Below are 55697 nucleotides of genomic sequence, written 5' to 3'. Positions count from 1 at the left end.
ACCGCCAGGCTCGCCCGGCTGCGCTGGCCGCCCGAGAGGCGGCCCACGACCTGGGAGCGGTGGTCGTCGAGGCCCACCGCGGCGACGGCCTCGTCGACCTGGGCGCGGTCGACGCCGAGCACGCGGGCGAAGAATGCGAGGTTCTCGGCGACGGTCAGGTCGTCGTAGACGCTCGCGTCCTGGGTGACGTAGCCGATCCGGGTCCGCAGGGGCGGGCTGCCGGCGGGCTCCCCCAGCACCTCGACCGTCCCCGACCGCACCTGCTGCGCGCCGACCAGGCACCGCATCAGGGTGGTCTTGCCGCAGCCGCTCGGGCCGAGCAGGCCGGTGACGCCCGCGGTGACGTCCAGCGAGATACCGGGCAGCACCTCCCGCTCACCGCGTACGACGACGAGGTCGCGCACCTCCACGACGTTTTTCATCATGTGTTGAATTGTGCGCCGGGGTCAGGTCGCCGTCAAGCCCCTCGTGAGCGGTGGTCCAGCCACCTTCCGCGGGTGCCGAACGTGGGTGGACCACCGCTCACCGGCGCGCCGCTCGGGACACGCCGAGCAGCGGTGGTGGAGCCACATTCTTGGGTGCGGCAAATGTGGGTGGGCCACCGCTCAGGGCGCGGAGGGATGGAGGGGCGTACGGCGACTACGGGAGGTCGCCGGTCAGGTAGTGCTGGATCACCGGCCCGATGCGGGCGACGACGTCGTCCGCGGACATCTGGGCCATCGGCGGGAGGGCGATGAGGTAGCGGGTGACGATCAGGCCGACGACCTGGCTGGCGACGAGCGGGATCCGCACCTCGGGCCGGTCGGCGACGAGCTGCGCCAGGACCGGGCCGACGACGACCGGGATGAAGCCTTCCTGCAGGAGCGTGGCCCCGTCGGCGCTGAGCACCGAGCGGACGACGGCCAACAGCTGCACCTGGGTGTCGGGGTCGTCCCAGACCGACAGGAAGGTGCGCAGCAGCCGTTCGCCGGCGCCGTCGGCGCCCTGCGCCACGACCGGCGCGAGGACCTCGCGCGGGTCGACGGGCATCTCGAGCGCGGCGAGGAACAGGTCGTCCTTGCTGCCGAAGTAGTGGTGCACGAGCGCGGGGTCGACGCCGGCCGACGCGGCGACGGCGCGGATCGTCGTACCGCGGAAGCCCTTCTCAGCGAACGACGCCCGCGCGGCGGCGAGGACCTCGGCCCGGGTGTCGGGGGCGCCGGGGCGACGGCCGCGGGACGTGCGGGTGGTCATCGCGGGCTCACGGCGTCGGTACGGCGAGGTGGGCGCGGGCGAACTCCAGCGACTCGGCCAGGTCGGCCTCCCGCTCGACGCGGTTGGCCGCCCGCCGGGTGTTGATCTCCAGCACGACGTGCCCGGAGAAGCCCGTGCCCGCGAGGTGGCGCAGGAACTCCTGGGCCCGCATCACGCCGCGACCGGGGACGAGGTGCTCGTCCTTGGCCGACCCGGTGCCGTCGGTGAGGTGCACGTGCCGCAGGCTCCCGCCCATCCGGTCGGCCATCTCGATGACGTCGCTGCGGGCGATCGCGGCGTGCGAGAGGTCGATCGTGGTGTTGGCGTAGTCCTCCTCGCTGGGGTCCCAGCCGGGGACGTACATCTGCATGCCGCGGCGCGAGGAGGCCCGCCACGGGTACATGTTCTCGACCGCGAACGCGATGCCGGTGCGGGCCTCGAGCGACGCGATGCCCTCGACGAAGCCGGCGGCGTAGTCCTTCTGCCACCGGAACGGTGGGTGGACGACGACGACGTCGGCGCCGACGGCCTCGGCCATCTCCGCCGACTTCTCCAGCTTGCCCCACGGGTCTGTGCCCCAGACCCGCTGCGTGAAGAGCAGGCAGGGCGCGTGGACCGCGCAGATCGGGACCTGGTGATGGTCGCTGAGCTTCTTCACCGCGTCGACCTGCTGGCTGAGCGAGTCGATGCCGACCATCACCTCGACCGCGTCGTAGCCCAGCTGCGCTGCCCACCCGAAGGCGTGCGCCGTCGACTCGGGGTAGACCGAGGCGGAGGAGAGCCCGACCAGGGGGGTGGACCGCGAGGAGGACGACGTGGACATGGTCAGCGCTGCCTGGTGACGACCGAGATCTGGTCGAGGCGCTCGAGGATCACGCCCTCGCGCAGCGCCCAGGGGCAGATCTCCAGCTCGGTCAGGTCGAAGATGTCCATGCAGGCCTCGGCGACGAGGGCGCCCGGGACGATCTGGTGGGTGCGGCTCGGGGAGACGCCGGGGAGCTCGGCGAGCTCGTCGGACGACATGTCCATCAGCTTGGGGATCCAGCCCGAGAGCGTCTCGAGCTCGAGGGCGCGGGGCACGAGCGGGCCGTCGCCGCTCGGCGCGGCACCGCAGATCCGCGCCAGGGAGCGGAACGTCTTGGAGGTCGCCGCAGCCCGGTCGGGCACGCCACCGCGCAGCAGGTGGCCGGCGTCGCGGGCGATCTCGGCGCGCACCTGCTTGCGCAGCTCGCGTACGTCGTCGTCGCTGGGCCGGCCGCCGCCGAACCAGGCCCGCGCCATCCGGGCCGCGCCGAGCGGGAGCGACCAGGCGACGTCGGGGGCCTCGTCGGTGCCGCCGGCGATCTCGAGCGACCCACCGCCGATGTCGAAGACCGCGAGCCGGCCGGCCGACCAGCCGAACCAGCGGCGTACGGCCAGGAACGTCAGCCGCGCCTCGTCCTCGCCCGAGAGCACCTCGAGCCGGACGCCGCTGTTCTCCTCGACGTGGGCGAGCACCTCGTCGGAGTTGACGGAGTCGCGCACGGCCGAGGTGGCGAAGCCGAGCATCTCCTCGCAGCCCTTGTCCTCGGCGATCTGCGTCGCCGAGGCGCAGAAGTCCGTGAGGGCCTTGATGCCCTTCTTGGTCACGGCCCCGTCCTCGTCGAGGTGCTCGGCGAGGCGCAGCGGCTGCTTGTGTGAGGACGCCGGCAGCGGCGCGGCACCGCCGTGCGCGTCCACCACCAGCAGGTGGCCGGTGTTGGAGCCGATGTCGAGGACGCCCAGGCGCATGAACCCCAAACTACTAGGCTTCACACGTGCCCGAAGTCGACCTGGTCTTCCCCCGCGCGTTCGTGGAGTTCGCCGATCCCGCCGACGAGTCCCAGGTGTTCCGCTGCGACCTGACGTGGCTCACCTCGGCCTACACCTGCATCTTCGGCCAGGGGTGCCAGGGCATCTACGCCGACGCTCCCGACGTCGGCTGCTGCACCCTGGGCGCCCACTTCGCCGACAAGGACGACGAGAAGCGGGTGGCGGCGTTCGTCGCCGAGCTCACCCCCGACGACTGGCAGCTCCACCCCGGCCGGGCGGTGCGCAAGGCCGACTGGATCGAGGCCGACGACGACGGCGAGCGCAAGACCCGCGTCGTCGAGGTGGACGGCCAGCAGGCGTGCGTCTTCCACAACCGCACCGACTTCACCACCGGCGCCGGGCACGTCGGCGCCGGCTGCGCGCTCCACGGCCTCGCCCTGCGCCAGGGGCGCAACCCGCTGGAGACGAAGCCGGACGTGTGCTGGCAGCTGCCGATCCGCCGCCAGTTCCGCGAGGTCGAGCGACAGGACGGGACGGCCTACACCGAGGTGTCGATCGGCGAGTACGACCGGCGGGGGTGGGGGCCGGGCGGTCACGACCTCGACTGGTACTGCTCGGGCAACACCGAGGCACACATCGCGCCCGAGCCGGTCTACGTCACGAACGAGCCCGAGCTGGTCGAGCTGATGGGCGCTGCGGCGTACGCCGAGCTGGTCCGCCATTGCGAGGCGCACGTGGTTTCGCGTTCCGCGCTCGCACTGCACCCCGCGTCACCGCAGCACTTTTGACCGAAGCCACGCAAAAGTGGCGGACGCGGCGTTGAAAGTGGTTGTGACGTGCATTACCTTCGACAGGTGGCACCCTCCCCCAACCCCCGGCCCGAGGATCACGGTCCCGCCGGCCGTCTCGGCATCTGGTTCATCGGCGCACGCGGCTCGCTCGCGACCACCGCGACCATCGGCCTGAGCGCCCTCGCGGCCCACCTGACCGACGAGACCGGCTGCGTCTGCGCCCATCCCGACCTCGACGCGCGCGGCCTGCCGGCCTACGCCGACATCGTGGTGGGCGGGCACGACGTCGACACCCTCCCGCTCGTCAAGCAGGCCGAGCGCCTCGTGGCCGGCGGAGTGGTGCCGGGCATCCTCGCCCACCAGGTCGGCGCCGAGCTCGAGGCGACCGAGGCCCGGCTGCGTCCGGGCGTCCGCCACGGCGACTCCGCCGACCAGCGAGCCGACGTGGAGCGGCTCGCGGCCGACATCCGTGACTTCGCCGCCGCCGTCGACCGGGTGGTCGTCGTCGACGTCTCGAGCACCGAGCCGCCGCACGACGCCGGCACGGACGCCGACACGTGGGCCGGTCTGGAGGCGGCCTGGACGGCCGGCCGGGCGCCCCTGTCGCCGAGCTCGGTCTACGCCTGCGCCGCGGTCCTCGCCGGGGCGGCGTACGTCGCCTTCACCCCGAGCCCCGGCATCGACGTCCCGGCCCTGCGCGAGCTGGCCGACGAGCGCGGCCTCCCCTACGCCGGCAGCGACGGCAAGACCGGCGAGACGCTGGTGAAGTCGGCCCTGGCCCCGATGTTCTCCACCCGGTCGCTGGCCGTGCGGTCGTGGACGTCGATCAACCTGCTCGGCGGCGGTGACGGCTCGACGCTGGCCGACCCGGCCGCGCGGGAGAGCAAGACCAGCACCAAGCGCTCGGGCCTCGAGTCGATGCTCGGCCACCCCGTGCCCGGGCCGATGCACATCGACTACGTCGAGGACCTCGGCGACTGGAAGACCGCCTGGGACCACGTCCGCTTCGACGGCTTCCTCGGCACCCGGATGACGATGCAGTTCACCTGGGAGGGCTGCGACTCGGCCCTCGCCGCACCGCTGGTGCTCGACCTCGCCCGCCTGACCGCGCGCGCGGTCGCGGTCGGCGAGACCGGCCCGCTGACCGCCCTCGGCTTCTTCTTCAAGCAGCCGATCGGCTCGGACGAGCACCGACTCGCGCAGCAGTGGGAGGCCCTGCTCGCCTGGTCGACGGCGTGCGCCGACCGGGTGACGACGTGAGGGCCGCCGACCTCGTCGAGCTCACCCGGGCCCCCGCCGCGTTCTCCATCCCCGGCGACGCGTGGTCCGGCGCGGCGCACGCGGCGGCGGGTGGACGGGGCTGGGCGATGCCGGTCGCCTCCACCTGCCTCTACTGGTCCGGGATGGCCTTCAACGACTGGTGCGACCGCCACGTCGATGCCGACGAACGCCCCGAGCGGCCGATCCCCTCGGGCCGGGTCAGCCCCGACGCCGCCCTCGCCGTGGCTGCTGGGCTCGGCGCCGCGGGCCTCGGCGTCGCTGCCCTCCTCGGCGGTCGCTCGGCCGTCGCCGTCGGCGTCCCCCTCGCCGCGATGGTGGTGGCCTACGACGCCGTCGCGAAGGACGCGGCGATCGGCCCCCTCGCGATGGCCTCGACGCGGGGCCTCGACGTCCTGCTCGGCGCGCACGCCTCGCCGACCAGCGCCTGGCAGCCCGCCCTGGCGATGACCGCGCACACCGCGGGTCTCACCTGGCTCAGCCGCGGCGAGGTGCACGGCACCCGCCCGGAGGTCGCCGCAGCGGTGACCGCCGGCACCGCCGTCGTCGCGGCCGCCACCGCCCACGCCGCGTTCCACGACCCGCACGCCGGTCGCCTCGCCCGCGCGGCCGGGGTCGGCCTGTCAGCGGCGTACGCAGTCGTGGTCGGCCGCGCCCAGGCCCGGGCGGCCCAGGACCCGACGGCCGAGGCGGCGCGCACCGCCACCCGCACCGGGATCGGCGGGTTCTCCCTCCTCCAGGGCGCGTGGCTGGCGCGCCGCGGCCGGCTGGTCGCCGCCGCGACCGTCGTCGGGGCAGGTCCCGCCTACCGCACCCTCTCGCGCCGCTGGAGCCCGACGTGACCGCCCGGGAGCCCGGCCGACTGCGCCTCGGCTACGGCAGCAACGGCTTCTCCGGCCACCGGTTCCCCGACGCGTGCGAGGTGATCGCGGGGCTCGGCTACGACGGTGTCGCCCTCACCCTCGACCAGCCCCACCTCGACCCCTTCGCCGACGACGCGGCGGCCCAGACGGCGCGTGCCGCGAAGTCGCTCGCCGACCACGGCCTCGCCGTCGTCATCGAGACCGGCTCGCGCTACGTCCTCGACCCGTGGCACAAGCACGAGCCCACGCTGGTCAGCGACGGTGACCGCGGCCCGCGGATCGAGCTGCTGACCCGCGCGGTGCGCATCGCGGCCGACCTGGGCGCCGAGGCGATGTCGTGCTGGTCGGGCGTGCTGCCGGAGGGCACCGGCCCCGAGGAGGGCTGGCGCCGGCTCACCGACGGGCTCGGTCCTGTCCTCGACCTCGCGCACGACCTCGGGGTCACCGTCTGCTTCGAGCCCGAGCCCGGGATGCACGTCGACACCGTCGACGAGGCCCTCGAGCTGCGCCGCCGGCTCGGCGAGCCCGACCACCTCCGCCTGACCCTCGACCTGGGCCACCTCGTGTGCAACGAGCCCCGTAGCCCGGAGGCGTCCGTCGCCGTCGCGGGCCGCCTCATCGGCAACGTCCAGGTCGACGACATGGTGCGCGACGTGCACGAGCACCTCGAGCTCGGCACCGGCGTCCTCGACCTCGACGCGGTCCTTCGCGCGCTCGTCGCCACCGGCTTCACCGGCCTCGCCAGCGTGGAGCTCCCCCGCCACTCCCACGCGGCACCCACGGTCGCCGCCCGACAGATCGCCGCACTGCGCGCGTCGCTCGAGCGCCTCGGCGCGGAAGGAGAACCAGCGTGACCGCCATCCAGCCGCTCGCCGACCACAGCGTCATCGAGGCCGCCCTCGACGAGGGCGCGCAGGAGCGGTGGTACGCCCTCCGCGAGGAGGTCGCAGCAGACCCGGCACGGCTCGGGCGGGTCTTCCCCGCCGTCGCTCGGACCACCGGGCGTGGTCCGCTGCCCGGCGCCGACGGCGTACTGCTCGAGGACGCCGTACGCGTCGAGCTGGTGGCCCTGGTCGCCCGCAGGGTCGACCCCGACGCGCTGCTGGCCGAGCTGCGCGAGGTCTACCGCTACGGCGACAGCGACGAGAAGCGCGCGGTCCTGCACGCCCTCAACGGCATCGAGGCCGCCGGCGCAGGAGCGCTCGACGGCAGCGACCTCGTGCTCGACGCGCTGCGCACCAACGACACCCGCCTGGTCGCCGCCGCGATGGGCCCGCACAGCGACCGGCTCGACGACGACTCGTGGCGCCAGGGCGTCCTCAAGTGCCTGTTCACCGGCGTGCCGGTCGCCTCGGTCACCGCTCTCGCCCGTCGCGCCGACCGCGAGCTCGCCGAGATGGTGCAGCGCTACCGGCGCGAGCGCGAGGCGGCCGGACGCGACGTACCCCTCGACGTGCAGGTCGTGCTCGACGCCTGCGCCGCCTCCCCCGAGCAGTCCCAGCAGACCCGGCACGAGCAGAAGGACCTCTGATGCGCATCTTCGACCCGCACATCCACATGACGTCGCGCACCACCGACGACTACGAGGCGATGCACGCCGCCGGGGTCCGCGCACTGGTGGAGCCCGCGTTCTGGCTGGGCCAGCCCCGCACCAGCGTCGGCTCGTTCACCGACTACTTCGACGCCCTCGTGGGCTGGGAGCGGTTCCGCGCCTCGCAGTTCGGCATCGCCCACCACTGCACGATCGCGCTCAACCCCAAGGAGGCCAACGACCCACGCTGCGCCGAGGTGCTCGACGTGCTCCCGCGCTACCTCGCCAAGGACGGCGTGGTCGCCGTGGGCGAGGTGGGCTTCGACTCGATGACCGTCGAGGAGGAGAAGGCGTTCGTGCGTCAGCTGGAGCTGGCCGTGGAGTTCGAGCTGCCGGCGATGGTCCACACCCCGCACCGCGACAAGGAGCAAGGCACCCGCCGCACGCTCGAGCTCGTCACCGAGTCGGGGCTCGCCCCGGGCATGGTCGTGGTGGACCACCTCAACGAGGTCACCGTCGACCAGGTCGACGAGGCGGGCTGCTGGATGGGCTTCTCGATCTACCCGGACACCAAGATGGACGAGCACCGGATGGTGGCCATCCTCGAGCGCCGCGGCCTCGACCGTGTGCTGGTCAACTCCGCCGCCGACTGGGGTCGCAGCGACCCGCTCAAGACGGCGAAGACCGGTGCCGCGATGCTCGAGGCGGGCTTCAGCGCGGACGACGTCGACCGCGTGCTGTGGCGCAACCCCGTCGAGTTCTTCGGGCAGAGCGGCCGGCTGCTCGTCGACCCCGACCTCGCGGACGACGCCACGACCGGTGCCGACGCGTCGGCCACCTTCGAGGGCAACTCCATCCTGCGCGGCTCGCGGGACTGACGATGAGGCTGCGGCACCCCGACGGCACCGTCGTCCACCTCGGCTACGGCACCAACGTCCTGCCGGCCGAGGACGTCGACGGCCTGATCGCCCAGGTGGGCACGTACGGCGACCGGCTGCGCCAGCACCTCGGCACCGACCGGGTCGGCCTCGGGATGTGGCTCCCGGCGGCCGCCGCGCGCCGGCTCGCGTCCGACCTCGACGCCGTCGCCCGGCTGCGTGAGGCGATCGACGCGCACGGCGTCGAGATCGTCACCCTCAACGCCTTCCCCTACGCCGCCTTCCAGGACGAGGTCGTCAAGAAGCGCGTCTACCACCCGACCTGGGCGGAACGGGCCCGGCTCGACTACACGCTCGACGTCGCCCGGGTGCTGGCCGCACTGCTGCCCGAGGACGTCGCCCGCGGCAGCATCTCGACCCTGCCGCTGGCCTGGCGGGCGCCGTGGCTGGCCGACCGCCAGTCGCAGGCCGAGCTGCACCTCAAGGCCCTCGCCGAGGGTCTGGCCGAGGTCGAGGCCGAGACCGGCCGCACCGTGCGCGTGGCCTTCGAGCCCGAGCCCGGCTGCGTCGTTGAGACGATCGCGGAAGCGGTCGACCGGCTCGACTCCGCCGACCGCGAGCGCATCGGCGTCTGCCTCGACCTCTGTCACCTCGCCGTCGGCTTCGAGGACGCCGCCGAGGCCCTCGCCCGCCTCGACGCCGCCGGCCTCGACGTGGTCAAGGTGCAGCCGGCCGCCGCGCTCGTCGTCGACGACCCGGCCGACCCCGACGCCCGCGCCGCGCTGACGTCGTACTCCGAGGACCGCTTCCTGCACCAGGTCCGCCAGCGCGTGGGCCAGCGACTCGCCTCACGCGACGACCTGCCCGACGCCCTCGAGGGACGGCGGCCGCTGGACGACCGGTCACCGTGGCGGGTGCACTTCCACGTGCCGGTCCACGCCGACCCGGCCCCTCCGCTCCGCAACAGCCGCGACGACCTGCGCGCGTCGCTCGCCGCCCTCCTCGGCGGCGACACCGCCCGCACCGACCACCTCGAGGTCGAGACCTACACCTGGTCCGTCCTGCCCGACGGTGCCCCCGCCGACGACGACGCCCTGGCCGCCGGGCTCGCCGCCGAGTTGGCGTGGGTCCGCGACCAGCTCGTCGGGCTCGGCCTCACCCCGCTCGACTGACACCCCCGTTCCCCACCCAGACAGGACGCCACCGTGGCCCACCCCAAGCTGCTCGTCGTCGACCTCGTCGGCCTCACCCCCGACCTGCTCCGACACATGCCGAGGCTGCGGAGCCTTGCGGCGCAGGGCTCCCAGGCGACCCTCGAGCCGATCCTCCCCGCCGTGACGTGCTCGGTGCAGTCGACCTTCCTCACCGGCCTGCCGCCGTCGGGGCACGGCGCCGTGGGCAACGGGTGGTACTTCCGCGAGCTGGGCGAGGTCTTCCTCTGGCGCCAGCACAACAAGCTCGTCGACGGCGAGAAGGTGTGGGAGACCATCCGGCGGGAGCGTCCCGACTACACCGTCGCCAACGTCTGCTGGTGGTACGCCATGGGCATGACGACGGACTACACCGTCACGCCGCGGCCGATCTACTACGCCGACGGCAAGAAGGCCCCCGACTGCTACACCCGCCCGCCGGAGCTGCACGACGAGCTCGTCGGCGCGCTCGGCGAGTTCCCGCTGTTCACCTACTGGGGCCCGACCGCGGCGATCGCCTCGAGCGAGTGGATCATCGCCGCCACCCGCCGGCTGATGCCGCGCAGCGACCTCACGCTCTGCTACGTCCCGCACCTCGACTACGACCTGCAGCGCTTCGGCCCCGACTCGGACGAGGCCGTGCGGGCCGCCCGCGAGATCGACACCGCCCTGGCTCCGCTCCTCGACGACGCCGAGCGGACCGGCGTGACCGTGCTGGTGCTCTCGGAGTACGGCATCACCCACGCCGACCAGCCGGTGGACGTCAACCGGATGCTCCGCCGCAGCGGGATGCTCGAGGTCTACACCCAGGACGGCATGGAGTACCTCGACCCCTGGACCTCGCGCGCCTTCGCCGTCGCCGACCACCAGGTCGCCCACGTCTACGTCGACGACCCCGCCGACCTGGAGACGGTGCGCGGTATGTGCGCCGACCTGCCGGGCGTCGACCAGGTGCTCGACCGCAGCGCCCAGGCGGCGTACGGCCTCGACCACGAGCGCTCCGGCGACCTGGTGCTGGTCGCCGACGAGACCGCGTGGTTCACCTACTACTACTGGCTCGACGACGCCCGGGCGCCCGACTTCGCCCGCGGGGTGGAGATCCACCGCAAGCCCGGCTACGACCCCGCCGAGCTGTTCTTCGACCCCGAGGACAAGGCGGTCAAGCTCAAGGCCGGGCTCACCCTCGCGCGGAAGATGGCGGGACTGCGCTACGCGATGAAGGTCGTGCCGCTCGACCCGTCACCGGTGCGGGGCACGCACGGGCGGCTGCCGAAGGACCCGACGCTCGGCCCGATGCTCGTGTGCAGCACCCCGGACGCGGTCGCCGGCTCGGTGGCCGCCACCGACGTGCGCGACCTGCTGCTGAGGCTCGCCGGCACGTCTTGACGTCAAGAAACCAGACCCCGGTGTCGCACGCACGGTGCGCGCGGACCAGAATCTGGTCATGCGCCTGGACCACGTCAGCTTCGCCGCCGGACCTGATGGACTTGCCAGCACCGCCCAGCGCATCGGGGGGCTGCTCGGCACGGAGTTCGTCGACGGCGGGATCCATCCCCGCTTCGGCACCCGCAACATGACCCTGCCGCTGGCCGGCGACATCTACATGGAGATCGTCGAGGTCCTCGACCACCCCGCCAGCGACAAGGCCCCCTTCGGCCAGGCCGTCCGCGCCCGCTCCGCCCTCGGCGGCGGCTGGCTCGGCTGGGTCGTCTCGGTCGCCGACATCACCCAGCTCGAGGCGCGGCTCGGCCGCGAGGCCGTGAAGGGCAACCGGCGCCGTCCCGACGGCACCGAGCTGCTGTGGCAGCAGATCGGCGTCAACGGGCTGCTCTCCGACCCGCAGCTGCCCTTCTTCATCCAGTGGCAGTCCTCCCCCGCCCTGCACCCCAGCAACGGCGCGACCGGCGACTTCTCCCTGGACTGCCTCGAGATCGCGGGCGACCCGCAGCGGGTCAGCGAGTGGCTGGGCGAGACCGTCGAGGCTCCGCTCGAGGACGTGAAGGTCGAGTGGGTCGCCCCCAACGGCACCCCCGGCATCGTCGCGGTCCAGCTGCAGACCCCCAACGGCCTGGTGCGGATCTGAAGCCCCGCCCCTCCCCGAACATCTGGAACACCCCCGAGCTCTACGAGCTCGAGAACCGCGCCGCCGACCCCCACGACCGCATCGTCACCGCGATGCGCGAGATCGGCGACTGGGCCGGGCGCACGGTCCTCGACGTCGGCTGCGGCAGCGGCTTCCACCTCCCGCTGTGGGCCCGGTCAGCGGCGCAGGTCGTCGGCGTCGAGCCGCACCCGCCGCTGGTCGCCCTCGCCCGGCGGCGTACGCGCTCGCTCGCCCACGTCCGCGTCCTCGAGGGTGGCGCGCAGGACCTGCCCCTGCCCGACGCGTCCGTCGACGTGGTCCACGCCCGCTGGGCCTACTTCTTCGGCCCCGGCTCCGAGCCCGGTCTCCGCGAGCTCGACCGGGTCGTACGCCGCGGCGGGACGGCGTACGTCATTGACAACGACCCCACCCGCTCCACCTTCGGCGGCTGGTTCCGTCGCGGCTTCCCGGAGGTCGACCCCGAGGCGGTCGAGCGGTTCTGGTCGATGCACGGCTGGCAGCGTCGGCCGATCGACATGGACTGGTCCTTCGGGTCGCGCGAGGACCTCGAGTCGGTCGTCCGCATCGAGCTGCCGCCCGCCGCTGCCGAAGAGGCCCTCGCCTCCCACACCGGCACCGAGGTCGACTACGCGGTCAACCTGTGGTGGCGCCACTTCTGAGCTTCGGTCAGCTCGACCCGCGGATCGCCAGCGTCGGCTCGAGGAGGACGCCACGGGTCTCGACGGGCTGGTGCGACAGCAGCGCGCGCAGGGTGCGGACGATCTCGACCGCGACGTCCTCCAGCGGCTGGCGTACGGACGTGAGGCCGACCGGGTAGACCTGCGCGACCTGCGAGTCGTCGAAGCCGACGACGGCGATGTCCGTGCCGGGGGCGAGCTGGCGGATCCAGAGCGTGTGGAGCACGCCCATCGCGAGGGTGTCGGACGCACACACGAACGCCGTGGGCGCGGACTCGTCGAGCAGGACGGCCGCCGCCTCGGCCCCGCTGTGCACGACGTCCTCGACCCGCGAGGCCAGGCCGGTGGTGGACAGGCCGTTGGCGTGCATCGTGCGCACCCAGCCCGAGCGACGGTCCTCGCCGATCGGGGAGTCCTTGCGCCAGCCGATCCAGGCGATGCGGGTGTGACCGCGGTCGATGAGGTGCTGGGTGGCGAGCGCGATGCCCGCGGCGCCGTCGACGTCGACCCACACGTGCCGGGCGACGTCGTCGTCCCACGGCCGGCCGAACGCCACGAAGGGGGCGCGCTGCTGGCTGAGCCAGGTGGCCTGCGGGTTGCCGAGGTAGGTGTCGGTGACGACGAAGGCATCCACGGCGGTCGAACGCAGCAGGTTGTCGTAGCCACCGACCGGGTCCTCGTCGTCGCCGGGGAAGAGGAGGACGTGGTAGCCCACCTCCTCGCTCGCCTCGACGAGGGAGTGCACGAAGCGGTCCATCGCCGCGTTGGCGGTGCCCTCCTGGGCGGGGGCGAAGCGCAGGCCGATCAGCGACGACGTCCGGGTGCGGAGGTTGCGGGCAGCCCGGTTGGGCGAGTAGCCGAGCTCGGCGATCGTCTGGCGCACGCGCTCGAGGGTGTCGGGGCGCAACAGGTCGGGGTTGTTGACCGCGTTGGAGACCGTCTGGCGCGAGACGCCCGCTCGCTCGGCGACGTCGGCGAGGGTCGGCGGGGTCACGGGCAGCGTGCTGCCGCTGCGGTGCTCGTTGCGCGCCATGCTTCCCCCGTCCCGATCGCCCTAGATCGATCCAATCGAGGTGAGCATAAGCCCCGGGCTTCCTCGCGCACGCCCGCCGGACGGGTGAGTGCCCACGCGCGGCGCGCGCCGCGGTGTCGGTGCGCTCACCTAGCGTGGGGCCCATGTCGACGAAGACCGCCCGGACGCGCTCCTCCTACCGCTGCTCCGAGTGCGGGTGGGAGACGGCCAAGTGGGTCGGCCGGTGCGGCGAGTGCCAGGCCTGGGGGTCCGTCGCCGAGGCGGGTGCCCCCACCCTGCGTGCCGCCGCTGGCCCGGTGTCGACGCCGGCGGTGCCCATCGGCCAGGTCGCCATCACCGAGTCGGTCGCACGCTCCAGCGGCGTGCCCGAGCTCGACCGCGTGCTCGGCGGCGGGCTGGTGCCCGGCGCCGCGATCCTGCTGGCCGGCGAGCCGGGCGTCGGCAAGAGCACGCTGCTGCTCGAGGTGGCCGCGCAGACCGCGCGCACCCGCCAGCGCACCCTCTACGTCACCGGCGAGGAGTCCGCCGCCCAGGTGCGCCTGCGCGCCGACCGCACCGGCGGCGTGCACGACGAGCTATTCCTCGCTGCCGAGACCGACCTGGGCGCGCTGCTCACCCACATCGAGGACGTGCGCCCGACGCTGCTGGTCGTCGACTCCGTGCAGACCATCGGCGCCTCGGGCATCGACGGCGTGCCCGGCGGGGTGACACAGGTCAAGGAGGTCGCCGCGGCGCTGATCCGGGTCGCCAAGACCCGCAACATCACGACCGTCCTCGTCGGTCACGTCACCAAGGATGGCTCGATCGCCGGGCCGCGGGTGCTCGAGCACCTCGTCGACGTGGTCCTCCACTTCGAGGGCGACCGCAACTCCCGCTTCCGCATGGTCCGCGCCATGAAGAACCGCTACGGCCCGGTCGACGAGGTGGGCTGCTTCGACCTCTCCTCCGAGGGCATCGCGGCCGTCACCGATCCCACCGGGCTCTTCGTCGAGCACCACACCCAGGACGTCTCCGGCACCTGCGTCGCCGTGACGATGGAGGGACGCCGCCCGCTGCTGGCGGAGGTCCAGGCGCTGCTCACCGCGTCGCCCCTGGAGCGACCGCGCCGCACGGTCTCGGGCGTGGAGTCCTCGCGGGTCGACATGGTCCTCGCGGTGCTGCAGCGCCACGCCCGCCTGCGGATCGCCGGCAGCGACACCTTCGTCGCCACCGTCGGCGGGGCCAAGCTCCACGACCCGGCAGCCGACCTGGCGATCGCGGTCGCCGTGGCCAGCTCCCACCTGGGTGTGCCGCCGCCGCGAGGTGCCGTGGCCATCGGCGAGATCGGTCTGGCCGGCGAGCTGCGCCGGGTGCGCGACCTGCCGCAGCGCATCGCCGAGGCGTCGCGCCTCGGTTTCAAGGTCGCCGTCGTGCCCCGTGGACGGGCGCTCCCGAGCGAGCGCGGGATCCCGTCCCGGCGCATGGTCGACGACCTCCGGGTGGTCGAGGTCGACGACGTCGTGGGGGCGCTGCTCACCCTCGACCTCGTGCCGCCACTCTGACGAGCGGGTCACCGAGTCCTCGCCCGAGTCCTCGCTCAGCGGAAAGGATCGGTGGATCGGGTCCGCGCACCCCTACACTTCACCCGATGGCGCACGGGGGCGCCCGAGGAGAGAGCACGTGGAGGGACCGGTGGCAGAGCGCATCGACGAGCAGCTGAGGCTGCGCGCGACCCTGGCCTCGATCGCGCCTGGCACACCGCTACGAGACGGGCTCGAGCGGATCCTGCGCGGGCGCACCGGCGCGCTGATCGTGCTCGGCCAGGACCGGACCGTCGAGTCGATCGCGACCGGCGGCTTCACCCTCGACGTGCCCTTCACCGCGACCGGCCTGCGCGAGCTCGCCAAGATGGACGGCGCGATCATCCTCGACAAGGACATCACCCGGGTCCACCGGGCAGCGGTCCACCTGATGCCCGACCACACGATCCCGTCGGAGGAGACCGGCACCCGGCACCGCACCGCCGAGCGCGTGGCTAAGCAAACCGGCCACCCCGTGATCTCGGTGTCGCAGTCGATGCAGATCATCGCGGCCTACGTCGGCGAGATCCGCCACGTGCTCGAGGACTCCGGCAAGATCTTGTCCCGCGCCAACCAGGCGCTCGCCACGCTCGAGCGCTACAAGCTGCGCCTCGACGAGGTGTCCGCGACGCTGTCCGCCCTCGAGATCGAGGACCTCGTCACCGTGCGCGACGTGGCAGTCGTGGCCCAGCGCCTCGAGATGGTCATCCGGATCGCCCGCGAGATCGAGGACTACGTCCTCGAGCTCGGCACCGACGGGCGCCTGCTGTCCCTCCAGCTCGAGGAGCTCGTCACCGGGGTCGACGCCGAGCGCGACCTCGTCGTGCGCGACTACCTCCCCGGCGGCCGACGCCGCCTGGCCAGCCCGGCCGCCCACATCGCCGAGCTCGAGGCCCTCTCCCCCACCGAGCTGGTCGACCCGGCCTCCGTGGCCCGGGCCATCGGCCTCGGCGGCGCCGAGCACCTCGACGCCGCCGTCGCCCCCCGCGGCTACCGGCTCCTCGCCAAGGTCCCCCGCCTCCCCGCCGCCGTCGTCGACCGCCTCGTCGACCACTTCGGCGGGCTCCAGCAGCTGCTCTCCGCCGGCATCGAAGACCTCCAGGCCGTCGAGGGGGTCGGCGAGCTCCGCGCCCGCAGCGTGCGCGAGGGCCTCTCCCGCCTCGCCGAGTCCAGCATCACCGAGCGCTACATCTGAGACGCGCGGTCGACCGCGAGGAGCGAGCGGTCGACGTGGGCGCGGCCAGATTGAGCAAGGCCCACGACCGAAGGGACGAGGTCGTGACGGCCGCGTCGAAATCTCACCTGAGCCGCCGCCCGAGCGGTGGCCGAGCCACATTCCTCGGCCGGAGAATGTGGCTCCGACACCGCCCACCCGCGCGACGTACGACGACCTCAGCCGGCGAGCAGCACCGCGACGCCCGAGACGAGGTTGAGCAGGACGAAGCCGCTGGCGACGACGACGGCGACGACGGCCGGGGAGCGCCCGCGGGGCTCACCGAGCCGCATCGCCCGGCGCCCGTAGAGCACGGCGGGGACGGCGGGCAGGACGAAGACCAGCAGGGCGGGCAACGTCGCGACCACCATCACCCACAGCTCGGCAGGCTGGTCGCCGCCCGGCGGGTGGCCGAGCGCCGAGGCCAGGCCCTCCCCGACCCCGAACGCGAGGAAGAAGGTCACGACGAAGCCGAGCAGGGACCACCAGGCCCGGCGCAGGCTCGTGGTGGCGTCCGTTTCCAGGTGCACGCGGGTGGCGGTCATGTCCCTCACCCCCAGACGACGACGAGGACGACGAAGGCGAGCGCCGCGGCCAGCGCGACGACGAGGCCGAGCTCGGCCCGCGGCTCACGGGGACCGCCGCGCGCCCAGTAGTAGCCGACCGGTACGCCGGCGAGCCCGACCGGGAGCCAGAGCAGACCGACGACGCGCGCCCAGTCGGGTGGGTTCACGGCATCGGCGAGACTCAGCAGGTACGCATACCCGACGGCGAGCGCGAACAGGATGCCGAGCACCAGCGTGACAGTTCCGGCGACGGCCGCGCCGGGAAGGACGCCCTTCTTCTCGAGGGTCCTCATGACACACCTCCTGGAACACCTCAAGCGTCCCGCGCGCGAGCACCCCGCCACAGGGTCGAACGGCCCGAACTACCGGGAGAACCGGTGGAGTCCGGGAGGACCGGGCACGGTGTCGGCCGTCAGCCGGCGGAGTTGCCGGCGCCGTCCTCGCCGGGCGTGTGCGCGGTGTCGCCGTTCTTCTTGTCCTTGCCGCCCTGCGGCTGCGGGTCGGCCGTCGTGGTGACGACCGCGGGCACACCGCCGGTGAGCTCGAACTGCACGTCGGTGGCGTCACCACCGAGGGCGGCGGCCTGCACGTGGTAGAAGCCGGGCATCGCCCACTCGGTCCACTGCGTGCACTCCTCGTCGGAGCGCTTGGCCGACCACGTCACCACCACCGGGGCGTCGACGGCCTGGCGGACCACCACGTCCTGCGGCGGGATCGAGGCCGGGCACTCGCGGCTGCTCCAGATGTAGTCGCTGCCGGAGGTGATCGTCACCGTCATCGTCTCCGGCGACGCCTGCCAGGTGCAGGCCTCGGCGGTGATGGTGCGGAGGTTGATGGTGATCGGGACGTCCGCACCGCCGGGGGCGGACGTGAGGACGGGTGTGGCGACGATGTCGGACTCGGTGCACGGGCCGGTCGGCTCGGCCAGCACGGGCTCCGGGGGCACGACCTCCTCGGTGCGGTTCTCCCTGCCCTTCTTGCCCTTCTTGCCGGCTCCCGGTGCCACCTCGACGGTCGGACCGGCGGTGGGCGCGGCCGTCGTCGCCGCGGTGGTGGCGCCGGCCTGGGTCGCCTTCGCCGTCGACTCGTCCTTGGCGTCGGCCGAGCCGCCGAGGACGCGGGCGATCACGACGACGAGCAGGATCGGGACGGCGAGCACGATGATCCGTCGGGTCCAGTAGACCCGGGCCGGGAGCGGCCCACGAGGTCGTACGGTCGTCGGCATGGGCTCAGGTTAGGGAGCCGCCGCCCCGTCTCGGCGGAGGCGCACCGGCTCACCTACGATCGCCGCGATGGATGCCCCCTCTCCCAGCGCGCTGCACGACGCGGTGCTCGACTGGTACGACGGCCACGCGCGGGAGCTGCCGTGGCGCGGGGTGTCCGCCACGCCCTGGTCGGTGATGGTCAGCGAGTTCATGCTCCAGCAGACACCGGTGGCACGTGTCCTGCCCGTGCACGCCGCCTGGCTGGAGCGGTGGCCGACCCCGGCCGCGCTCGCCGACGACTCCACCGGTGAGGCGGTGCGGATGTGGGGCCGGCTCGGCTACCCCCGCCGCGCGCTCCGCCTCCATGCCGCGGCGACGGCCATCGTCGAGCGCCACGACGGCGCGGTGCCGGCGTCGTACGACGACCTGCTCGCGCTCCCCGGCGTCGGCGACTACACGGCCTCGGCCATCGCCAGCTTCGCCTTCGGGCGGCGGCACGTCGTGCTCGACACCAACGTCCGCCGGGTGCTGGTGCGGGCGGTGTCGGGGCAGGAGTTCCCGGCGCCTGCCGTCACGCGTGCCGAGCGCGACGTGGCGACGTCGTTGCTCCCCGACGACGAGGCGACGGCGGCCACGTGGGCCGTTGCGACGATGGAGCTCGGCGCGCTGGTGTGCACTGCCCGCCAGCCGACGTGCGCGGCCTGCCCGGTCGCCGGGGTGTGCGCGTGGCGCGGCGCCGGCTTCCCGGCGTACGACGGACCTCCCCGCCGCGGGCAGGCCTGGGCGGGCACCGACCGGCAGTGCCGCGGGCGGATCCTCGCCCTCGCCCGTGAGGCGGACTCGGTCTCGGCCGAGCAGGTGGAGGGCGCGTGGCCCGACGCCGGGCAGCGCGAGCGCTGCCTGGCCGGGCTCGTCGCCGACGGGCTCCTGACGCAGATCACCCCGGGGCGCTGGGCGCTCCCGGGGTGATCGACTGATGCCTGGGGTCAGGCCTCCCTGCTCATGACTCCGTGGACTTCGGGATGTCCGTCGGTCCGGCGGAGTCGTCAGGACCCTCGCCCGTCGGACCCTCGACGACCGTCTCGAGCGGCGGCATGTCGGGGACCGTGGAGTTCTTCTGGCCGCGGAAGGTGAACTTCGCCTGCGGGCCCTCGCCCTCGACGTCCACGAGCACGATCTGGCCCGGGCCGACCTCGCCGAAGAGCATCTTCTCGGCGAGCACGTCCTCGATCTCGCGCTGCACCGTGCGCCGCAGCGGACGGGCACCGAGGACCGGGTCGAAGCCGCGCTCGGCCAGCAGCGCCTTGGCGGGCTGGGTGAGCTCCAGGGACATGTCGCGGTCCTTCATCCGGAGCTCGACGGCGTCGATCATGTTGTCGACCATCGCGACGATCTGCTCCTGCGACAGCGGCGGGAACACGACGATCTCGTCGACACGGTTGAGGAACTCGGGGCGGAAGTGCTGCTTGAGCTCCTCCGACACCTTGCTCTTCATCCGCTCGTAGGAGCCGGCAGCGTCGCCCATCTGGCCGAAGCCGAGGTTGACGGACTTGGAGATGTCCTTGGTGCCGAGGTTGGTGGTCATGATGATGACGGTGTTCTTGAAGTCGACCACGCGACCCTGCGAATCCGTCAGGCGACCCTCCTCGAGAATCTGCAACAGGCTGTTGAAGATGTCGGGGTGGGCCTTTTCGACCTCGTCGAAGAGGACGACGGAGAACGGCTTGCGGCGCACCTTCTCGGTGAGCTGACCGCCCTCTTCGTAACCGACGTAGCCGGGGGGCGAGCCGAACAGTCGCGACACGGTGTGCTTCTCGGAGAACTCGCTCATGTCGAGCTGGATGAGCGCGTCCTCGTCGCCGAAGAGGAACTCCGCGAGCGTCTTGGACAGCCAGGTCTTACCGACACCGGACGGGCCGGCGAAGATGAACGAGCCACCGGGACGCTTGGGGTCCTTGAGCCCGGCACGCGTACGACGGATCGCACGGGAGAGCGCCTTGACGGCCTCCTCCTGCCCGATGACGCGCTTGTGGAGCTCGTCCTCCATCTTGAGCAGACGGGTGGACTCCTCCTCCGAGAGCTTCACGATCGGGATGCCCGTGGCCACGGCGAGGACCTCGGCGATCAGTTCCTCGTCGACCTCGGCGATCTCGTCGAGGTCACCGGCACGCCACTGCTTCTCGCGCTCGGCACGGCGGGCGGAGAGCTGCTTCTCCTCGTCGCGCAGGCGGGCCGCGGCCTCGAAGTCCTGCCCGTCGATGGCGGCCTCCTTGCGCTGGCGCACGTCGCCGATCTTCTCGTCGTACTCGCGCAGGTCCGGCGGCGCGGTCATCCGGCGGATGCGCAGGCGCGAACCGGCCTCGTCGATGAGGTCGATCGCCTTGTCCGGCAGGAACCGGTCGGAGATGTAGCGGTCGGCCAGCGTCGCCGCCGAGACCAGCGCCTCGTCGGTGATGGTGACGCGGTGGTGGGCCTCGTAGCGGTCGCGCAGACCCTTGAGCATCTCGATGGTGTGCGCGATCGAGGGCTCCTGCACCTGGATCGGCTGGAAGCGGCGCTCGAGCGCGGCGTCCTTCTCGAGGTACTTGCGGTACTCATCCAGCGTGGTGGCACCGATGGTCTGCAGCTCGCCGCGGGCCAGCATCGGCTTGAGGATGCTGGCGGCGTCGATCGCACCCTCGGCAGCGCCGGCACCGACGAGGGTGTGGATCTCGTCGATGAACAGCACGATGTCGCCGCGGGTGCGGATCTCCTTGAGCACCTTCTTGAGGCGCTCCTCGAAGTCACCGCGGTAGCGCGAGCCGGCGACCAGGGCGCCGAGGTCGAGCGTGTAGATCTGCTTGTCCTTCAGCGTCTCGGGCACGTTGCCCTTGACGATGTCCTGTGCGAGGCCGGCCACGATAGTGGTCTTGCCGACGCCGGGCTCGCCGATGAGGACGGGGTTGTTCTTCGTGCGGCGCGACAGGATCTGCATCACGCGCTCGATCTCCTGCTCGCGCCCGATGACGGGGTCGAGCTTGCCCTCGCGCGCAGCCTGGGTGAGGTTCTGGCCGAACTGGTCGAGGACCAGCGAGCTCGAGGGTGCCTCACCGCCGGAGCCGGAGGTCTGGGCGCCGGCCGTGGCCGACTCCTTGCCCTGGAAGCCGCTGAGCAGCTGGATGACCTGCTGGCGCACCCGGTTGAGGTCGGCGCCGAGCTTCTGCAGGACCTGGGCCGCGACGCCCTCGCCCTCCCGGATCAGGCCGAGCAGGATGTGCTCGGTGCCGATGTAGGAGTGGCCGAGCTGGAGCGCCTCGCGCAGCGAGAGCTCGAGCACCTTCTTGGCGCGCGGAGTGAACGGGATGTGGCCGGAGGGGGCCTGCTGGCCCTGGCCGATGATCTCCTCGACCTGGGCGCGCACGGCCTCCAGGGAGATGTCGAGGGACTCGAGGGCCTTGGCGGCGACGCCCTCGCCCTCGTGGATGAGGCCGAGCAGGATGTGCTCGGTCCCGATGTAGTTGTGGGAGAGCATGCGGGCCTCTTCCTGGGCCAGCACGACAACTCGCCGGGCTCGGTCGGTGAACCGCTCGAACATGTGCGCTCCTCTACGTCTGCGTGGTCCACGGTGCTTCCCGTGGGGCCGGGAACGCGGACACTGGGCTCAACGCCCGACATCAGCCTACGTGTTCCCACCCCATGCACGAGCCCGTCCGCTCACAGCGAACGGGCTCGGCGCGAGGAGGGGTCGTACGTCAGTGGGCGGCGTCGTAGGCCTGCTGCACGTCGGCGGAGATCCGGCCGCGCTCGGAGACCTCCATGCCCTGCGACTTGGCCCACTCGCGCACGTCCTTGGTGTTGGAGGACGACGAGGAGGAGCCGCCGGAGGAGCGCCGGGTGCGACGGCCGCCACCGGTGACCTTGCGGGCGTGGCCGACGTAGCCGCTCAGCGCCTCGCGCAGGGAAGCGGCGTTGGCGTCGTTGAGGTCGATCTCGTAGGTGGTCCCGTCGAGGCCGAAGGAGACGGTCTCGGTGGCCTCGGTGCCGTCGAGGTCGTCGACGAGGACGATGTTGACCTTTTGTGCCATGGTGAATTCCTTTGTTTTTTGAGCGCTGCGGTCTCAACGCGTCGAGCGCAGTGTGGCATTGCTCGGCGAATTCCACAAAGGAGTCAGGAATTCCCTGACGGCCCCTCTTATTAGCGCTTCAGGAATTGCGCTCGAATACGAGTCGCAGACCATGCAGGGTGAGCCAGGGTGAATGCACGGTGAAACACGAACAATCGTCGACGAGAAGCGCCGCCAAATGGCCGGTCGAAATGACGGTGACGTCGTCGGGATGCACCCCGAGCTCGGCGATCATGCGCGCCACCAGGCCCTCGACCTGCGCCGCGACACCGAAGACCATGCCGCTCTGCAGCGCCTCGACGGTGTTCTTGGCGATCACCGAGCGCGGACGCGCAAGCTCGACCTTGCGCAGCTGCGCCCCGCGTCGCCCGAGCGCCTCGAGCGAGATCTCGATCCCCGGCGAGATGGCCCCGCCGACGTACTGCCCCTTGCCGTTGACGACGTCGAACGTCGTCGCGGTGCCGAAGTCGACCACGATCGCCGGACCGCCGTGGAGGGTCGCGGCGGCCAGCGAGTTCACGATCCGGTCGGTGCCGACCTCGCGCGGGTTGTCCATCAGGACGGGGATGCCGGTGCGCACCCCCGGCTCGACGACGATGGCGGTGACGTCACCGAAGTGGCTCTCGAGCATCTCGCGCCACTCGTGCAGCACGGCCGGGACCGTCGCACACACGACGATGCCGTCCACGTCGTCGAGCCGCTCGGCGAGCAGCCCGCGCAGCAGGACCGACCACTCGTCGGCGGTGCGGCGCTCGTCGGTGTTGACCCGCCAGTGGGCGGTGACCTCCTCCCCGTCGAGCAGGCCGAGGAACGTGTGGCTGTTGCCGATGTCGGCGGCGAGCAGGCTCATGCGGCGCTCATCCCACGAGGTCCGGGGTGGTGAGGTCCATGCCGATGTCGAAGACGACCACCGAGTGGGTGAGCGCCCCGACCGAGACGAAGTCGACGCCGGTCGCACCGATCCGCGCGGCCCGCTCGAGGGTGATGCCGCCGCTCGCCTCGAGCGGCACGCGCCCGGCCGTACGTCGTACGGCCTCGGCCATCAGCTCGTCGGTCATGTTGTCGAGCAGGATCCGCTCCGGCGGCTCGGGCAGCGCGAGCAGGTCGTCGAGCTGGTCGAGCGTCGTCACCTCCACCTCGACCGGCAGCCCGGGATGGCGGCCGCGGATGGCCTCGAGCGCGGGGAGCACGCCGCCGGCTGCGATGACGTGGTTGTCCTTGACCATCGCCATGTCCTGGAGGCTCGTGCGGTGGTTGAGCCCGCCGCCGCAGCGCACGGCGTACTTCTGCAGCGCCCGCAGCCCGGGCAGCGTCTTGCGGGTGTCGAGGACCCGCGTCGGCGAGCCGTCGAGCGCGTCGACCCAGCGGGCGGTCGCGGTGGCGATCCCGGACAGGTGGCAGGCGAGGTTGAGCGCGGTGCGCTCGGCGACGAGCATCCGCTGGGTCAGTCCCTCGACCCGCATCACGACGTCGCCCTTCGCGACGCGGGTCCCGTCCGGCAGGCGGTCGGTGATCGTCGCGTCGGCGCCCACCATGGAGAAGGCGACCGCGGCGACGCCGAGCCCGGCCACCACACCCGGCTCGCGCGCGGCGAAGACGGCCTCGGCGCGGGCGTCGAGCGGGATCGTGGACTCGCTGGTGGGGTCGACGCGCGGCTCCTCGGGCAGGTCCTCCTCGAGCGCGCGCCCCACGACCTCCCACACGTGGTCGGGGTCGAGGCCCGCGGCGACGAGGTCGTCGAGGACCTCGGCAGGCACGTCACGCAGGCTCGTCATGTCAGCACCTCTGCAGTCGAGGGGTCGGTCGAGGGGGAGTACGTCCACTCGACCGCGACGCGACCGTCCGCGTCCAGCCAGGAGTCGACGTGGCCGGCCCTGGTGTCGTCGCGGTCGGGGTGGTCCTCGCGCCAGTGGGAGCCGCGGGTCTCGGTGCGCAGCGCGGCGGCCTCGGCGAGCGCGGTGCTGACCGTGAGCAGGTTGGTGGTCTCCCAGGCCGGCGTCCCGGCCTCGGCCTCGCCGTGGTCGAGCGAGCCGAGGAACGCCAGCGCCTCGGCGAGGCCCGCCGCGTGGCGCAGCACCCCGACCCGGGTCGTCATCGTCTCCTGCATCGACCGGCGGCGGTCGCCGGAGACGAGCCCGGCCGGGCGCTCGTCGGGGACCGGGTCGGCCCAGTCGCGCAGCTCGCCGGGCAGCACCTCGGCGATGCGCCGGGAGAACACCAGCCCCTCGAGCAGCGAGTTGGACGCCAGCCGGTTGGCGCCGTGGACCCCGGAGCAGGCGACCTCACCGGTGGCGTAGAGGCCCGGGACCGTCGTACGTCCCCACAGGTCGGTGGCCACGCCGCCGGACGCGTAGTGCTGGGCGGGTGCGACCGGGACGAGCTCGGTCACCGGGTCGACGCCGTGCTCGCGGCACACGCCCAGGATCGTGGGGAAGCGGCGTTCCCAGAACGACTCCCCGAGGTGCCGGGCGTCGAGCCACACGTGCGGGCGACCCGTCTCGATCATCCGGCGGGTGATCGCCTTGGCGACGACGTCGCGCGGGGCGAGGTCGGCGAGCGGGTGCTCGCCCTGCATGAAGCGGTCGCCGTCGTCGTCGACGAGGAAGGCGCCCTCGCCGCGGACCGCCTCCGAGATGAGCGGCTGCTGGCCCTGGGAGTCGGGGCCGAGCCACATCACGGTCGGGTGGAACTGGACGAACTCGAGGTCGCGCAGCCGGGCGCCGGCGCGCATGGCGACGGCCATCCCGTCGCCGGTGGACACGCTGGGGTTGGTGGACTGGCTGAAGACCTGGCCGAGTCCACCGGAGGCCAGCACGACCGCGCGGCAGTGCACGGCTCCCACGCCGTCGTGCTGGCCCTCGCCGAGCACGTGCAGCGTGAGGCCGGCGACGCCCCCGTCGGCGGCACGGAGCAGGTCGACGGCCAGAGCGTGCTGGATGACCTCGATCTCGGGCGCCCGGTCGACCGCGGCGATCAGCGCGCGCTGGATCTCCGCGCCGGTGGCGTCACCGCCGGCGTGGGCGATGCGGTCGCGGTGGTGGCCGCCCTCGCGGGTCAGCGACAGCTCGCCGTCGGGGTGGTGGTCGAACTGCGTGCCGAGCGCGATCAGCTCGTGCACCGCTTCGGGGCCCTCGGTCACCAGGACCCGGACGGCCTCGACGTCGCAGGCGCCGGCCCCCGCGACGAGGGTGTCGTGCTCGTGCTGCTCGGGGGTGTCGCCCGGTCCGAGGGCCGCCGCGATCCCGCCCTGGGCCCACTGGGTCGACCCGGCCGCGAGGACGTCCTTGGTGACGACGAGCAGGCGCAGCGCCGGATCCTCGGCGTGGATGCGGAGCGCGGCGGTGAGCCCGGCGATGCCGGACCCCACCACGACGACGTCGGCTCGGGTGGTCCAGCCGGGGGCCGGGGCGCGCAGGCGGCCCGGGACCGGCCGGTGGAGGATCATCCGCGCAGGCTATCGAGCGAGGACGTCACCGCGGGACAACGTCTCGTCCCCGAAGGTCTCGGCCGGGTCGAAGCCGGTGCCCATGACCTTGTTGTCGGCGTCGACGAAGACGACGTGCGGCTTGAGCTCCTTGGCCTCCGCGGTGTCCATCTGGCCGTAGCCGATGAGGATCACCGTGTCGCCGGGGTGCACCAGCCGTGCGGCGGCACCGTTGATGCCGATCACGCCCGAGCCGCGCTCGCCGGCGATCGTGTAAGTCTCCAGGCGCGCGCCGTTGGTGACGTCGACGATGTGGACGAGCTCGCCGGCGAGCAGGTCGGCGGCGTCGAGCAGGTCCTCGTCGACCGTCACCGACCCGACGTAGTGCAGGTCGGCCTGGGTGACGGTGGCGCGGTGGATCTTGGACTTCATCATCGTGCGCAGCATCAGCTGCTCCTTTCAGGTGGTCGAGGCCGCTGTGGCGGTCCCCGCCGGGGCCGCATCGGGGGCGATGCGGTCGAACGTGAGGGGCATGTTGTCGATCAGGCGCGTGGTGCCCACCCGCGCGGCCACGAGGATCCGTCCCTCGCCGACCTCGGGCGGCTCGCCGAGGTCGACCGACGTGAGCGCGAGGTAGTCGAGCTCGAGGCCCGCCTCGGCCTTGAGCACCGACATCGCGGCCCAGCGCGCGGCAGGTACGCCGTACGCCGCCCGCTCCTGCGCGGCGCGCAGGGCCCGGCTGAGGGCCGTCGCGGCCCGCCGCCCGTCGGCGTCGAGGTAGCGGTTGCGGCTGGAGAGGGCGAGGCCGTCGGGCTCGCGGACCGTCTCGGCGCCGACGACCTCGATGCCCATGCAGAGGTCGCTGACCATCCGGCGGATGAGGGCGAGCTGCTGGTAGTCCTTCTGCCCGAAGACCGCCACGTCGGGGCGGACCAGGCCGAACAGCTTGGCGACGACGGTCAGCACGCCGTCGAAGTGCCCCGGGCGCGAGGCGCCGTCGAGGATCGTGGCGAGGGTGCCGGGCGAGACCGTGACGCCGTCGTGGACGGAGTCGTGTCCGAAGCCGCCGGGGTACATCTCCTCGACGCTCGGGGCGAAGACGATGTCGACGCCCTCCGCCGCGCAGACCTCCAGGTCGGCGTCGAGGGTTCGGGGGTAGCGGTCGAGGTCCTCGGTCGGGGCGAACTGCATCGGGTTGACGAAGATGCTCACCACCACGGGCCCGTCGGTCGCCGCGCGCGCGGTGCGGATGAGGCTGGCGTGGCCGTCGTGCAGGGCGCCCATGGTGGGCACGAAGGCGATCCGGCTGCCGGCACGACGGGCGGGTGCGAGCAGGCCGGCCAGCTCCTCGCGGGTCGACGCGAGGGCGGGGGTGGAGGTCATCGAGACTGCCGGTCGCGGGGGGTCGGGGCCGCCGGGCTGTCGGCGGCGTCGAGGACGCGCAGGATGGCGGCGGCGCGGATCGGCAGGATCCGGCCGTCGGTGACGGCCCGGTCGAGGGTGGCGCGCGCCATGGCGACGTACGACGGCAGCGTGTGCGGAGCGGTCGTGGACAGGTCGGCGACGTGCGCGCGCACGGTCTCCACGTCACCGCGAACGATCGGCCCGGTCAGTGCGGCGTCACCGTCCTCGAGCGCGTTGTCGAGCGCTGCGGTCAGCAGCGGGCGCAGCGTGGCGGCGGGGTCGGCGGCGCCGGCGGCGGACAGGATCTCCATCGCCTCGGCGACCAGGGTGACGAGGTGGTTGGCGCCGTGGGCGAGACCTGCGTGGTAGAGCGTGCGGTGGTCCTCCCGCACCCACATCGGCGTACCGCCGAGGTCGGCGACGAGGGACTCCGCGAGCGCACGGTCGCCCTCGTCGGCGGTCACGCCGAACACGCAGCCGGTGAGGCGCGGCAGGTCGACCTCGGTGCCGGTGAAGGTCATCGCCGGGTGCAGGGCGACGGTGCGGGCACCGACCGCGCGGGCCGGCTCGAGCACGGCGAGACCGTGGCGGCCGCTCGTGTGGACGACGACCTGGTCGGCGTGGATCGCGCCGCTCGCGCTGAGCATGGTGACGACGTTGGACAGCATGTCGTCGGGAACTGTGAGCAGCAGCAGGTCGCTGGCGCGCGCGACGTCGGTCGGCTTGGCAACCGGCACTCCCGGCAGCAGCGCGTCGATCCGGCGGCGCGACGCGTCGGACTCGCCCGCCGCGGCGACGACGTCGTGCCCCGCGGCGCGGAGGGCGGCGGCCAGGACGGCGCCCACCCGGCCAGCGCCGATCACGCCGATCCGGCGCGCACCAACAGTCTTCGTCATGTCGACCTCTTCGTTTCAGTCCCTCTCGGGTACCGATCTACTGCGATCAACATCGAGCCTACGCCTGCGGATTCCACAGGGGGAACGGGACGGGGGCGTGACGAAGGCCACGTCCTGCGTCGCACACCCGATATCTGAGGACGTGGTGGACGTGATCTGGGTCAGATCACGTCCACCACGTCCTCAGATATGTCAGCGGCGGAGAATCCGACGGGCGGTCGTGTTGCCGGCGAGCTGCACGACCTGCACCAGCGCGACGATCGCGATGACGGCGGTCCAGGTGACGACGGTGTCGAACTGCCGGAAGCCGTACTGGAGGGCGAAATTGCCCAGCCCGCCGCCGCCGACGACGCCGGCGACCGCGGTCATGTCGACCAGCGCGACGAACGCGAAGGTGTAGCCGAGCACCAGCGGCCCGAGCGCCTCGGGCAGCACCACGGTCCGCACGATCCGCGCCCGGCTGGCCCCGACGGACCGCGCCGCCTCGATCACGCCGGGGTCGACCGTCACGAGGTTCTGCTCGACGATGCGGCTGATGCCGAAGGCAGCGGCGAGCGTGAGGGCGAAGATGATCGCCGGGTTGCCGATGCCGGTGCCCACGACCACCCGGGCGAACGGCTGGACCGCGGCGATGAAGATGACGAACGGGATCGGTCGGAAGAAGTTCACCAGCACGTTGAGCACGAGGTTGACGGGTCGGCTGGAGTAGAGGCCGCCGCCGCGGGTGACGTACAAACCCAGTCCCAGCAGCAGGCCGAGCAGGCCGCCGAGGGTCAGCGTGATCGCGACGATGTAGAGGGTCTCCCACGCTGCCTCCCAGAAGAGGGGCCAGAGCTCGCTCATGTTGGAGTCGGTCATCGGGCCAGCTCCTTCGTCGGGACGAGTGCTCGTACGGCGTCGACGGCCGCGTCCACGGCTGCGGGATCGCCGTCGAGGGCGAGGGTCAGGTTGCCGAAGGTCGCGCCCTGGACCTCCTCGATGCCGCCGAAGACGAGCTCGAAGCGCACGCCGTGCTCGAGGAGCACCGCGAAGACGTCGCTCTGGCGTACGTCGTCGCGGAAGGCGAGCGTGACGAAGCGTCCGGCGTGCCGGGCGTGGAGGGCGGCCAGGGCCTCCGGGTCGGGCTCCCCGTCGACGATGGTCGAGACGAACCTGCGGGTGACCGGCTCCCGGGGGTCGGAGAGCACCCGCACGACCGGTCCCTCCTCGACGATGCGACCGGCCTCCATGACGACGACGCGGTGCGCGAGGCTGCGCACGACGTCCATCTCGTGGGTGATGACCACGATGGTGATGCCGAGCTCGCGGTTGACCCGGCGCAGGAGGCCCAGCACCTCCTGGGTGGTGTCGGGGTCGAGGGCGCTTGTCGCCTCGTCGGCGAGCAGCAGCTGCGGGTTCGTCGCGAGCGCCCGGGCGATGCCGACCCGCTGCTTCTGGCCGCCCGAGAGCTCCTCGACGTGGCTGTGCGCCTTGTCGGCGAGGCCGACGAAGTGGAGCAGGTCGGAGATCCGGGCGTTCCGCTCCTGCGTGGGGACGCCCGCCACCTCGAGCGGGTAGGCGATGTTGCCCCAGACGGTGCGCGAGCGGAACAGGTTGAACTGCTGGAAGATCATCCCGATCCCCAGCCGCACCTCGCGCAGCTCGCGCTCCTTGAGGCCGGTGACCTCCCGGCCGCCGACCCGCACGCTGCCCGCGGTCGTGGTCTCGAGCGCGTTGATCAGCCGCACCAGGGTGGACTTCCCGGCGCCGGAGTAGCCCACGATGCCGACGATCTCGCCGGACTCGACCGTCAGGTCGACGCCGCGGATCGCCTCGACGGGCGTCCGGCCGCGGGCGGCCGGGAACGTCTTGTGCACGTCGGTCAGCTCGACGAGCGGCATCGTGGGCTCCTCCCCTGCTCGGGTGTCGGTCACTGCTGCGCCGCGGACTATCGCTGCGCGGCGGTGTCGGCCTCGACGTCGTCGAGCGAGGCCTGCAGGTCCTCCTGGGGGATCTTCACCAGCTCGGCGGTACCGCCGGAGACGTCCTGCACGCCGTCGAGGACGGCCTGGGTCTCCTGGTAGACCTCGACGAGCTTCTGCAGCGTCGGGTCGTCGCGGTCCTCGGCGCGGACGGCGAAGACGTTGACGTACGGCAGCGCGTTGGGGTCCTCGACGTCGTCGGTGGCCAGCGCGTCCTCGAAGGAGAGGCCGGCCTTCTCGACGAAGTCGTTGTTGATGACCGCGGCGGCGACGTCGGGCAGCGAGGTCGGCGTGAGGTCGGCCTTGATCGCCTTGACCTGCACCGTGGAGGCGGACTCGTCGATGTCGGCCAGCGTGGAGAAGATGGAGCCGCCGTCCTCGAGAGTGATCAGACCGGCCGACTGGAGGATCAGCAGGGCGCGGGCCTGGTTGCTGTCGTCGTCGGGCACGACCACCGTGTCGCCGTCCTGGATCTCCTCGACGGAGTCGACCTTCGAGGAGTAGAGGCCCAGCGGGTAGATCGCGGTGGATCCCAGCGGCACGACGTCGTCGTCGTTCGCGACGTTGTACTCCGCGAGGTAGACGATGTGCTGGAACTGGTTGATGTCGAGCTCGCCCTCGCTCAGCGCGGGGTTGGGCTGCGTGTAGTCGGCGAAGTCCTTGACCTCGAGGTCGATGCCCTCGTCGGCCGCGGCGTCGACGAGCAGCTGCCAGTAGGGGTCGCTCGCACCGACGGTGCCGAGCACGACCTTCTCGCGCTCCTCACCGCTGGCGGCGCCGGCGTCGTCGCCTCCCCGGGACCAGAGGAAGGCGGCCACCAGGGCGACCGCCACGACGACGGCGATGCCGACCAGGAGCGGCGTACGCCCCTTGGCGGGGGGTGCGATCTGCGGGTGGTTCTCGGGCATGGCGGAGCCTCTCGTCGTACGTCCCTGAGCCAGGGGAACCTCCGGACCCCGCACCGGTATGCCCCGGACCGGGTGTGAACCGCCTCACCCGACGACGGTCGCGACCTGCGCAGGCTCAGTCGCAGTGGGCAGCGCGTACCGACACCGACGCCGCGACCTCCAGCTCCGGCCGGGCGAGGACCTTCCGGACGGCTCTCGCCAGGGAAGACCCGTCGGCGCCGTAGAGGAACACCGTGATGCCGTCCGCTCCGACGACGGAGCCGTCCACGTCGCCTTCTTCTTGCACGCCGCGGGCGAGCTCGTCGAGCAGTCTGGGCAGGTCGCCTGCCCAGTCCGGATCCAGCCGCAGCAGGACCGTGTCGTACCGCCGCGGCCCGTGCCCGGCCGAATGCCGCGCTGCCACCCCAGCCCACCATGGCTGCTGCGACATCGGGAGCGCCCCCCGCGCGATGAGTTGCTGCACGAACGGCGCGACGTTCTTGAACCCGAGGACCCGGTCCGATGGTCGTCCCCCCTTCTCGGCGGGCGGGATCTCCGCCGAGGACCGGTCATTCACCAGGTCGGCCGCCTTGGTCACGGCGTGCACCATGGCGCCGTGGGCCGTGGGCGTCTCACGCTGGAACTTCGGATCGGGCCAGGAGCCGGCCGGCTCGGCGTGAGCGAGGTGACGCCAGTGCCCTGAGGTCAGCCCGCGGACCCCGGTCACGACCGCCGTCAGCGCATCCTCCGGACCCAGCCGTTGCCACACCCGGTCCTCCAGGGCGCCGGCGTCGACCGCAAACAGGTAGGCCATCATCAAGTAGTCGGGCGTCACCACTGCGGCGTAGCCGAGCGCCACGGCCTCCCCCTGAAGCGGGATCGCGAACCAGTCCCCGGCCCGAGGTGGATGCCTAGAGGACAACTGTCGTCCGAATCAGGCGCGCAGGTGCAGCTTGGCGTGGTCGGGGTCGTCGACGACGAAGGGACGCGGTGCCCGCGGCAGCCAGGTGTGCGTGACGTGGTCGACCACGTGCACGCCCTCGGGGGGCTCGATCTCGACGACGCCTTCGGGGACCTGCCCGTCGTGGAGCGCGTTCCAGACCAGCCACTCGCGGCGCTTGCGCCGGTTGCGGATCGAGGTCGCGAACGACTCGGGGTTGGTCCAGTGGGCGAACTCGTCGCCGTCGAGCCACTTGAGCTCGACGCAGAGCCCCTGCGGCAGGGCGAACATCTCGATGTGCTCGGGCGTCGTGCGGATCTCCCACTCCGGCGCCTTGGTGTAGACGTAGTCGGGGCTCATCGGGAAGCCCCACTCCTCGATGTTCCGCAGGCCGAGGTCGAGGTAGGCCTTGCGGTCCGACTCGATGTAGAGCCCGTGACGCGGGAAGCGGATGACGGTCTCGGCCATCCCGACCTGCCACGACAGGTCGGCCATCGACACCTCACCCTCGGTGGTGAGGACCATGTCACCGTCCCACTTCCACGAGTAGCGGGTGCGGACGTGGGAGAAGCACCAGTTGTAGAAGTAGGCCAGCGAGTGGACCGAGCGCTCGTTGACGGCGAGGTGCTCGGCGCCGGCGCGGGCCACCTGGAAGGGGTACTCCTTCAGGGTGAACCGGTCGGACAGGCCGTGCTCGGCTGCGACCCGCAGGGCCTCCTCGCCGGTGCCGTCGTCGGACCCGTTGTCGACGAGCAGCACGTGGTCGCACGCCCGCAGCAGCGGCGGCAGCACGAAACGCAGGCCGGGGGCCTCGTTCTTGACCCGCAGCACCGCGGTGGCACCGCGGCGCAGCCCGCCCGGCTGGTTCCACGGCCAGACGATGTCGAACTCGTCGTGGCCCTCGATGTTGGTCAGGCCGTGGCCCGAGCCGATCGGGATGCTCACGGCTGCCCGTCCCGCTCCCGGCCGAGCGCCTTGCGGACCCCGCGGCGCACCGACGGCGGGATCGCGGCGCGTACGTCGTGGGGCACGCGGTCGGCGAGTGACCTGGAGCTCCCCTCGGCCGCGGCCTCGTGGAGCGCTCGTCGCCGGGCCTGGTGCCGCGCGTGCTCGGCGGTCGAGCGGCTGATGGCCGCCGCCTCCTCGTAGAGGTCGACGTACTCCGCCCGCAGCTGGTCGAAGGTCTCGTGCGCGGCGGCGGTGTCGCCGCCCTCGTCGGCGAGCTTGTTGAGCTCCTCCCACGTCTGGCCGGTGAGGTCGTGCAGCCGCCTGGGCAGCGCGAGGTCGTCGAGCGTGGCGCTCACGCGGCGCAGGTTGGGGTCGATGAAGCGGTGCACCTCGCGGATCTGGTCGCTGCGGGTGTGGATGATCGTCTGCAGGTCGAGGGCCTGGCCCATGGCCGTGGTCGTCCTCACCCAGTCGGTCAGCAGGTCCTCGTAGCGCACGAAGACGCGGCCCTGCGCCGCGTCGCCCTCGCCCACCGCGTCGACGCTGCGGGTGGCCCGCTCGGTGTGGAGCAGCATGTTGACCCAGCTGGCGGCGAGGTGCGCCGAGCCGAGCTTGTTGGCGTAGTACTTCTGCTTGGAGCCGACCACCTCGGCGGGCGGGCGCAGCATCGTGGCGAAGACCGGCGTCGCGCCCGTGCGGATCGCGGCGACCCGCCACAGGCCGAGGAACCAGCTCAGCCGCGGGTCCTTGACCACGAGCTCGGGGTGCTCGGCGAAGTGGGGCTCGAGCCACTCGCTGACCCGGATCCTCGCCGGCTCGCGGCTGCAGATGCGGCCGGTGTCGAACCACGCCTCCGGGCGGCTGTCGCTGACCTGCACCAGCGCCTCGCGCAGCCACTCGTCGTGCACGTCGACCACCCACTGCGGCTCGCTGAAGCCCCGCGGGTTGGAGTCGTCGGGCGGCACCTCGGGCAGCGGCACGTGCATGCCGAGCCGCGACACGATGCCGGCCAGGGTGCTGGTGCCGCTGCGGCCGGCGCCGGCGACGAAGAGGACCTTCCGCGGCACTCCGTCGGGGTTCATCTCGTCGATCGCTCTGGGCTGCTCGGTCACGGCGGGCAGCCTACCGGCGCGGGGCCATGTCCTAGGGTCCGGCCGTATGAGGCTGTTCTCCCGCTCGCCCCTCCTCGGCGTGGTGATCCCGGCATGGGGCGTGGAGGACTACCTCGACGACTGCGTCCGCTCCCTGCTCGCCCAGACGCACACGCGCTGGGAGGCGGTGATCGTCGACGACGGGGCGACCGACCGCACCGGCGAGCTCGCCGACGCGTGGGCGCGACGCGACCGGCGCATCAGGGTCGTCCACTCCGTCAACGGCGGCCTGGGGGCAGCCCGCAACCTCGGCGCCCAGCACGTGCGGGGCGACCTGCTCGCCTTCCTCGACTCCGACGACGTGCTGCCGCCGACGGCGTACGCCGACCTGGTGGGCGCGCTCGGCAGCACGGGCTCCGACTTCGCGACCGGCTCGATCGTGCGCTGGGAGGGAGACCGGCTCGTCGAGCCACCGTGGATGCGGCGCCTCCACCGGCCGCTGCGGGGAGCGCGCGTCGAGGACCGGCCCGAGATCCTCGGTGACGTCTTCGCCTGGAACAAGGTCTTCCGCAGGCCGTGGTGGGACGACCGCGGCCTGTCCTGGCCGGAGGGCGTGCGCTACGAGGACCAGCCCACGACGACGCGAGCGTTCCTCGAGGGCCGTTTCGACGTGCTCGACGAGGTGGTCTACCGGTGGCGGATCCGCGAGGGCTCGATCACGCAGACCCGGGCCTCCTCGCTCCAGGACCTGGCCGACCGCTGGGAGACCAAGCGGACGTCGCTCGCGTCGGTGCGCGAGCACGGGTCGGCCGACGTGGAGGCGGTCTTCGTCGACCGGGTGCTGGCCGGTGACCTGTGGCGCTACTTCCTGCTGGTGCCGGGGTGCACGCCGGAGTGGTGGCGGCTGCTGCGCTCAGGCGTGCTGGAGCTGTGGGGTCGACGTTCGCTGGTGCACAGCGGCCTGCCGCCGGTCCACCGGCTGGCGGGCTGGCTCGTCGAGCAGGACCGCCGCGCCGACGTCACCGCGCTCATGGAGTGGGTGGCGACGCTCGACGGGCCCGCCCCGCGGGTGCAGGACATCGCCACGGGGTCGTGGCGGCTGTCGGTGCCGCCCTCGGTGCTCGACGAGACCACCGTGGATCCCGCAGCGCTGGCGCTGCGGGACCACGAGATGTGACTGATTTCGACGCGCCCGTCGCGGGGGCTTGCTCAATCTGGCCGAGCCCACACCGCGAGCTCGTCCCTCGCTCGCGGCTGCTCGTCTCAGAGCAGGCCTTCGGACTCCAAGAACTCCTGGGCCACGTCGGCCGGCTGCTCGCGGTCGATCTGGACGCTGACGAGCAGCTGGCCGAGGGTCTCGTTGTCGAGCGCCGCCATCAGGTCGTTGAGCGGACCCTCGATGTCGGGGTTGTCGGCGAGGAAGTCGGTCGACACCGCGGGGATGAGGTTCTGCGCGGGCTGGATGCCCTTGTCGTCCTCGAGCAGGAGCAGGCCCTGGTCCTCGAGCGTGCCGTCGAGCGTGCTGGTCTGACCGAGCTGGGCCTCGCCGTCGAGCACGGCCTGGAACGTCTCGGTCGAGGCGTAGCCCAGCGGCTCGAGGGTGATGTCGATGCCGTAGGTGTCGACGAGCCCCTTCTCGCAGTCGGTGCGACCCTTGCAGTCGGGCGCGGCGGCCAGCGTCACGGCCTGGCCCTCGAGGTCGGAGAGCTTGGTGACGCCCTCGGCGTCGGAGAACTCCTGGCTGGCGAAGTAGCCGTTGGCGGAGAATGCCTCGGACGGCTCGAGCAGGGTGATGCCCTTCTCCTCGAGCAGCGACGCGCCCGCGTCGATGGTCTCCTGGGCGTCGCTGGTCGACAGCGGCTCGGCGTCGGGGCCGTTGGCGTCGGTGTTGAGCTGGTCGACGATGCCGGCGACGTATTCCGGTGCGATCTGCACGGAGTCGGGCATCTCGTTGAGGTAGATCGGGCGGGTGTCGACAAGGCGGGTCTCGACCTCGTAGCCCTCGGCCTCGAGGACCTGCTGGTACATCGCGGTGACGAGCGCGGCCTCGTCGAAGCTCTGGCTGCCGATGACGACGGACGTGCCCTCGCCACCTCCCCCGCCGGAGCCGGAGGTCGAGTCGTCGTTCTCGGAGGCGAGGTCGTCGCCGGCGCAACCGGCGAGCAGGGCGGTCAGGGCCAGACCGGTGACCGCGATCAGCGGACGTCGTACGTGCATGTCGTCAAACCTTCTGTGTCCCGTGGCGAGGCCACGCGTGTCCGGTGATGCGAGCGGGTCCGCTCAGCTCCCGGTGGGAGCCTCTGCCACCGTAGACGAGGGCACCGACAACCCGTCATCACGATCTGGTGACGGAGCGCGCGGCATCGGGTCGACGGCGCGCTGGACCGCGGCCGCGGCGAGCTCGAGGACGAGGGCCACGAGGGCGACGACCACGGCCCCCGCCATGCCCTGGGCGTAGTCGTTGCGGGCGAAGCCCTCGGTGATGATGCGCCCGAGACCGGGCCCGGCGACGAGCGCCGCGATGGTGGCGGTGGCCCACACCTGCACGAGGGCGAGGCGCACGCCGGACGCGACCACCGGCAGCGCCAGCGGCAGCTCGACGCGCCAGAATCGCTGGGCCGGTGACATGCCCATGCCGTCGGCGGCCTCCTGGACGTCGGACGGCACCTCGCGCATCCCGACGTAGCCGTTGGTGATGAGCGGCGGGAGCGCGAAGAGCACGAGCGCGATGAGGGTCGCGAGGCCGGCGCGCCCGTAGGGGCCGAAGTCGGCCGACCCCGGCCAGTCTGCCGCGACCAGCAGGGCCAGCAGGGCGAAAGTGGGGACGGCACGGCCGACGTTGGAGATGTTGACGGCGAGGAAGCCGCCCCTGCCGAGGTGGCCGAGCCACAGGGCGAGGGGCAGCCCGAGCAGCATGGCGGCGACGAGCGCGGTGGCGGTCAGCAGCAGCTGCTCGAGAAGTCGTGCGACGAGGCCGCTGCCACCGGTCCAGCTGTCCGGGTCGAGGAGGTACTGCCAGGTCTCGGCGAACAGGTCCATCAGCGCGCCCCCGCCGTCCAGGGCGTCAGCACCCGCTGCAGCAGCACCAGCACGACGTCGAGGACGACGGCCAGCGCCACGCACAGCAGTGCGGCGGTCATCAGCTCGGCGCGGAAGTCCCGCGCGACGCCGTGGGCGATGAGGTCACCCAGGCCGCCGTACGCCACCAAGGTGCCGACGGTGGTCAGCGCGATCGTCGACACGGCCGCGACGCGCAGGCCGGCCATCACGACCGGCAGCGCGAGCGGCATCTCGATCCTGGTGAGCATGCGTGCGGGCCCGTAGCCCAGGCCCCGGGCCGCCTCGCGTACGTCGTCGGGCACCGAGCGCAGCCCGTCGAGCAGCGCCCGGACCAGGATGGTCAGCGCGTAGAGGCCTAGCCCGATGACCACCGTGGCGGCCGACAGGCCGGTGAACGGCACGAGCAACGGCAGCAGCGCCAGCGACGGGACGGTGTAGACGCCCGTGCTGAACCCGAGGACCGCGGACTCCAGGCGCGGCAGCCGCCGTGCGACCAGCGCCAGCGGGAGGGCGATGGCGATGCCGAGCGCGAGGGCGGCGAGCGTGATGAGGACGTGCTCGACGAGCGCATCGGTGATCTGCTCGTGCCGGTCCTCGACGTACTGCCAGCAGAACCACTCGTTGACGAACCGGCTGTAGCAGCTCGGCCCGGAGTCGGCTGCCCCCAGTATGGTCACCGCATGGACGCTACACGGGGCGCCGAGCCGATGATCCGGCTCGAGGGCGTGGGCAAGACCTATCCCGACGGGACCGTGGCCGTCCACGAGCTCGACCTCGACGTCGCCCGTGGCGAGATGGTCTGCCTCGTCGGCCCGTCGGGCTGCGGCAAGTCGACGACCCTCAAGATGATCAACCGGCTGATCGAGCCCACCACCGGGCGCATCTGGCTCGACGGCCAGGACGTCACCGACGCCGACCCCGTCGAGCTGCGCCGCGGCATCGGCTACGTCATCCAGCAGATCGGCCTGTTCCCCCACCAGCGCATCGAGCAGAACGTGATGACGGTGCCGCTGCTCTACGGGGAGTCCAAGGCCACCGCGCGCGAGCGCGCCCACGAGCTGCTCGACACCGTCGGCCTCGAGCCCGCGCAGTACGCCAGGAAGTACCCCCACGAGCTGTCCGGCGGCCAGCGGCAGCGCGTCGGCGTCGCCCGGGCGCTGGCGGCCAACCCGCCCGTGCTGCTGATGGACGAGCCGTTCGGTGCCGTCGACCCCGTCGTGCGCGGCCGCCTGCAGGACGAGTTCCGTCGGCTGCAGGACGAGCTCGGCAAGACCGTGGTCCTGGTGACCCACGACATCGACGAGGCCATCCGGATGGGCGACCGCGTGGCCGTCTTCGCCGCAGGTGGCCGGCTCGTCCAGTACGCCACCCCCGGGGAGCTCCTCGCCCACCCCGCCGACGAGCAGGTGGCCGACTTCGTGGGCTCCGGCGGCCTCCGCACGCTCACCGTGACCCGCCTCCGCGAGGACCACCTCGAGCCCCTCGACGGTGTCTCCACCGGCGACCTCGGCTCGGCGATCGACATCGACTCCTCCCTCGAGGACGCGCTCGCCGCGATGCTCCGCGACGACAAGCCGATGGTCGGGGTGCGTCGCGGGCCGACGTTCCTCGGCGTGCTCACCCCCGCCGGGGTGCACCGCGCGCTGCGCGAGTCGCTGCGCTGAGGCCGGCGCCGATCGTCAACAGGCGATCCGATCGGCCGGCGGGACGCGTTCGGGGGCGCACGCCACGGCGACGTTCCCCTGCACGATGCGCGAGCGCACCGCCTCCAGCTCGGGGCGCAGCTCCTCGAGGTGCCCTCCGGAGAAGGCAAGACCAACCCCACCGTTGGAGAGGTCGTACCGGTGGACACCCGATCGGAAGTCGTCGCGCGCGTAGCCGGCGACGGCGTCGTAGACGGCCTGGTCGAAGCGGAGCACCGCTGAGGTGAGGACGTGGGACCGCCACCCCTGCACGTCCGCCGTACCGGTCACGGCTCCCAGCTCCTCGTAATGGTCGAAGTCAGCACCGATGACCCACAGGTGCGATCGGTCCGTCGACCTTTCGACTGCGGCTTCGAAGGCACCCAGCCCAGAGTCACCCGCAGCGGCGAGCACGACGTCGGCTCCGTCGCGGAAGAGGCGTCGTGCGGCCTGCTCCCCGGCCTGCGGATCCCCGAAGCCCAGCCCGAAGTCGGGCGGCGAGGCCAAGTAGCGGACGAGGACCCGGACGTCGGGGTCGGCCGCCTCCACTCCAGCCGCGAAACCGGTCTCGAAGGGCCACACCGTCGGGAAGTCCACGCCCCCGAGGAAACCCACGACACCGGTGCGAGTGGTCCGCGCAGCGACATGGCCCGCAAGGTAGGCGGCCTCCTGACTGGCGAACCGGACCGTGGCCAGGTTCGGCTCCCGCGCGACGTCCGGGTCATCGAGCGCCACGAACGTCGACCGCGGGTGGCGGCGGGCAAGGGTTGCGAGGTCCGTTCCCAGGGTGAAGTCGACCACCAAGGCGCCCTCTCGGAGGTTGTCGTCGATGAGGGGGGCGGCGTCGTCAGTCTCCGGCACCAGCTCGCGACCCACGAGTGAGAACTCGGTCACGCCACGATCGAATCCCTGCTCGATCAGGCTGTTGAGCGTGCCGTCCGAGGGTTGGACGAGCAGCACGTCACCAGGTGGGTCGAGCCGGGTCGCAGCGCTGCGGCCCGGCGGGTCGGGCCTCTGGACCAGTGCCGCGGCCAGCAGCAGGACGCACGCCGGCAGGAGCCACACGACGACACGAGCGGCGCGCGGCCGGTCTCGGCCGACCGCCGCGTCGGGGGGCGAGGATCCCGGGCCCGTGACCTCGACGTCCGGTTCGAGCGACGGATCCCGCTGAAGGATGCGCGCGTGAACCGATCGCAGCTCCGCGGACGGCAGAGCGCCCAGCTCGTCGTCGAGCAGACGTCGGGCCTCTTCGTAGGTGCGCAGTGCCTCCGCCTGACGGCCCGCGCGGGACAGTGCTGTCATGAGCACCAACCTCGACTGCTCCCTCAACCCGTCCACCGAGAGCACCTCCCGCGCAGCGGCCATCGCCCGCTGAAGGTCGCCCTGGGCGAGACGGACGGTGGCCAGCGACTCCAGCGCCTCGAGCCGGAGCTCGTGCAGGGAGCTCCCGGTTCCGGGTGGGTCACCGACGGACACGTCGGCCAGAGGCGTCCCACCCCACAGGCGCAGTGCGTCCTCGAGCGTGGCCGCCCCCAGGCTCCAGTCCTCGGACGCAGCCAGACGACTGCCGTCCGCGACCATGCGCCGGAACCGCAGGACGTCGACGGCGTCAGGTCTGACATCGAGCCGGTAGCCGTGGTGAACGGTGTCGATGCGAACTCGGGAGCCTGACTCCTCCAGCACGCGCCGCAGCGCCGAGACGTAGAGCTGCAACGAGTGCGCGTAGGTCCTCGGCGGCCGCCCGTCCCACACCAGGTCTGCCAGCACGTCGCGGGGCGTGACGTCGCCGGCCCTCAGCGCGAGCACGGCGAGAACAGCCGCCTGCTTGGGGGACCCGAGGTCTCTCGCCCCGAGTCCCGGGTGCACCCAGACGGGACCGAGGAGCCGGATCAGGCACGAGGTGTCCACGTCCCCCACCTCGGCAGTGTGGCACAGCCCCCGCCGGGCCGACGACGCCTGCCGACCCGTTGTGGAGCCCTCTAGACCAGATCTGGAGCGATCCTGAAGTGGCGGCAGGAAGCGTCGTGCTCCCACTGACAGGAGTCGACATGGACCGGAGAACGCTGCTTCCATCATTGCTCGCACTACCGTGCCTGTGCCTTGCGGCCTGCTCCGAGGATCCGACGGGCACACCCAGCGACGACGCACCGCAGACCGCTGCGAGCGCGCCGATCGACGCTGCGCGGACGGGCCCGACCCAGGTCCGGTGGACGATCGCGACCAACGACGGACCCGACACCCCGACCGGCGAGGCCATCGCCCGCCTGACGGTCCTGCTGCACGAGACGTCGGGAGGGACGATGCTGCTGGTGCCGGCCTGGGAGGCGGCCGGCAACCCCGACGACTGGGACCAGGCCGTCGCGCGCACCGTCATCCGTGGTGACCACCAGCTGGGCTTCGTGCCCGCACGAGCCTTCGACGCGCTGGACGTCTCCTCCCTGCAGGCACTGCAGACGCCGTTCCTCCTCACGTCCACGAAGCGGGTGGGGGTGGTCGTCGAGAGTCCCGTGGTCGACGAGCTGATGGAGGGGCTGGACGACATCGGGCTCACCGGGCTGGCCCTCTACCCCGAGGACGTGCGCCGGCTCTTCTCGTACGGCGATCCGCTCACGACACCTGCGTTGATGTCGGACGCGGTGGTGCGAGCCCCGTACTCACGCATGACAGATGCCGTCCTCGCCCGTGTTGGCGCGACGACGACGGACGTCCAGTCACACGCCTGGGACGCCGCGGTGGCGTCGGGTGAGCTGAGCGGCGTCGAGTCGTCGTTCGCAGGCGTCCTCTCCACCGGAACCGCCGCCCGCCTGACGACGGCAGCGAACCAACCGCTGTTCCCGAAGGTGAACGTGCTGTTCGTCAACCGCGAGGACTTCGAGGGCCTGGAGGAGGATCACCGCAAGGCGTTGCGAAGGGCCGCCTTCCAGCTCCAGAAGGAGGCGCGCGACTGGCCGGACGAGTCCGAGGACGCCCGCGCCTTCTGTGCAGCCGGCGGCCGGGTGATCGAGGCAACGGTGGACGACGTGCGCGCGCTGCGCGGCGCCCTTGTGGCCGTGGATCCGCCGGCGGACCCCGACAGCACTCGTCGGCTCGCGGACGAGATCGCCGAGCTGGTGGTCGACCTGCCCAGGACGGACGGGGTGGGCACCTGCTGAGTCCGGCTCAGCGCACCGTCACGTCCTTGTGCCACGACTCGGTGACGTACTTCGTGCCCCAGCCCATCGCGGTGTAGAGCCCGTCGGCCCCGGTCGGTGAGTCGGCGTCCACCTCGAGCCCGACGCGGTCGCGACCGCGGGCGGCGGCGTCGGCGATGATCGTGCGGAGCAGGCCGGTCGCCACCCCGCGACCTCGCGCGGACTCGAGCACGCCGAGGTAGGAGACGTACGAGCCGTCGGGCCCGGTGCCGGACTCGCTCACGGTGCCGACCAGGGCGCCGGCCGGCTCCGGCTCGCCACCCTCACCGTCGACGATCTCGGCGAGCCACCAGTGGTCCCACCGATGGCCGGGGTCCTCGCGGAGCCGGTGGATGAACTCGTCGAACGTCTCCTCCGACGAGTTGAAGTGGTCGGTGAACGCGCCCTCGAGCACGTCGTGCACCGCGCGCAGGTCGGCCTCGTCAGGCATCCCGTCGGAGTCGGGACCGCCCTGCCGCTCGACGAGGCGGAAGACCACGCCCTTGCGCTCCCAGCGCGCCGGGTCGGGGACCAGCTCGGCCTCCGCGGCCTCCACCGAGCGGCTCATCTGCCACCAGGTCCGGACCCGCTCGAAGCCGGCGTCGGCCAGCCAGCCGTGCTGGCGCTCGTCGTCGGCGAAGGAGCCGGTGTCGATCTGCTGCTCGGTCAGGCCGCGGGCCGCGCCGACCGCCCTGGCCTGCGACTCGGCCCACTCGAGGAGCACCTCGCTGCAGCGGTCGGCGGCCCGCTCGTCGACGTCGCGGGCGACGATGTGCACGAAGAGCATCCGGCCCTCGGCACGGTCGTGCACGCTGCCCCAGGCCTGGATCCGGCCGTCGGGGTCGCGTACGACGAGGTTCTCCCGCATGGCCGCGCCGCGCTCGGAGACCTCGACGCGTACGTCGTCCTCACCCGATCCCGCCCAGCCGCGGCCGGCGCGCTCGTGGTCGCGCAGCAGCTCGGTCAGCCGCTCGACGGTCGCCGGGTCGTCGCCGTCCGGCGTCTCGGCCACCCAGCCCGCCGGGAGCCCCGGGTCGTCGGGCAGCGCATCGGTGGGGTCGCTCTCGAACCGGTTGTCCTCAGGGATCACGGTCGGTCATTGTTCCGTACGCGCTCCGGGCGGTGCGCCAGCCACCTTTCCGACGTACGGGATGCAGGTGCGGCACCGCTTGCCGGGCGACACGCCCCGCACGCGGAGACAGCGGTGGCCCACCTACGTTCCCGGCGTCAGGAACGTGGGTGGGCCACCGCTCAAGCGAGGGCCGAACCGCGGGGGCTCAGGCGCTCTTGTGGTTGCGGCGCGCGGCGGCGGCGCGGAGCGAGTCGAGCTCGGCGCGGAGGACGTCGAGCTCCGCCTCGAGCTCGGCGACGACCACGATCGCCTCGGCGGCACGGTTCTCGGCGTCGTCGCGGCCGAGCTGGGCCTCGTCGCGGCCGCGCTCGGCGGCGTCGGCGCGGCGGGCCTCCTGGCCACGCTTGAGGGTCTGCTCGGCAGCGTTCTTCTGGGCGTTGGAGAGGGCGCGCTCGAGGACGTCGATGGCCTCCTCGCGCTCGTTGATCTTGCGGCGCATGTCGGCGGCGAAGGCCGCGGACTCGGCCGTACGACGCTCGGTGAGGGCGCGGTACTCCTGCGCCTGGACCGCCCGGTCCCGGGCGGCGTCGCGGCGGGCCTGCATGAGCTCGGAGTGGGTGATGCGGGTCGCGGCGGCGCCGGCGAGCACGGCCACGACGGCAGCGACAGCGGTCAGTCCGGCCGAGGAGGACGCGAGCGCGCCGATCACCAGGGCCGCGCCGACGGCGAGGAGCGCGACGGCCACGGCCAGGCGCGTGCTGCGCTGGCGGCGGCGAGCAGGCGTGCGGGACGCCTGGGACTGCTGTGACTGCTGGGAAGGCATGGCGCCAGACTAGGGGCGCGGCCGTCCCCCGTCCGCGCGACACGCACGCTCGAGGGCGAGCGAGGCGAGGGTCACCCCGGCCGCGCCGACCGCCGCGACGAGCGCGCGCAACACCCAGCGGTCGGCGTAGTGGGACTCGTCACCGAGCCAGCTGACGGCGTAGCCGACGTAGCCGGCCGTCACCAGCGCGCCGGCGAGCGCGCACGCGCGGGCCAGCACGAGGCGGTTGACGGCCTGGTGCGGCTCGAGCCGTTCGCCCCGCACGTGCACCGTCTGCCACGTGTGCCAGGCGAGGAAGCCCATGATCGCGGCGACCATCACCAGCACCAGCGCCTGCGCCCAGGACACCAGGGGCGGGCGGCCGGCGACCGCGTCCATCACCGGGTGGAGCGCCCACCCGAGCGCCAGGCCCACGACGGTGCACGCCGTCAGGGCGCGGGCGGACGTCGGGCGGAGGGTGCCGCGCGGCTCCTCGGGGTCCCCGTCAGGCTCCGGACCAGACTCGGTCACTCGACCTCAAGGGTGAGGTCCTCGCGCCTCTTCACGCCCGAGGAGTCGGAGGCGTCGAGCAGCTCGGCGATCGGGCCGCGGTCGGGGAAGACGGCGTCGGGCTCGAGGTCGTGCCACGGCTGCAGGACGAAGGCGCGCTCGTGGGCGCGCGGGTGGGGCAGGCGCAGGAAGTCCTCGTTGGCGCGGCGGTCGCCGACGACGATGAGGTCGACGTCGAGGGTGCGCGGGGCGTTGCGGATGTCGCTGCGCTCGCGGTCGAAGGCGTCCTCGATCGCCAGCGCGCGCTCCATCAGCCGGGCGGCGGGGAGCGTGGTGTCGGCGAGCAGGACGGCGTTGAGGTAGGGGCGCGAGCCCTCGGGCGCGTCCACCGGCTCGGTCTCGTAGACGGGCGAGACACCGGTGACGAAGAAGTCGGGGGTGTCCGCGAGGGCGTTGACCGCGCCCTGCAGGGACGCCAGGCGCTCGCCGAGGTTGGAGCCCAGGCCGACCACCACCCGACGGATCGGGTGCATCTCGCCGGTGAGGGAGTCGGCGTCCACGATGTGGGGGTTGGGGGTCTCAGTCATGAGCGTTGCCTCGCGTTCTGGTGATCGTCAGCGCGACGTCCGAGTACGTCGCGTCGATGGGTGCATCAGGTTTGTGGAGCGTGACTCGCGCCCATTCAACACGAGTGTCCAACAGGCATACATCGGTGATGCGTTGAGCGACGGTTTCTATCAGGTCGACCGGGTCGCGCTCGACGGCAGCCTTCACGTCGGCCACCAGCGTGCCGTAGTTCACGGTGTCCGCCAGGTCGTCCGAGGCGGCCGCCGGGCGGGTGTCGATGCCGAGCACGAGGTCGACGACGAAGACCTGTCCCTCACGCCGTTCGAAGTCGAAGACCCCGTGGTGCGCGAAGCACTCGATGCCCGTCACGGCCAGCTCGTCGCTCATGCGGTCTCCCCTGGTGTCGCGTCGCGGAGGGCGGCGACCACGGCGAGCGCGTCGCGCGTGGCTCGTACGTCGTGCACGCGCAGGACCTCGACCCCGCGGACGGCCAGCACCGTGACCAGCGCGACGTGGGCGTGCTCACGCTGGTCCACGGGCCGCGGAGAGCCGTCCACGGCAAGCAGCGAGCCGAGGAACGACTTGCGGCTGGCGCCCACGAGCAAGGGGCAGCCCAGCTCGCGCAGGACGTCGATCGCGGCCAGCAGCTCCCAGTTGTGGCGCGGCTGCTTGGCGAAGCCCAGCCCGGGGTCGAGGAACACCCGCTCGCGGGGGACGCCGGCGGCGAGGACGGCGTCGAGGCGCTCGCCCAGCTCACGACGTACGGCCGCGACGACCCCGTCCGGCGAGTAGTCGGTGAAGTCGCGCATCCGGTCGGCGTGGGCGCGCCAGTGCATGGCGACGTAGGACGCGTCGCTGTCGGCGACGACGTCGAGGATCCGCGGGTCGGCGAGGCCGCCGGAGACGTCGTTGACGATCTGCGCGCCCGCGGCGAGGGCCGCGGCGGCGACCTCGGCGCGCATCGTGTCGACCGACACCACGGCTCCGCCCGCCGCCAGCTCGCGGATCACCGGGACGACCCGGTCGAGCTCCTCGGCGACCACCGGACGGGTCGCCCCGGGCCGGGTCGACTCGCCGCCGATGTCGAGCACGTCGGCGCCCTGCGCGAGCAGCTCGCGGCCGTGGGCGACCGCGGCCTCGGTGGTGTCCCAGCGGCCGCCGTCGGAGAACGAGTCGGGGGTGACGTTGACGATCCCCATCACCCGGGTGACCCGGGCGACGGAGGGCACGCCCTGGCTCACCTGGTGCCTGAGTGGATCAGCGCCATCGCCTCGGCGCGGGTGGCCTGGTGGGTGAGGAAGGCGCCGCGCACGGCCGAGGTGATCGTGCGGGCGCCGGCCTTCTTGACGCCTCGCATCGTCATGCAGAGGTGCTCGGCCTCGATCACCACGATGACGCCCCGCGCCTCGAGGATCTCCATCAGCGAGTCGGCCACCTGCGTGGTCAGCCGCTCCTGCACCTGCGGGCGCTTGGCGTAGACGTCGACGAGCCGCGCCAGCTTGGACAGGCCGGTGATCTTGCCGGTGTCAGCCGGGATGTAGCCGACGTGGGCCACGCCGGTGAAGGGCACCAGGTGGTGCTCGCACATCGACCACAGCTCGATGTCGCGCACGAGGACCATCTCGTCGTGACCGAGGTCGAACGTGGTCGTCAGGACGTCCTCGGGCCGCTGGCGCAGGCCATGGGTGAGCTCGGCATAGGCCCGGGCGACCCGCGCCGGCGTCTCGAGCAGCCCCTCGCGGTCGGGGTCCTCGCCGATCGCGAACAGCAGCTCGCGCACCGCTGCCTCCGCCCGCTCGTGGTCGAACGCGGGCACGTCCTCCGGCGCGCGCAGGGGCACGGTGACCGGGTCCGTCACCGTGCGTCCGGGTGGGGCGGGGCGGGCGTCTCGGGACCGGCCTGCGGGGAGCCGTGGATGTCGCCGCCCGCGCCGGGCGGCGTCAGGACGGCGCCGGCCTCCGGCTCGTCGGGGACGGCACCCGCGTGGGCGCGGTCACGGATCTCCTGCGGGATGTCGACCGGCGGGATCGTCGACGGCACGCGCTCGGGCGAGCCGGTCCAGGCGGGCCGGGCCGGCCGCCTCAGCAGCGGCTCGAAGATCTCCGCGATCTCGCCCTTGTCGAGCGTCTCCTTGTCGAGCAGGGCAAGGACCAGCGCGTCGAGGACGTCGCGGTTGGTCTCGAGGATGTCGAAGGCCTCCTGGTGGGCGTGGCCCAGCAGCGCCTTGATCTCGCTGTCGACCGCGGCGGCCGTCTCCTCGGAGTAGTTGCGCTGGTGGCCCATGTCGCGGCCGAGGAAGGGCTCTGAGTTGCTGTCGCCGAGCTTGACCGCCCCGAGGCGCTCGGTCATGCCGTACTGCGTCACCATCGCGCGGGCCAGGTTGGTGGCCTTCTCGATGTCGTTGCCGGCGCCGGAGGTGACGTCGTGGAAGATCAACGCCTCCGCTGCCATGCCGCCGAGCATGTAGGCGAGGGAGTCGAGCATCTCGCTGCGGGTCTGGGAGTACTTGTCGCGGTCGGGCAGCACCATCGTGTAGCCCAGCGCGCGACCGCGCGGCAGGATCGTCACCTTGTGCACCGGGTCGGTGCCGGGCAGGGCTGCGGCGACCAGGGCGTGGCCGCCCTCGTGGTAGGCGGTGACGAGCTTCTCGCGCTCGCTCATCAGGCGCGTACGACGCTGCGGGCCGGCGATGACACGGTCGATCGCCTCGTCGAGGGAGGCGTCGGTGATCATCTTGGCGTTGCTGCGCGCGGTGAGCAGCGCGGCCTCGTTGAGCACGTTGGCCAGGTCGGCGCCGGTGAACCCGGGGGTGCGGCGCGCGATGCTCAGCAGGTCGATGTCCTGCGCGATCGGCTTGCCGCGCGAGTGCACCTTGAGGATCTGGTGGCGACCGTTGAGGTCGGGGGCGTCGACCTGGACCTGCCGGTCGAAGCGGCCGGGGCGCAACAGCGCGGGGTCGAGCACGTCGGGACGGTTGGTGGCCGCGATCAGGATGACCCCGCCGCGCACGTCGAAGCCGTCCATCTCGACGAGCAGCTGGTTGAGGGTCTGCTCGCGCTCGTCGTGGCCGCCGCCCATGCCGGCGCCGCGGTGGCGGCCGACGGCGTCGATCTCGTCGATGAAGACGATGGCCGGGGGGTTCTCCTTGGCCTGCTCGAACAGGTCGCGCACGCGGCTCGCGCCGACGCCGACGAACATCTCGACGAAGTCGGAGCCGGAGATGGAGTAGAACGGCACGCCCGCCTCGCCGGCGACGGCGCGCGCGAGGAGGGTCTTGCCGGTGCCGGGCGGGCCGTAGAGCAGCACGCCCTTGGGGATCTTGGCGCCGACGGCCTGGAACTTGGCCGGGTCGGTGAGGAACTCCTTGATCTCGCCGAGCTCCTCGATCGCCTCCTCGCAGCCGGCGACGTCGCTGAAGGTCGTCTTCGGCATGTCCTTGGTGATCAGCTTGGCCTTGGACTTGGCGAACTGCATGACGCCACGGCCGCCGCCGCCCTGGGCCTGGTTCATCAGGAAGATGAACAGCAGGATGATCAGCGCGAAGGGCAGCAGGGTGGCCAGCAGCGACCCGAGGAAGCTGGGCTGCGGGACGGTCGAGTTGTACTTCTCGATCGTGCCGGCGGCCTTCTGCTCCTGCACGGCCGACAGCAGCGCCTCCTGCTGGCCGTCGATGTACTGCGCGACGACCTTGTCGCCGTCGTCCCGGGTGCCCTTGTCGAGGGTGGCCTGGATCTCGAAGTCCGCTCCGTTGAACTCGATCTCCTCGACCTTGCCGTCGTCGATGTAGGAGGCGAGGGTCGAGGTGTCGACCTCGTCGTAGCCGTCGCTGGGCGCGAGGAACTGGATCGCCAGCAGCACCGCGAAGGCGGACAGGACGATCCACAGCCAGGGACCCTTGAATATGCGCTTCACAGGCAACTTTCAGCTGTTCGGAGGTGGAGAGGCGACGCTACACGTCACCCGGACCCTCATTGTTTCAGGCGGGGTGAAGCGGGGCGACCCCGATGCGCCCGCGCACGACCCCGGTCAGGAGTAGACGTGCGGCGCGAGGGTGCCGATGTCGCGCAGGTTGCGGTAGCGCTCGCGGTAGTCGAGGCCGTAGCCGACGACGAACTCGTTGGGGATGTCCCACCCGACGTACTTCGGCTCGACCGGCATCGACAGCGCCTCGGGCTTGCGCAGCAGGGTCGCGATCTCGACGGTCGCGGGGTTGCGGCTCGAGAGGTTGTTGACCAGCCAGCTCAGCGTCAGCCCGGTGTCGATGATCTCGTCGACGATCAGCACGTCGCGGCCGCTGATGTCGGTGTCGAGGTCCTTGAGGATCCGCACCACGCCGCTCGACTTGGTGCCCGAGCCGTAGGAGCTGACCGCCATCCAGTCCATCTCGAGGTGGCGCGGCATCGAGCGCGCCAGGTCGGCCATCACCATCACCGCCCCGCGCAGGACGCCGACGACGAGCAGGTCCTTGCCCTCGTAGTCCTCGGTGATCTGGAGGGCCATCTCCGCCAGCCGCTGCTGGATCTGCTCCTCGGTGAAGAGGACGTTGACCAGGTCGTGCTCCACGTGGGACGAGTCCATGGGCGTCAGCCTAGGGGGACGCCGGTGCCTCGATCACCAGCAGCCCGTCGCGGCGCAGGGCGCGGAGCGGCCCGGGCAGGTCGATCCACTTCTGGCCGCGCCAGCCGACGAGCAGCCCGTCGACGGCGAGGACGTGGTCGCGGGTCAGCTCCGACGGGGGTGCGCCCGAGTCGAGGGCGGCGCGACGGATGACGCGGTGGCGCAGCGACGGCGGGGCGGCCGCGAGAACCGTGACGTCGAGACCGCCGTCGCGGGACGCCTCGGACAAGACGTCGAGGGCCAGGTCGTCGAGCAGGGCGGTGTCGTCACGCAGCTGATCGGCCGTGCGGGCGAGGGCCTCGGCGATGCCGGGGCCGAGCTCGGCCTCGAGCACCGGCAGCACCCGTTCGCGCACCCGCACGCGGGTGTAGCCCGGGTCGGCGTTGTGCGGGTCGTCCCACACCTCGAGTCCCTCGACCAGGCAGGCGGTGACGGTGTCGGCACGACGTACGCCGAGCAGCGGGCGCGCGAACACGCCGAAGGCCGGGCGCATGCCCTGGAGCGACCGGCCGCCCGAGCCGCGGGTGAGGCCGAGCAGCACCGTCTCGGCCTGGTCGTCGAGGGTGTGGCCGAGCAGCACGAGCCCCGCCCGCAGGTGCTCGGCCACCTGCTCCAGGACGGCGTACCTCGCCTCGCGGGCGGCGGCCTCGGGCCCCATCCCGGACGCGGCGTCGACCTCCACCCGGGCCGTGAGCGTCTCGTCGACGCCCATCGACGCGAGCTGCGCGACGACGCGATCGGCCTGCTCGGCGGAGCCGGGTTGCAGGCCGTGGTCGACGGTCACCCCGACGACGCGCATGCCGAGCTTGTGCCCCTCGAACACGGCCGCGGACGCGAGGGCCAGGGAGTCGGCGCCACCGCTGCACGCCACGGCGACGGTCTCCCGGCCACCGCCTCGCGGCTCGGGCCGGGCCAGGGTCCGGCGGACCGGCAGCCGGACCGCCGCGATCGAGGGGTGGAGCGTCACAGCACCCGGGCGATCCAGGCGTCGGGGTCGGTGATCTCGGCCTTCGACGGAAGCGTCTCCGGGCCGGTCCAGACGGTGTTGAACTCGTCCATGCCGACCTTGTCGACGACGTGGCGCACGAACACCGCGCCGTCGCGGTACTGCGCCATCTTGGCGTCGAGCCCGAGCAGCCGGCGCAGCAGCTTGTCGAGGGAGCCGACGCCCTTGCGACGCTGGTTGAACTTGCGGCGGATCTCCTCCACCGACGGGATGACGGTGGGACCGACGCCGTCCATCACCACGTCCGCGTGACCCTCGAGCAGCGACATCACGCCCGTGACGCGGTCGAGGATCTCCTTCTGCTCGGGCGAGGAGACGAGGTCGATGATGCTGCCGTTACCACCGCGGAGCACGTCGGCGCCGCGTCGCAGCCCGTCGAGCAGCGCGCTCGGCTCGAGGGTGTCGGCGACGGCGTGCATCTGGGACATCAGGTGCTGGCCGAGCCACGGGTTGGCGGTGAACTGCACCCGGTGGGTCTCCTCGTGCAGGCACACCCACAGCCGGAAGTCGGTGGGGTCGGCGCCGATCTCGCGCTCGACGTGGACGATGTTGGGCGCCACCAGCAGCAGGCGTCCGTTGGGGTCGTGGAACGGGTCGAACTGCCCGAGCACCTTGCTGCTGAGGAAGCCGAGCATCAGCCCGACCTCGGCGCCGGTGACCCGGGTGCCGACGGCCTCGGCGAACGCCGACGGCGGGCCCTTCTTCTCGATGAGCTTGTCCACGACGGGGCTGAGGAGCTTGGCGAAGCCGTCGGCGTTGGCGCGCAGCCACCCGGTGCGGTCGACCACGAGCACGGGCGCCGTGCCGTCCTCGGCGTGCAGCCCGGTGAACTCGCGGACCAGCGGGGTCGAACGGTTCGCGCCCTCACGGAGCTCGACGACCGCGGCCGCGGCCTCCTCGGGCGTCACGTCCGGCCCCGGCCCGGCGATCCGGGATCCCACGGTGACGGCGAAGTCCCAGTCGACGAGGTTCATGTCACGACACTAGCCGGGAGCCGCGAATCGCCGGTCGGACCGCACGTGCGGCGGATGTGGCCCCCAGCGCGCGCGATCGAGGGCCAGGACCGCCGCACGTGCGGCGTACAGGGGACCAAGCCCACTCAGCGTGTGCAGCGGCAGGTGGCGAGCGAGGCGGCGGCGCGGTCGAGGGCCTCCTGCGCGTCGAGCCCGTCGAGCGGTGAGACCTTGTCCGCCCCGAAGACGAAGGCGAGCGGCTCGCCCTCGCGGTCGACGGCGATGCCGGCGAGGGCGTGCACCCCGGTGAGGGTGCCGGTCTTGGCACGCACCAGCCCGCGCGCGACCGCTGGCCCCTCGGCGAAGCGGTAGGTCAGCGACCCGGTGAACCCGGCGACCGGCATCCCGGTGACCAGGCTGCGCATCGCCTCGCCGTCCGGCCCGGCCGCGTGCTGGACGAGGTCGATCAGCGTGGAGGTCACGACCCGGTTGCGGCGCGACAGGCCGGAGCCGTCGTACACCTCGGCGCCGGCGACGTCGATCCCGAGCCCGCCGAGGGTGGCGAGCACCCCCGCGGCGCCTGCCTCGAACGACCCGGTGCCGGAGGTGGCGAGGCCGACGTGGTGGCCGACCACCTCGGAGCCCTCGTTGTCGCTGACGTCGAGGATCCGCTCGGCGACCTGGGACAGCGGCGCGCTCTCGACCGAGGCGAGCTCCTCGGCTCCTGCTGGTACGACGACCCGCTGCGGCCGGCCGGTCACGCGCAGACCCGCGGCCCGGAGGGCGTCGGCGAAGACCCGGGCGGCCGCCAGCGACGGCTCGTCGGACTTGAGCTCGCTGTCCGGCTCGTCGCCCCCGTCGACCATGAGCGCGGTGATCGGGCTGACGATGTCGTCGGGGACGTAGTCGCGGCGCCAGGCCGGGTTGTCGGTCGGACCGGCGAAGAGGCTGTCGTCGAAGCGGACCCGGACCCGTCCCTCACCGCCCAGCGCCTCGGCGGCCTCGAGGGCGAGCGTCGTCACGTCGGCGCGGGCGGGGTACGTCGACTCGGCCTCGGCGAGCGTGACGGACCTGCTGGCCAGCAGCGGGTCTCCCCCGCCGACGAGGACGACGTCGCGCGGGCCCGCGCCCCGCACCACCCGCGTGGTGAAGGTGTGGTCGGGCCCGAGCGCCTCGAGGGCGGCACCGAGGGTGAGCAGCTTGGTGGTCGAGGCCGGCAGGTAGCGCCCGTCCCCCGTCGTCCACTCGGGCGAGCCCGGCGCCAGGGCGGCGACCGCCCCGACGACGTGGCGGCCCAGGTCGGGGTCGGCGAGGTCGGTGCCGACGGCCGCGGCCACCCGCTCCGGGGCGAGGACGCCCCCGGCGTCGAGGGCGACGGCGTCGTCGCCCGGCGGCGACCAGTCGGGCAGGTCGAGCCCGGCGGGTGCGAGCACCTGCTCGGGCTCGGTCACCGGGTCCGCGGCCAGCCCAGGCAGGTAGCGCTGTCCCCACTCGTAGCGGTAAGCCCCCAGGCCCGCCGCGAGGAGCGCGAGGACCAGCAGCGTCGGCAGCCAGTGCCGGGCCGATGGCCGACGGGACCGCCGGGACCGACGGCTCGAGTGGCGTAGGTCACGTCCCACCCTTTTCGACCCTCTCGCTTCGCGCATCGGGGCCATTGTGCGCGACACTGCCCCGAGACCAACGCGTCGGGCTCGCGGCCGGACGCAGCTGAGCGGCCCGAAGGCGTGCCGGAGATGTGGAGGAAGACGTGCTGACGTTCGACGTGCTGGTGGAGATCCCCAAGGGTGAGCGCAACAAGTACGAGGTCGACCACGAGACCGGGCGCATCCGCCTGGACCGCATGCTCTTCACCTCGACGGCCTACCCGGCGGACTACGGCTTCATCGAGAACACCCTCGGCCAGGACGGCGACCCGCTCGACGCGCTCGTGATCCTCCAGTCGCCCACCTTCCCCGGCTGCCTCATCGAGTGCCGCGCCATCGGCATGTTCCGGATGACCGACGAGGCCGGCGGCGACGACAAGGTCCTCTGCGTCCCGGCCCACGACCCGCGCCTCGAGCACCTGCGCGACATCAACCACGTCTCGAAGTACGACCGCCTCGAGATCCAGCACTTCTTCGAGGTCTACAAGGACCTCGAGCCCGGCAAGTCCGTCGAGGGCGCCGACTGGGTCGGCCGCACCGAGGCCGAGGCCGAGGTCCAGGCGTCGTTCGAGCGCTTCAAGACCGAGGGCCACGGCAACGACCTCGACAACATCGCCGACGACAGCCTCGGCGAGGACGCCTGAGGCGAGGCTGCCGCCGCTCCCCAGCTTCCGGGGTCAGGCCACGACGGCCTCCGCGACCGTGTGCGCCGGCTCGAGGGCCTCGGCCAGGATCTCGGTCACCCGTCCCACCGGACGTACGTCGAGCTCGGCGAGCAGCTCGGCCGGTACGTCGTCGAGGTCGGCGCGGTTGCGCTCCGGGACGTAGACCGTCGCCAGGCCGGCCCGCTGGGCAGCCAGCAACTTCTGCTTCACGCCGCCGATCGGCAGCACCCGTCCCGACAGCGTGACCTCACCGGTCATGCCGACGTCGGAGCGCACCGGCCGGCCGGTGAGCAGCGAGACGAGGGCGGTCACCATCGTCACACCCGCTGACGGACCGTCCTTGGGGATCGCGCCCGCCGGGAAGTGCACGTGGATCGACCGCTCGAGCGCGGCCGGGTCGATGCCCAGCTCGTCGGTGTGCGCACGCACCCAGGACAGCGCGATCGACGCCGACTCCTTCATGACGTCGCCGAGCTGGCCGGTGACGGTGAGGCCGGCCTTGCCCTCGGCGACGGACGTCTCGACGTAGAGCACGTCGCCGCCGAGGCCGGTCACGGCGAGACCGGTGGCGACCCCTGGGACGTCGGTGCGCTCGTGGCTGTCGGGCGTGAAGCGCGGGCGGCCGACGAGGTCGGTCAGGACGTCCACGTCGATGTCGAGCCGGTCGACCTCACCGGTCGCGAGCCGGGTGGCGGCCTTGCGGAACGCCTTGGCCAGCAGCCGCTCGAGCTGTCGTACGCCGGCCTCGCGGGTGTGGTTGGCCGCGAGCTCGCCGAGTGCGTCGTCGGAGACCGTGACCTCGTCGGCGGTCAGGGCGGCCCGCTCCAGCTGGCGGGGGACGAGGAAGTCGCGCGCGATGGCGACCTTGTCGTCCTCGGTGTAGCCGTCGATGGTGACCAGCTCCATGCGGTCCAGCAAGGCCGTCGGGATCTGCTCGACCACGTTGGCGGTCGCGATGAACAGGACGTCGGACAGGTCGAGGTCGAGCTCGAGGTAGTGGTCGCGGAAGGTGTGGTTCTGCGCCGGGTCGAGCACCTCGAGCAGGGCTGCCGCCGGGTCGCCGCGGTAGTCGGCGCCCACCTTGTCGACCTCGTCGAGCAGGACGACCGGGTTCATCGAGCCGGCCTCCTTGATGGCCCGCACGATGCGGCCGGGCAGCGCACCGACGTACGTCCGTCGGTGGCCGCGGATCTCGGCCTCGTCGCGCACGCCGCCGAGGGCGACGCGCACGAAGCTGCGGCCCAGGGCCCGGGCGACGGACTCGCCGAGCGACGTCTTGCCGACGCCGGGCGGGCCGGCGAGCAGGACCACCGCGCCCGAGCCGCGCCCGCCGATGACCTCCAGGCCGCGCTCGGCCCGGCGGGCGCGGACGGCGAGGTGCTCGGTGATGCGGTCCTTGACCTCGTCGAGGCCGTGGTGGTCGGCGTCGAGCACCGCGCGCGCGGCCGCGACGTCGTGGGAGTCCTCGGTGCGCTCGTTCCACGGCAGCTCGAGGACGGTGTCGAGCCAGGTGCGGATGTAGCCGGCGTCGGGGGCCTGGTCACTGGAGCGCTCGAGCTTGTCGACCTCGCGCAGCGCCGCCTCGCGCACCGCGTCGGGCAGGTCGGCGGACTGGACGCGCGCGCGGTAGTCGTCGGAGCCGTCCGGCTCGCCCTCGCCGAGCTCCTTGCGGATGGCGGCGAGCTGCTGGCGCAGCAGGAACTCGCGCTGGTTCTTCTCCAGGCTCTCGCGGACGTCGGTGCTGATCTTGTCGTTGACCTCGTCCTCGGCGTCGTACGCGCGGGTCCACCCGATGAGCAGCCGGAGCCGCTCGTCGACGTCCGCTGTCTCGAGCACCTGGCGCTTCTGCTCGGCGTCGAGGTAGGGCGCGTAGCCGGACATGTCGGCGAGGGTGGCGGGGTCGGTGATGCGACGGACGGTCTCGATGACCTGCCACGCCTCGCGGCGCTCGAGGACGGAGACGACGAGGGCGCGGTACTCCTCGGCGAGCTCGAGGGTGGTCTCGGTCGGCGCCACGTCGGGGACGTCCTCGGCCTCCACCCAGAGGGCGGCGCCGGGACCGGTGACACCGGCGCCGATGGCGGCGCGGCGCTCGGCGCGCAGCACCGCGGCGGGCCTGCCGCCGGCGAACCGGCCGACCTTGTCGACGACCGCGACGACGCCGTGGGTGGCGTAGCGGTCCTCGAGACGGGGAGCGACCAGCACGCGCGGCTGGTCGTCGGGGCTGTCGCCACGCTGTGATTCCGTGGCGAGCCGCGCGGCGTCGATGGCCGCACGGGAGGAGTCGTCGAGCTCGATCGGGACGACCATGCCCGGCAGCACCACGACGTCGTGCAGGAACACCACCGGCAACGCGGTGGGGAGGGTCTGGTTCTGGGTCATGT

Annotated in this window: 56 protein-coding genes (1 of these 56 running past the window's edge); 17 read left to right on the top strand and 39 right to left on the bottom strand. The window is 72.5% G+C overall.

Going from position 1 to position 55697, the window contains the following annotated elements:
• The 4 genes from HOO61_RS07350 to HOO61_RS07335 form a co-directional block, all read right to left on the bottom strand.
• Nucleotides 1-425, bottom strand: the 5' portion of a protein-coding gene (locus tag HOO61_RS07350) for an ABC transporter ATP-binding protein (RefSeq protein ID WP_172257940.1). It extends 292 nt beyond the left edge of the window; the window shows 425 of its 717 coding nt (coding positions 1-425); it begins with the start codon at nt 423-425; the stop codon falls past the left edge of the window.
• A gap of 214 nt (nt 426-639) precedes the next feature.
• The gene (locus HOO61_RS07345) at nt 640-1233 is read right to left on the bottom strand and encodes a TetR family transcriptional regulator (protein ID WP_172257939.1); all 594 of its coding nucleotides are present in this window, start codon (nt 1231-1233) and stop codon (nt 640-642) included.
• A 7-nt stretch (nt 1234-1240) separates the two neighbouring features.
• Complete coding sequence (locus tag HOO61_RS07340; protein WP_172257938.1) at nt 1241-2056, bottom strand: sugar phosphate isomerase/epimerase; 816 nt, start codon at nt 2054-2056, stop codon at nt 1241-1243.
• A gap of 2 nt (nt 2057-2058) precedes the next feature.
• Nucleotides 2059-3003, bottom strand: coding sequence for a Ppx/GppA phosphatase family protein (locus tag HOO61_RS07335; protein WP_172257937.1), 945 nt, complete (start codon nt 3001-3003; stop codon nt 2059-2061).
• A gap of 26 nt (nt 3004-3029) precedes the next feature.
• Between HOO61_RS07335 and HOO61_RS07330 the strand changes: the two genes are divergently transcribed.
• From HOO61_RS07330 to HOO61_RS07285, 10 genes are all read left to right on the top strand, one after another.
• Nucleotides 3030-3812, top strand: a complete 783-nt coding sequence (locus tag HOO61_RS07330) for a hypothetical protein (RefSeq protein ID WP_172257936.1) — start codon at nt 3030-3032, stop codon at nt 3810-3812.
• A gap of 66 nt (nt 3813-3878) precedes the next feature.
• Nucleotides 3879-5075 (top strand): inositol-3-phosphate synthase, encoded by a 1197-nt coding sequence (locus tag HOO61_RS07325; RefSeq protein ID WP_172257935.1) that lies wholly within the window; start codon nt 3879-3881, stop codon nt 5073-5075.
• Nucleotides 5072-5935 carry an SCO3242 family prenyltransferase gene (locus tag HOO61_RS07320; RefSeq protein WP_172257934.1) on the top strand — a complete coding sequence of 288 codons (864 nt, stop codon included), beginning with the start codon at nt 5072-5074 and terminating at the stop codon, nt 5933-5935. Before HOO61_RS07325 ends, HOO61_RS07320 begins: the two co-directional genes overlap by 4 nt.
• Nucleotides 5932-6810, top strand: coding sequence for a sugar phosphate isomerase/epimerase family protein (locus HOO61_RS07315; RefSeq protein WP_367650057.1), 879 nt, complete (start codon nt 5932-5934; stop codon nt 6808-6810). Before HOO61_RS07320 ends, HOO61_RS07315 begins: the two co-directional genes overlap by 4 nt.
• The gene (locus tag HOO61_RS24050; protein ID WP_172257933.1) at nt 6807-7487 is read left to right on the top strand and encodes an EboA domain-containing protein; all 681 of its coding nucleotides are present in this window, start codon (nt 6807-6809) and stop codon (nt 7485-7487) included. Before HOO61_RS07315 ends, HOO61_RS24050 begins: the two co-directional genes overlap by 4 nt.
• Entirely contained in the window at nt 7487-8365 is an 879-nt protein-coding gene (locus tag HOO61_RS07305) for a TatD family hydrolase (protein WP_172257932.1), read from the top strand. The genes HOO61_RS24050 and HOO61_RS07305 overlap by 1 nt, the downstream gene beginning before the upstream one ends.
• Before the next feature lie 2 nt (nt 8366-8367).
• Entirely contained in the window at nt 8368-9537 is a 1170-nt protein-coding gene (eboE, locus tag HOO61_RS07300; protein ID WP_172257931.1) for a metabolite traffic protein EboE, read from the top strand.
• Nucleotides 9538-9570: 33 nt separating this feature from the next.
• Nucleotides 9571-10941, top strand: a complete 1371-nt coding sequence (locus HOO61_RS07295; protein ID WP_172257930.1) for a nucleotide pyrophosphatase/phosphodiesterase family protein — start codon at nt 9571-9573, stop codon at nt 10939-10941.
• A gap of 58 nt (nt 10942-10999) precedes the next feature.
• Nucleotides 11000-11638: a VOC family protein gene (locus tag HOO61_RS07290; RefSeq protein WP_172257929.1), complete on the top strand. Its 639-nt coding sequence runs from the start codon at nt 11000-11002 to the stop codon at nt 11636-11638.
• Between the two features lie 92 nt (nt 11639-11730).
• Nucleotides 11731-12318, top strand: a complete 588-nt coding sequence (locus HOO61_RS07285) for a class I SAM-dependent methyltransferase (protein WP_172257928.1) — start codon at nt 11731-11733, stop codon at nt 12316-12318.
• Nucleotides 12319-12325: 7 nt separating this feature from the next.
• On the opposite strand, the gene HOO61_RS07280 is transcribed toward HOO61_RS07285, so the two are convergent.
• Nucleotides 12326-13369 carry a LacI family DNA-binding transcriptional regulator gene (locus tag HOO61_RS07280; RefSeq protein WP_172257927.1) on the bottom strand — a complete coding sequence of 348 codons (1044 nt, stop codon included), beginning with the start codon at nt 13367-13369 and terminating at the stop codon, nt 12326-12328.
• 143 nt (nt 13370-13512) lie between these two features.
• On the opposite strand from HOO61_RS07280, the gene radA reads away from it, so the two are divergent.
• Entirely contained in the window at nt 13513-14910 is a 1398-nt protein-coding gene (gene radA, locus HOO61_RS07275; RefSeq protein WP_172257926.1) for a DNA repair protein RadA, read from the top strand.
• 118 nt (nt 14911-15028) lie between these two features.
• The gene (disA, locus tag HOO61_RS07270) at nt 15029-16123 is read left to right on the top strand and encodes a DNA integrity scanning diadenylate cyclase DisA (RefSeq protein WP_367650056.1); all 1095 of its coding nucleotides are present in this window, start codon (nt 15029-15031) and stop codon (nt 16121-16123) included.
• A gap of 197 nt (nt 16124-16320) precedes the next feature.
• Here the strand turns inward: disA and HOO61_RS07265 are convergent, their stop codons facing one another.
• The 3 genes from HOO61_RS07265 to HOO61_RS07255 all read right to left on the bottom strand — a co-directional run bounded on the left by HOO61_RS07265 (nt 16321) and on the right by HOO61_RS07255 (nt 17932).
• Nucleotides 16321-16686 (bottom strand): hypothetical protein, encoded by a 366-nt coding sequence (locus HOO61_RS07265; protein ID WP_172257925.1) that lies wholly within the window; start codon nt 16684-16686, stop codon nt 16321-16323.
• Nucleotides 16687-16691: 5 nt separating this feature from the next.
• On the bottom strand, nt 16692-17000 hold the full coding sequence (locus HOO61_RS07260; RefSeq protein WP_172257924.1) for a hypothetical protein: 309 nt from the start codon (nt 16998-17000) through the stop codon (nt 16692-16694).
• A gap of 119 nt (nt 17001-17119) precedes the next feature.
• Nucleotides 17120-17932 carry a hypothetical protein gene (locus tag HOO61_RS07255; RefSeq protein WP_172257923.1) on the bottom strand — a complete coding sequence of 271 codons (813 nt, stop codon included), beginning with the start codon at nt 17930-17932 and terminating at the stop codon, nt 17120-17122.
• 67 nt (nt 17933-17999) lie between these two features.
• On the opposite strand from HOO61_RS07255, the gene HOO61_RS07250 reads away from it, so the two are divergent.
• Entirely contained in the window at nt 18000-18881 is an 882-nt protein-coding gene (locus HOO61_RS07250; RefSeq protein WP_172257922.1) for an A/G-specific adenine glycosylase, read from the top strand.
• 31 nt (nt 18882-18912) lie between these two features.
• Here HOO61_RS07250 and HOO61_RS07245 read toward each other — a convergent pair whose 3' ends face one another.
• The 14 genes from HOO61_RS07245 to HOO61_RS07180 all read right to left on the bottom strand — a co-directional run bounded on the left by HOO61_RS07245 (nt 18913) and on the right by HOO61_RS07180 (nt 33587).
• Nucleotides 18913-21486 (bottom strand): ATP-dependent Clp protease ATP-binding subunit, encoded by a 2574-nt coding sequence (locus HOO61_RS07245; RefSeq protein ID WP_172257921.1) that lies wholly within the window; start codon nt 21484-21486, stop codon nt 18913-18915.
• A gap of 157 nt (nt 21487-21643) precedes the next feature.
• Nucleotides 21644-21976, bottom strand: coding sequence for an Lsr2 family protein (locus tag HOO61_RS07240; RefSeq protein WP_172257920.1), 333 nt, complete (start codon nt 21974-21976; stop codon nt 21644-21646).
• Nucleotides 21977-22094: 118 nt separating this feature from the next.
• A complete protein-coding gene (locus HOO61_RS07235) occupies nt 22095-22865 on the bottom strand; it encodes a type III pantothenate kinase (RefSeq protein WP_172257919.1) in 771 nt (256 codons plus the stop codon).
• 7 nt (nt 22866-22872) lie between these two features.
• On the bottom strand, nt 22873-23790 hold the full coding sequence (gene nadC, locus HOO61_RS07230; RefSeq protein ID WP_172257918.1) for a carboxylating nicotinate-nucleotide diphosphorylase: 918 nt from the start codon (nt 23788-23790) through the stop codon (nt 22873-22875).
• The gene (locus tag HOO61_RS07225; RefSeq protein WP_172257917.1) at nt 23787-25460 is read right to left on the bottom strand and encodes an L-aspartate oxidase; all 1674 of its coding nucleotides are present in this window, start codon (nt 25458-25460) and stop codon (nt 23787-23789) included. Before HOO61_RS07225 ends, nadC begins: the two co-directional genes overlap by 4 nt.
• A gap of 9 nt (nt 25461-25469) precedes the next feature.
• Entirely contained in the window at nt 25470-25886 is a 417-nt protein-coding gene (gene panD, locus HOO61_RS07220; RefSeq protein ID WP_172257916.1) for an aspartate 1-decarboxylase, read from the bottom strand.
• 12 nt (nt 25887-25898) lie between these two features.
• The gene (gene panC / locus HOO61_RS07215) at nt 25899-26822 is read right to left on the bottom strand and encodes a pantoate--beta-alanine ligase (protein WP_172257915.1); all 924 of its coding nucleotides are present in this window, start codon (nt 26820-26822) and stop codon (nt 25899-25901) included.
• Complete coding sequence (locus HOO61_RS07210) at nt 26819-27739, bottom strand: Rossmann-like and DUF2520 domain-containing protein (RefSeq protein ID WP_172257914.1); 921 nt, start codon at nt 27737-27739, stop codon at nt 26819-26821. Before HOO61_RS07210 ends, panC begins: the two co-directional genes overlap by 4 nt.
• A gap of 192 nt (nt 27740-27931) precedes the next feature.
• Nucleotides 27932-28582, bottom strand: a complete 651-nt coding sequence (locus tag HOO61_RS07205; RefSeq protein ID WP_216658724.1) for a methionine ABC transporter permease — start codon at nt 28580-28582, stop codon at nt 27932-27934.
• Between the two features lie 11 nt (nt 28583-28593).
• Nucleotides 28594-29619, bottom strand: coding sequence for a methionine ABC transporter ATP-binding protein (locus tag HOO61_RS07200; protein ID WP_172257912.1), 1026 nt, complete (start codon nt 29617-29619; stop codon nt 28594-28596).
• A 47-nt stretch (nt 29620-29666) separates the two neighbouring features.
• Entirely contained in the window at nt 29667-30608 is a 942-nt protein-coding gene (locus tag HOO61_RS07195) for a MetQ/NlpA family ABC transporter substrate-binding protein (RefSeq protein WP_172257911.1), read from the bottom strand.
• A gap of 115 nt (nt 30609-30723) precedes the next feature.
• The gene (locus tag HOO61_RS07190; protein ID WP_172257910.1) at nt 30724-31446 is read right to left on the bottom strand and encodes a hypothetical protein; all 723 of its coding nucleotides are present in this window, start codon (nt 31444-31446) and stop codon (nt 30724-30726) included.
• 75 nt (nt 31447-31521) lie between these two features.
• The gene (locus HOO61_RS07185; protein WP_172257909.1) at nt 31522-32472 is read right to left on the bottom strand and encodes a glycosyltransferase; all 951 of its coding nucleotides are present in this window, start codon (nt 32470-32472) and stop codon (nt 31522-31524) included.
• Complete coding sequence (locus HOO61_RS07180; RefSeq protein WP_367650055.1) at nt 32469-33587, bottom strand: sulfotransferase family protein; 1119 nt, start codon at nt 33585-33587, stop codon at nt 32469-32471. Before HOO61_RS07180 ends, HOO61_RS07185 begins: the two co-directional genes overlap by 4 nt.
• A 46-nt stretch (nt 33588-33633) precedes the next feature.
• Between HOO61_RS07180 and HOO61_RS07175 the strand changes: the two genes are divergently transcribed.
• Nucleotides 33634-34743 (top strand): glycosyltransferase family 2 protein, encoded by a 1110-nt coding sequence (locus HOO61_RS07175; protein WP_172257908.1) that lies wholly within the window; start codon nt 33634-33636, stop codon nt 34741-34743.
• An 86-nt stretch (nt 34744-34829) separates the two neighbouring features.
• Here the strand turns inward: HOO61_RS07175 and HOO61_RS07170 are convergent, their stop codons facing one another.
• The 3 genes from HOO61_RS07170 to HOO61_RS07160 form a co-directional block, all read right to left on the bottom strand.
• On the bottom strand, nt 34830-35783 hold the full coding sequence (locus HOO61_RS07170) for a glycine betaine ABC transporter substrate-binding protein (RefSeq protein WP_172257907.1): 954 nt from the start codon (nt 35781-35783) through the stop codon (nt 34830-34832).
• 63 nt (nt 35784-35846) lie between these two features.
• Nucleotides 35847-36605 (bottom strand): ABC transporter permease, encoded by a 759-nt coding sequence (locus HOO61_RS07165; protein ID WP_172257906.1) that lies wholly within the window; start codon nt 36603-36605, stop codon nt 35847-35849.
• Nucleotides 36605-37303 carry an ABC transporter permease gene (locus tag HOO61_RS07160; protein ID WP_172257905.1) on the bottom strand — a complete coding sequence of 233 codons (699 nt, stop codon included), beginning with the start codon at nt 37301-37303 and terminating at the stop codon, nt 36605-36607. The genes HOO61_RS07165 and HOO61_RS07160 overlap by 1 nt, the downstream gene beginning before the upstream one ends.
• 3 nt (nt 37304-37306) lie before the next feature.
• On the opposite strand from HOO61_RS07160, the gene HOO61_RS07155 reads away from it, so the two are divergent.
• The gene (locus tag HOO61_RS07155; protein ID WP_253941979.1) at nt 37307-38290 is read left to right on the top strand and encodes an ABC transporter ATP-binding protein; all 984 of its coding nucleotides are present in this window, start codon (nt 37307-37309) and stop codon (nt 38288-38290) included.
• Between the two features lie 15 nt (nt 38291-38305).
• Here HOO61_RS07155 and HOO61_RS07150 read toward each other — a convergent pair whose 3' ends face one another.
• Nucleotides 38306-40225, bottom strand: a complete 1920-nt coding sequence (locus HOO61_RS07150) for a BMP family ABC transporter substrate-binding protein (RefSeq protein ID WP_172257904.1) — start codon at nt 40223-40225, stop codon at nt 38306-38308.
• A gap of 131 nt (nt 40226-40356) precedes the next feature.
• Between HOO61_RS07150 and HOO61_RS07145 the strand changes: the two genes are divergently transcribed.
• Nucleotides 40357-41460: a TRAP transporter substrate-binding protein gene (locus HOO61_RS07145; RefSeq protein ID WP_172257903.1), complete on the top strand. Its 1104-nt coding sequence runs from the start codon at nt 40357-40359 to the stop codon at nt 41458-41460.
• A 7-nt stretch (nt 41461-41467) separates the two neighbouring features.
• Here HOO61_RS07145 and HOO61_RS24815 read toward each other — a convergent pair whose 3' ends face one another.
• The 12 genes from HOO61_RS24815 to dacB form a co-directional block, all read right to left on the bottom strand.
• Nucleotides 41468-42568, bottom strand: a complete 1101-nt coding sequence (locus tag HOO61_RS24815; RefSeq protein ID WP_172257902.1) for a GNAT family N-acetyltransferase — start codon at nt 42566-42568, stop codon at nt 41468-41470.
• A gap of 187 nt (nt 42569-42755) precedes the next feature.
• Nucleotides 42756-43373, bottom strand: coding sequence for a hypothetical protein (locus HOO61_RS07135; protein ID WP_172257901.1), 618 nt, complete (start codon nt 43371-43373; stop codon nt 42756-42758).
• 9 nt (nt 43374-43382) lie between these two features.
• A complete protein-coding gene (locus tag HOO61_RS07130; RefSeq protein ID WP_172257900.1) occupies nt 43383-43883 on the bottom strand; it encodes a DUF3180 domain-containing protein in 501 nt (166 codons plus the stop codon).
• A complete protein-coding gene (folK, locus tag HOO61_RS07125) occupies nt 43880-44449 on the bottom strand; it encodes a 2-amino-4-hydroxy-6-hydroxymethyldihydropteridine diphosphokinase (protein WP_172257899.1) in 570 nt (189 codons plus the stop codon). The genes HOO61_RS07130 and folK overlap by 4 nt, the downstream gene beginning before the upstream one ends.
• Entirely contained in the window at nt 44442-44816 is a 375-nt protein-coding gene (gene folB / locus HOO61_RS07120) for a dihydroneopterin aldolase (RefSeq protein WP_172257898.1), read from the bottom strand. The genes folK and folB overlap by 8 nt, the downstream gene beginning before the upstream one ends.
• Nucleotides 44813-45628 carry a dihydropteroate synthase gene (gene folP / locus HOO61_RS07115; RefSeq protein ID WP_172258197.1) on the bottom strand — a complete coding sequence of 272 codons (816 nt, stop codon included), beginning with the start codon at nt 45626-45628 and terminating at the stop codon, nt 44813-44815. Before folP ends, folB begins: the two co-directional genes overlap by 4 nt.
• 38 nt (nt 45629-45666) lie before the next feature.
• Nucleotides 45667-46287, bottom strand: coding sequence for a GTP cyclohydrolase I FolE (gene folE, locus HOO61_RS07110; protein WP_172257897.1), 621 nt, complete (start codon nt 46285-46287; stop codon nt 45667-45669).
• Nucleotides 46284-48347 (bottom strand): ATP-dependent zinc metalloprotease FtsH, encoded by a 2064-nt coding sequence (gene ftsH, locus HOO61_RS07105; RefSeq protein ID WP_172257896.1) that lies wholly within the window; start codon nt 48345-48347, stop codon nt 46284-46286. The genes folE and ftsH overlap by 4 nt, the downstream gene beginning before the upstream one ends.
• A 108-nt stretch (nt 48348-48455) precedes the next feature.
• On the bottom strand, nt 48456-49007 hold the full coding sequence (hpt, locus tag HOO61_RS07100; RefSeq protein ID WP_172257895.1) for a hypoxanthine phosphoribosyltransferase: 552 nt from the start codon (nt 49005-49007) through the stop codon (nt 48456-48458).
• Between the two features lie 10 nt (nt 49008-49017).
• Nucleotides 49018-50013: a tRNA lysidine(34) synthetase TilS gene (tilS, locus tag HOO61_RS07095; RefSeq protein WP_172257894.1), complete on the bottom strand. Its 996-nt coding sequence runs from the start codon at nt 50011-50013 to the stop codon at nt 49018-49020.
• Entirely contained in the window at nt 50010-51026 is a 1017-nt protein-coding gene (locus HOO61_RS07090) for a zinc-dependent metalloprotease (RefSeq protein ID WP_172257893.1), read from the bottom strand. Before HOO61_RS07090 ends, tilS begins: the two co-directional genes overlap by 4 nt.
• Nucleotides 51027-51151: 125 nt before the next feature.
• Entirely contained in the window at nt 51152-52624 is a 1473-nt protein-coding gene (dacB, locus tag HOO61_RS07085; protein WP_172257892.1) for a D-alanyl-D-alanine carboxypeptidase/D-alanyl-D-alanine-endopeptidase, read from the bottom strand.
• A 131-nt stretch (nt 52625-52755) separates the two neighbouring features.
• Here dacB and HOO61_RS07080 point away from each other — a divergent pair, with 131 nt between their 5' ends.
• On the top strand, nt 52756-53292 hold the full coding sequence (locus tag HOO61_RS07080; protein ID WP_172258196.1) for an inorganic diphosphatase: 537 nt from the start codon (nt 52756-52758) through the stop codon (nt 53290-53292).
• Nucleotides 53293-53325: 33 nt separating this feature from the next.
• Here the strand turns inward: HOO61_RS07080 and lon are convergent, their stop codons facing one another.
• Nucleotides 53326-55695, bottom strand: a complete 2370-nt coding sequence (lon, locus tag HOO61_RS07075) for an endopeptidase La (RefSeq protein WP_172257891.1) — start codon at nt 55693-55695, stop codon at nt 53326-53328.
• Nucleotides 55696-55697: the final 2 nt, after the last annotated feature.

Origin of the sequence: Nocardioides sp. zg-1230 (assembly GCF_013155335.1) — a bacterium.
Classification (GTDB): Bacteria; Actinomycetota; Actinomycetes; order Propionibacteriales; family Nocardioidaceae; genus Nocardioides.
Note: the sequence above shows the minus strand (reverse complement) of the source record. Positions and strands in the feature narration are given on the sequence as shown.

Excerpts from the sequence above, each read along its gene's own strand:
- HOO61_RS07175 (WP_172257908.1), top strand. The coding sequence starts at position 33,634 with ATGAGGCTGTTCTCCCGCTCGCCCCTCCTCGGCGTGGTGATCCCGGCA.
- folB (WP_172257898.1), bottom strand. The coding sequence starts at position 44,816 with ATGAGCGACGAGCTGGCCGTGACGGGCATCGAGTGCTTCGCGCACCAC.
- HOO61_RS07245 (WP_172257921.1), bottom strand. The coding sequence starts at position 21,486 with ATGTTCGAGCGGTTCACCGACCGAGCCCGGCGAGTTGTCGTGCTGGCC.
- HOO61_RS07265 (WP_172257925.1), bottom strand. The coding sequence starts at position 16,686 with ATGACCGCCACCCGCGTGCACCTGGAAACGGACGCCACCACGAGCCTG.
- panC (WP_172257915.1), bottom strand. The coding sequence starts at position 26,822 with ATGACCTCCACCCCCGCCCTCGCGTCGACCCGCGAGGAGCTGGCCGGC.
- hpt (WP_172257895.1), bottom strand. The coding sequence starts at position 49,007 with ATGGACTCGTCCCACGTGGAGCACGACCTGGTCAACGTCCTCTTCACC.
- HOO61_RS07260 (WP_172257924.1), bottom strand. The coding sequence starts at position 17,000 with ATGAGGACCCTCGAGAAGAAGGGCGTCCTTCCCGGCGCGGCCGTCGCC.
- HOO61_RS07200 (WP_172257912.1), bottom strand. The coding sequence starts at position 29,619 with ATGCCGCTCGTCGAGCTGACCGACGTGCACAAGACGTTCCCGGCCGCC.
- panD (WP_172257916.1), bottom strand. The coding sequence starts at position 25,886 with ATGCTGCGCACGATGATGAAGTCCAAGATCCACCGCGCCACCGTCACC.
- lon (WP_172257891.1), bottom strand. The coding sequence starts at position 55,695 with ATGACCCAGAACCAGACCCTCCCCACCGCGTTGCCGGTGGTGTTCCTG.
- HOO61_RS07250 (WP_172257922.1), top strand. The coding sequence starts at position 18,000 with ATGGATGCCCCCTCTCCCAGCGCGCTGCACGACGCGGTGCTCGACTGG.
- HOO61_RS07210 (WP_172257914.1), bottom strand. The coding sequence starts at position 27,739 with ATGACGAAGACTGTTGGTGCGCGCCGGATCGGCGTGATCGGCGCTGGC.
- HOO61_RS07255 (WP_172257923.1), bottom strand. The coding sequence starts at position 17,932 with ATGCCGACGACCGTACGACCTCGTGGGCCGCTCCCGGCCCGGGTCTAC.
- HOO61_RS07165 (WP_172257906.1), bottom strand. The coding sequence starts at position 36,605 with ATGGACCTGTTCGCCGAGACCTGGCAGTACCTCCTCGACCCGGACAGC.
- folK (WP_172257899.1), bottom strand. The coding sequence starts at position 44,449 with ATGACTGAGACCCCCAACCCCCACATCGTGGACGCCGACTCCCTCACC.
- HOO61_RS07195 (WP_172257911.1), bottom strand. The coding sequence starts at position 30,608 with ATGCCCGAGAACCACCCGCAGATCGCACCCCCCGCCAAGGGGCGTACG.
- folP (WP_172258197.1), bottom strand. The coding sequence starts at position 45,628 with ATGGGGATCGTCAACGTCACCCCCGACTCGTTCTCCGACGGCGGCCGC.
- HOO61_RS07240 (WP_172257920.1), bottom strand. The coding sequence starts at position 21,976 with ATGGCACAAAAGGTCAACATCGTCCTCGTCGACGACCTCGACGGCACC.
- HOO61_RS07305 (WP_172257932.1), top strand. The coding sequence starts at position 7,487 with ATGCGCATCTTCGACCCGCACATCCACATGACGTCGCGCACCACCGAC.
- HOO61_RS07225 (WP_172257917.1), bottom strand. The coding sequence starts at position 25,460 with ATGATCCTCCACCGGCCGGTCCCGGGCCGCCTGCGCGCCCCGGCCCCC.
- HOO61_RS07285 (WP_172257928.1), top strand. The coding sequence starts at position 11,731 with ATGCGCGAGATCGGCGACTGGGCCGGGCGCACGGTCCTCGACGTCGGC.
- HOO61_RS07335 (WP_172257937.1), bottom strand. The coding sequence starts at position 3,003 with ATGCGCCTGGGCGTCCTCGACATCGGCTCCAACACCGGCCACCTGCTG.
- HOO61_RS07170 (WP_172257907.1), bottom strand. The coding sequence starts at position 35,783 with ATGCACGTACGACGTCCGCTGATCGCGGTCACCGGTCTGGCCCTGACC.
- radA (WP_172257926.1), top strand. The coding sequence starts at position 13,513 with ATGTCGACGAAGACCGCCCGGACGCGCTCCTCCTACCGCTGCTCCGAG.
- HOO61_RS07090 (WP_172257893.1), bottom strand. The coding sequence starts at position 51,026 with ATGAACCTCGTCGACTGGGACTTCGCCGTCACCGTGGGATCCCGGATC.
- HOO61_RS07205 (WP_216658724.1), bottom strand. The coding sequence starts at position 28,582 with ATGAGCGAGCTCTGGCCCCTCTTCTGGGAGGCAGCGTGGGAGACCCTC.
- HOO61_RS07155 (WP_253941979.1), top strand. The coding sequence starts at position 37,307 with ATGGACGCTACACGGGGCGCCGAGCCGATGATCCGGCTCGAGGGCGTG.
- HOO61_RS07280 (WP_172257927.1), bottom strand. The coding sequence starts at position 13,369 with ATGGCGCGCAACGAGCACCGCAGCGGCAGCACGCTGCCCGTGACCCCG.
- HOO61_RS07135 (WP_172257901.1), bottom strand. The coding sequence starts at position 43,373 with ATGCCTTCCCAGCAGTCACAGCAGTCCCAGGCGTCCCGCACGCCTGCT.
- HOO61_RS07340 (WP_172257938.1), bottom strand. The coding sequence starts at position 2,056 with ATGTCCACGTCGTCCTCCTCGCGGTCCACCCCCCTGGTCGGGCTCTCC.
- nadC (WP_172257918.1), bottom strand. The coding sequence starts at position 23,790 with ATGACGAGCCTGCGTGACGTGCCTGCCGAGGTCCTCGACGACCTCGTC.
- HOO61_RS07290 (WP_172257929.1), top strand. The coding sequence starts at position 11,000 with ATGCGCCTGGACCACGTCAGCTTCGCCGCCGGACCTGATGGACTTGCC.
- HOO61_RS07235 (WP_172257919.1), bottom strand. The coding sequence starts at position 22,865 with ATGAGCCTGCTCGCCGCCGACATCGGCAACAGCCACACGTTCCTCGGC.
- HOO61_RS07145 (WP_172257903.1), top strand. The coding sequence starts at position 40,357 with ATGGACCGGAGAACGCTGCTTCCATCATTGCTCGCACTACCGTGCCTG.
- HOO61_RS07345 (WP_172257939.1), bottom strand. The coding sequence starts at position 1,233 with ATGACCACCCGCACGTCCCGCGGCCGTCGCCCCGGCGCCCCCGACACC.
- eboE (WP_172257931.1), top strand. The coding sequence starts at position 8,368 with ATGAGGCTGCGGCACCCCGACGGCACCGTCGTCCACCTCGGCTACGGC.